General features: G+C 73.1%; 53 protein-coding genes and 1 tRNA gene (1 of these 54 running past the window's edge). 37 read left to right on the top strand and 17 right to left on the bottom strand.

Features of this window, described 5'->3' with window-relative positions:
- Both ACFWI8_RS14360 and ACFWI8_RS14355 read left to right on the top strand, forming a co-directional pair.
- On the top strand, nucleotides 1-1,343 hold the 3' portion of the coding sequence (locus ACFWI8_RS14360) for an RDD family protein (protein ID WP_387090277.1). The gene continues 361 nt to the left of window position 1, outside the view; the window shows 1,343 of its 1,704 coding nt (coding positions 362-1,704); its start codon lies off the left edge, out of view; the stop codon is at nucleotides 1,341-1,343.
- Nucleotides 1,344-1,423: 80 nt separating this feature from the next.
- Entirely contained in the window at nucleotides 1,424-2,017 is a 594-nt protein-coding gene (locus tag ACFWI8_RS14355) for an RDD family protein (RefSeq protein WP_387090274.1), read from the top strand.
- Nucleotides 2,018-2,089: 72 nt separating this feature from the next.
- On the opposite strand, the gene ACFWI8_RS14350 is transcribed toward ACFWI8_RS14355, so the two are convergent.
- Nucleotides 2,090-2,350, bottom strand: coding sequence for a hypothetical protein (locus tag ACFWI8_RS14350; RefSeq protein WP_387090271.1), 261 nt, complete (start codon nucleotides 2,348-2,350; stop codon nucleotides 2,090-2,092).
- 309 nt (nucleotides 2,351-2,659) lie between these two features.
- Between ACFWI8_RS14350 and ACFWI8_RS14345 the strand changes: the two genes are divergently transcribed.
- Together ACFWI8_RS14345 and ACFWI8_RS14340 are read left to right on the top strand one after the other, a co-directional pair.
- A complete protein-coding gene (locus tag ACFWI8_RS14345; RefSeq protein WP_387090268.1) occupies nucleotides 2,660-5,020 on the top strand; it encodes an immune inhibitor A domain-containing protein in 2,361 nt (786 codons plus the stop codon).
- A gap of 85 nt (nucleotides 5,021-5,105) precedes the next feature.
- Complete coding sequence (locus ACFWI8_RS14340; RefSeq protein WP_387090266.1) at nucleotides 5,106-5,441, top strand: hypothetical protein; 336 nt, start codon at nucleotides 5,106-5,108, stop codon at nucleotides 5,439-5,441.
- Between the two features lie 315 nt (nucleotides 5,442-5,756).
- Here the strand turns inward: ACFWI8_RS14340 and ACFWI8_RS14335 are convergent, their stop codons facing one another.
- A complete protein-coding gene (locus ACFWI8_RS14335; protein WP_387090263.1) occupies nucleotides 5,757-6,350 on the bottom strand; it encodes an isochorismatase family protein in 594 nt (197 codons plus the stop codon).
- Between the two features lie 69 nt (nucleotides 6,351-6,419).
- Entirely contained in the window at nucleotides 6,420-7,784 is a 1,365-nt protein-coding gene (locus ACFWI8_RS14330; protein ID WP_387090260.1) for a nicotinate phosphoribosyltransferase, read from the bottom strand.
- Nucleotides 7,785-7,895: 111 nt separating this feature from the next.
- Here ACFWI8_RS14330 and clpS point away from each other — a divergent pair, with 111 nt between their 5' ends.
- The 16 genes from clpS (at nucleotide 7,896) to rdgB (ending at nucleotide 21,713) form a co-directional block, all read left to right on the top strand.
- On the top strand, nucleotides 7,896-8,207 hold the full coding sequence (clpS, locus tag ACFWI8_RS14325) for an ATP-dependent Clp protease adapter ClpS (RefSeq protein WP_311603276.1): 312 nt from the start codon (nucleotides 7,896-7,898) through the stop codon (nucleotides 8,205-8,207).
- Nucleotides 8,207-8,809, top strand: coding sequence for a DUF2017 domain-containing protein (locus ACFWI8_RS14320; RefSeq protein ID WP_387090256.1), 603 nt, complete (start codon nucleotides 8,207-8,209; stop codon nucleotides 8,807-8,809). The genes clpS and ACFWI8_RS14320 overlap by 1 nt, the downstream gene beginning before the upstream one ends.
- Before the next feature lie 29 nt (nucleotides 8,810-8,838).
- Nucleotides 8,839-9,255, top strand: coding sequence for a Mov34/MPN/PAD-1 family protein (locus ACFWI8_RS14315; protein WP_387090253.1), 417 nt, complete (start codon nucleotides 8,839-8,841; stop codon nucleotides 9,253-9,255).
- A 59-nt stretch (nucleotides 9,256-9,314) separates the two neighbouring features.
- The gene (locus ACFWI8_RS14310; protein WP_311603273.1) at nucleotides 9,315-9,425 is read left to right on the top strand and encodes a putative leader peptide; all 111 of its coding nucleotides are present in this window, start codon (nucleotides 9,315-9,317) and stop codon (nucleotides 9,423-9,425) included.
- Nucleotides 9,426-9,488: 63 nt separating this feature from the next.
- Nucleotides 9,489-9,770, top strand: a complete 282-nt coding sequence (locus ACFWI8_RS14305) for a MoaD/ThiS family protein (RefSeq protein ID WP_387090250.1) — start codon at nucleotides 9,489-9,491, stop codon at nucleotides 9,768-9,770.
- On the top strand, nucleotides 9,770-10,720 hold the full coding sequence (locus ACFWI8_RS14300) for a cysteine synthase (RefSeq protein WP_311603270.1): 951 nt from the start codon (nucleotides 9,770-9,772) through the stop codon (nucleotides 10,718-10,720). The genes ACFWI8_RS14305 and ACFWI8_RS14300 overlap by 1 nt, the downstream gene beginning before the upstream one ends.
- A 339-nt stretch (nucleotides 10,721-11,059) precedes the next feature.
- Complete coding sequence (gene rodA / locus ACFWI8_RS14295) at nucleotides 11,060-12,256, top strand: rod shape-determining protein RodA (RefSeq protein WP_387090246.1); 1,197 nt, start codon at nucleotides 11,060-11,062, stop codon at nucleotides 12,254-12,256.
- A gap of 241 nt (nucleotides 12,257-12,497) precedes the next feature.
- Nucleotides 12,498-13,253: an MBL fold metallo-hydrolase gene (locus ACFWI8_RS14290; protein ID WP_387090243.1), complete on the top strand. Its 756-nt coding sequence runs from the start codon at nucleotides 12,498-12,500 to the stop codon at nucleotides 13,251-13,253.
- A 19-nt stretch (nucleotides 13,254-13,272) separates the two neighbouring features.
- Nucleotides 13,273-14,001 (top strand): ribonuclease PH, encoded by a 729-nt coding sequence (rph, locus tag ACFWI8_RS14285; RefSeq protein ID WP_311602367.1) that lies wholly within the window; start codon nucleotides 13,273-13,275, stop codon nucleotides 13,999-14,001.
- Nucleotides 14,002-14,010: 9 nt separating this feature from the next.
- Nucleotides 14,011-14,391 carry a hypothetical protein gene (locus tag ACFWI8_RS14280; RefSeq protein ID WP_311602368.1) on the top strand — a complete coding sequence of 127 codons (381 nt, stop codon included), beginning with the start codon at nucleotides 14,011-14,013 and terminating at the stop codon, nucleotides 14,389-14,391.
- 154 nt (nucleotides 14,392-14,545) lie between these two features.
- Nucleotides 14,546-15,613, top strand: coding sequence for a substrate-binding domain-containing protein (locus tag ACFWI8_RS14275; protein WP_387090240.1), 1,068 nt, complete (start codon nucleotides 14,546-14,548; stop codon nucleotides 15,611-15,613).
- Nucleotides 15,610-16,983, top strand: coding sequence for an ABC transporter substrate-binding protein (locus ACFWI8_RS14270; RefSeq protein WP_387090233.1), 1,374 nt, complete (start codon nucleotides 15,610-15,612; stop codon nucleotides 16,981-16,983). The genes ACFWI8_RS14275 and ACFWI8_RS14270 overlap by 4 nt, the downstream gene beginning before the upstream one ends.
- Nucleotides 16,984-16,993: 10 nt before the next feature.
- Nucleotides 16,994-17,893: a carbohydrate ABC transporter permease gene (locus ACFWI8_RS14265; RefSeq protein WP_387090231.1), complete on the top strand. Its 900-nt coding sequence runs from the start codon at nucleotides 16,994-16,996 to the stop codon at nucleotides 17,891-17,893.
- On the top strand, nucleotides 17,890-18,801 hold the full coding sequence (locus ACFWI8_RS14260; RefSeq protein ID WP_387090228.1) for a carbohydrate ABC transporter permease: 912 nt from the start codon (nucleotides 17,890-17,892) through the stop codon (nucleotides 18,799-18,801). The genes ACFWI8_RS14265 and ACFWI8_RS14260 overlap by 4 nt, the downstream gene beginning before the upstream one ends.
- A gap of 41 nt (nucleotides 18,802-18,842) precedes the next feature.
- Nucleotides 18,843-20,933: a beta-galactosidase gene (locus ACFWI8_RS14255; RefSeq protein WP_387090225.1), complete on the top strand. Its 2,091-nt coding sequence runs from the start codon at nucleotides 18,843-18,845 to the stop codon at nucleotides 20,931-20,933.
- Nucleotides 20,934-21,101: 168 nt separating this feature from the next.
- On the top strand, nucleotides 21,102-21,713 hold the full coding sequence (gene rdgB, locus ACFWI8_RS14250; RefSeq protein WP_387090222.1) for an RdgB/HAM1 family non-canonical purine NTP pyrophosphatase: 612 nt from the start codon (nucleotides 21,102-21,104) through the stop codon (nucleotides 21,711-21,713).
- Here the strand turns inward: rdgB and ACFWI8_RS14245 are convergent.
- From ACFWI8_RS14245 to bcp, 4 genes are all read right to left on the bottom strand, one after another.
- Nucleotides 21,694-22,356, bottom strand: coding sequence for a class F sortase (locus ACFWI8_RS14245; protein ID WP_387090220.1), 663 nt, complete (start codon nucleotides 22,354-22,356; stop codon nucleotides 21,694-21,696). The two genes, rdgB and ACFWI8_RS14245, sit on opposite strands and share 20 nt — an antisense overlap.
- A complete protein-coding gene (locus ACFWI8_RS14240) occupies nucleotides 22,353-22,952 on the bottom strand; it encodes a hypothetical protein (RefSeq protein WP_387090217.1) in 600 nt (199 codons plus the stop codon). Before ACFWI8_RS14240 ends, ACFWI8_RS14245 begins: the two co-directional genes overlap by 4 nt.
- 95 nt (nucleotides 22,953-23,047) lie before the next feature.
- Nucleotides 23,048-23,827: an HAD-IIA family hydrolase gene (locus ACFWI8_RS14235; RefSeq protein ID WP_387090214.1), complete on the bottom strand. Its 780-nt coding sequence runs from the start codon at nucleotides 23,825-23,827 to the stop codon at nucleotides 23,048-23,050.
- 12 nt (nucleotides 23,828-23,839) lie between these two features.
- Nucleotides 23,840-24,307, bottom strand: coding sequence for a thioredoxin-dependent thiol peroxidase (bcp, locus tag ACFWI8_RS14230; RefSeq protein WP_387090211.1), 468 nt, complete (start codon nucleotides 24,305-24,307; stop codon nucleotides 23,840-23,842).
- Between the two features lie 146 nt (nucleotides 24,308-24,453).
- Here bcp and ACFWI8_RS14225 point away from each other — a divergent pair, with 146 nt between their 5' ends.
- Together ACFWI8_RS14225 and ACFWI8_RS14220 are read left to right on the top strand one after the other, a co-directional pair.
- Entirely contained in the window at nucleotides 24,454-24,786 is a 333-nt protein-coding gene (locus ACFWI8_RS14225) for a DUF3618 domain-containing protein (protein WP_387090208.1), read from the top strand.
- A gap of 83 nt (nucleotides 24,787-24,869) precedes the next feature.
- Nucleotides 24,870-25,172, top strand: a complete 303-nt coding sequence (locus tag ACFWI8_RS14220) for a co-chaperone GroES (protein ID WP_311602427.1) — start codon at nucleotides 24,870-24,872, stop codon at nucleotides 25,170-25,172.
- 92 nt (nucleotides 25,173-25,264) lie between these two features.
- Here the strand turns inward: ACFWI8_RS14220 and ACFWI8_RS14215 are convergent, their stop codons facing one another.
- Both ACFWI8_RS14215 and ACFWI8_RS14210 read right to left on the bottom strand, forming a co-directional pair.
- The gene (locus ACFWI8_RS14215) at nucleotides 25,265-27,586 is read right to left on the bottom strand and encodes a transglycosylase domain-containing protein (protein WP_387090205.1); all 2,322 of its coding nucleotides are present in this window, start codon (nucleotides 27,584-27,586) and stop codon (nucleotides 25,265-25,267) included.
- A 170-nt stretch (nucleotides 27,587-27,756) separates the two neighbouring features.
- Complete coding sequence (locus ACFWI8_RS14210) at nucleotides 27,757-29,100, bottom strand: SGNH/GDSL hydrolase family protein (protein WP_387090202.1); 1,344 nt, start codon at nucleotides 29,098-29,100, stop codon at nucleotides 27,757-27,759.
- 98 nt (nucleotides 29,101-29,198) lie between these two features.
- Here ACFWI8_RS14210 and ACFWI8_RS14205 point away from each other — a divergent pair, with 98 nt between their 5' ends.
- On the top strand, nucleotides 29,199-30,500 hold the full coding sequence (locus ACFWI8_RS14205; RefSeq protein ID WP_387090199.1) for a DUF445 domain-containing protein: 1,302 nt from the start codon (nucleotides 29,199-29,201) through the stop codon (nucleotides 30,498-30,500).
- Between the two features lie 123 nt (nucleotides 30,501-30,623).
- A tRNA-Leu gene (locus ACFWI8_RS14200) sits at nucleotides 30,624-30,698 on the top strand.
- A gap of 5 nt (nucleotides 30,699-30,703) precedes the next feature.
- Here the strand turns inward: ACFWI8_RS14200 and ACFWI8_RS14195 are convergent.
- On the bottom strand, nucleotides 30,704-31,705 hold the full coding sequence (locus ACFWI8_RS14195; protein WP_387090197.1) for a LacI family DNA-binding transcriptional regulator: 1,002 nt from the start codon (nucleotides 31,703-31,705) through the stop codon (nucleotides 30,704-30,706).
- 269 nt (nucleotides 31,706-31,974) lie between these two features.
- On the opposite strand from ACFWI8_RS14195, the gene ACFWI8_RS14190 reads away from it, so the two are divergent.
- The 7 genes from ACFWI8_RS14190 (at nucleotide 31,975) to ACFWI8_RS14160 (ending at nucleotide 41,995) form a co-directional block, all read left to right on the top strand.
- Nucleotides 31,975-32,907, top strand: a complete 933-nt coding sequence (locus ACFWI8_RS14190) for a sugar ABC transporter permease (protein WP_311602398.1) — start codon at nucleotides 31,975-31,977, stop codon at nucleotides 32,905-32,907.
- 7 nt (nucleotides 32,908-32,914) lie between these two features.
- On the top strand, nucleotides 32,915-33,853 hold the full coding sequence (locus tag ACFWI8_RS14185; protein ID WP_387090194.1) for a carbohydrate ABC transporter permease: 939 nt from the start codon (nucleotides 32,915-32,917) through the stop codon (nucleotides 33,851-33,853).
- A gap of 116 nt (nucleotides 33,854-33,969) precedes the next feature.
- Nucleotides 33,970-35,319 carry an ABC transporter substrate-binding protein gene (locus tag ACFWI8_RS14180; protein WP_387090192.1) on the top strand — a complete coding sequence of 450 codons (1,350 nt, stop codon included), beginning with the start codon at nucleotides 33,970-33,972 and terminating at the stop codon, nucleotides 35,317-35,319.
- 102 nt (nucleotides 35,320-35,421) lie between these two features.
- Nucleotides 35,422-37,443 carry a beta-galactosidase gene (locus ACFWI8_RS14175; protein WP_387090189.1) on the top strand — a complete coding sequence of 674 codons (2,022 nt, stop codon included), beginning with the start codon at nucleotides 35,422-35,424 and terminating at the stop codon, nucleotides 37,441-37,443.
- 62 nt (nucleotides 37,444-37,505) lie between these two features.
- Entirely contained in the window at nucleotides 37,506-39,521 is a 2,016-nt protein-coding gene (locus tag ACFWI8_RS14170; RefSeq protein ID WP_387090186.1) for an RICIN domain-containing protein, read from the top strand.
- A gap of 196 nt (nucleotides 39,522-39,717) precedes the next feature.
- Nucleotides 39,718-40,818 (top strand): methyltransferase, encoded by a 1,101-nt coding sequence (locus ACFWI8_RS14165; RefSeq protein ID WP_387090183.1) that lies wholly within the window; start codon nucleotides 39,718-39,720, stop codon nucleotides 40,816-40,818.
- A 67-nt stretch (nucleotides 40,819-40,885) separates the two neighbouring features.
- Nucleotides 40,886-41,995: a PucR family transcriptional regulator gene (locus ACFWI8_RS14160; protein WP_387090180.1), complete on the top strand. Its 1,110-nt coding sequence runs from the start codon at nucleotides 40,886-40,888 to the stop codon at nucleotides 41,993-41,995.
- A 146-nt stretch (nucleotides 41,996-42,141) separates the two neighbouring features.
- On the opposite strand, the gene ACFWI8_RS14155 is transcribed toward ACFWI8_RS14160, so the two are convergent.
- From ACFWI8_RS14155 to ACFWI8_RS14125, 7 genes are all read right to left on the bottom strand, one after another.
- A complete protein-coding gene (locus tag ACFWI8_RS14155) occupies nucleotides 42,142-43,581 on the bottom strand; it encodes a flotillin family protein (RefSeq protein ID WP_387090177.1) in 1,440 nt (479 codons plus the stop codon).
- 164 nt (nucleotides 43,582-43,745) lie between these two features.
- The gene (locus tag ACFWI8_RS14150) at nucleotides 43,746-44,249 is read right to left on the bottom strand and encodes a hypothetical protein (protein WP_387090174.1); all 504 of its coding nucleotides are present in this window, start codon (nucleotides 44,247-44,249) and stop codon (nucleotides 43,746-43,748) included.
- Nucleotides 44,250-44,499: 250 nt separating this feature from the next.
- Nucleotides 44,500-45,735, bottom strand: coding sequence for a beta-ketoacyl-[acyl-carrier-protein] synthase family protein (locus ACFWI8_RS14145; RefSeq protein WP_387090171.1), 1,236 nt, complete (start codon nucleotides 45,733-45,735; stop codon nucleotides 44,500-44,502).
- Nucleotides 45,716-46,663, bottom strand: coding sequence for an acyl-ACP desaturase (locus ACFWI8_RS14140; RefSeq protein WP_387090168.1), 948 nt, complete (start codon nucleotides 46,661-46,663; stop codon nucleotides 45,716-45,718). The genes ACFWI8_RS14145 and ACFWI8_RS14140 overlap by 20 nt, the downstream gene beginning before the upstream one ends.
- Before the next feature lie 343 nt (nucleotides 46,664-47,006).
- Complete coding sequence (locus ACFWI8_RS14135; protein WP_387090165.1) at nucleotides 47,007-48,212, bottom strand: beta-ketoacyl-[acyl-carrier-protein] synthase family protein; 1,206 nt, start codon at nucleotides 48,210-48,212, stop codon at nucleotides 47,007-47,009.
- Between the two features lie 17 nt (nucleotides 48,213-48,229).
- Nucleotides 48,230-48,454 (bottom strand): phosphopantetheine-binding protein, encoded by a 225-nt coding sequence (locus tag ACFWI8_RS14130; protein ID WP_311602416.1) that lies wholly within the window; start codon nucleotides 48,452-48,454, stop codon nucleotides 48,230-48,232.
- Nucleotides 48,455-48,574: 120 nt separating this feature from the next.
- Nucleotides 48,575-49,405, bottom strand: a complete 831-nt coding sequence (locus ACFWI8_RS14125) for a FadR/GntR family transcriptional regulator (protein WP_387090162.1) — start codon at nucleotides 49,403-49,405, stop codon at nucleotides 48,575-48,577.
- Between the two features lie 279 nt (nucleotides 49,406-49,684).
- On the opposite strand from ACFWI8_RS14125, the gene ACFWI8_RS14120 reads away from it, so the two are divergent.
- From ACFWI8_RS14120 to ACFWI8_RS14095, 6 genes are read left to right on the top strand one after another with little or no spacing between them, the layout of a single operon-like run.
- On the top strand, nucleotides 49,685-51,079 hold the full coding sequence (locus ACFWI8_RS14120; protein ID WP_387090159.1) for an MFS transporter: 1,395 nt from the start codon (nucleotides 49,685-49,687) through the stop codon (nucleotides 51,077-51,079).
- Nucleotides 51,076-52,818 carry a dihydroxyacetone kinase family protein gene (locus ACFWI8_RS14115; RefSeq protein ID WP_387090156.1) on the top strand — a complete coding sequence of 581 codons (1,743 nt, stop codon included), beginning with the start codon at nucleotides 51,076-51,078 and terminating at the stop codon, nucleotides 52,816-52,818. Before ACFWI8_RS14120 ends, ACFWI8_RS14115 begins: the two co-directional genes overlap by 4 nt.
- 2 nt (nucleotides 52,819-52,820) lie before the next feature.
- A complete protein-coding gene (locus ACFWI8_RS14110; RefSeq protein ID WP_387090153.1) occupies nucleotides 52,821-53,318 on the top strand; it encodes a ribose-5-phosphate isomerase in 498 nt (165 codons plus the stop codon).
- Nucleotides 53,318-54,103 (top strand): triose-phosphate isomerase family protein, encoded by a 786-nt coding sequence (locus ACFWI8_RS14105; protein ID WP_387090150.1) that lies wholly within the window; start codon nucleotides 53,318-53,320, stop codon nucleotides 54,101-54,103. Before ACFWI8_RS14110 ends, ACFWI8_RS14105 begins: the two co-directional genes overlap by 1 nt.
- Nucleotides 54,103-54,915, top strand: a complete 813-nt coding sequence (locus ACFWI8_RS14100; RefSeq protein WP_387090147.1) for a sugar phosphate isomerase/epimerase family protein — start codon at nucleotides 54,103-54,105, stop codon at nucleotides 54,913-54,915. Before ACFWI8_RS14105 ends, ACFWI8_RS14100 begins: the two co-directional genes overlap by 1 nt.
- A complete protein-coding gene (locus ACFWI8_RS14095; RefSeq protein WP_387090145.1) occupies nucleotides 54,915-55,778 on the top strand; it encodes a phosphogluconate dehydrogenase C-terminal domain-containing protein in 864 nt (287 codons plus the stop codon). The genes ACFWI8_RS14100 and ACFWI8_RS14095 overlap by 1 nt, the downstream gene beginning before the upstream one ends.
- Nucleotides 55,779-55,895: the final 117 nt, after the last annotated feature.

Genomic DNA, 55,895 nt, shown 5'->3' with positions numbered 1-55,895 from the left:
ACCCGCGCGGGCAGTTCCGCCGCACCCCGGCCGAGGGCGCCCCCGCGCCCGAGCCGGCACCGTCCCCGGCACCCGAGCCCCCGCCGGCCCAGGCACCGGAGCCTTCGGCGCCGCGCGCCGACGCGGGCGGCGGCTCCTGGGAGCGCCAGGTGCACGAGCTGGCCCAGGGCGGCGGTCAGGGCCCCGACGCGGCCGCCGCCGGCCCTCCCGTCCAGGCGGCCCAGGCGCCCTCGGTGCCCTCCCAGTCGGGCCCGCCAGGGCTCGGCGCCCCGCCGGCGCCCAGCCCGCAGCAGGGCGTTCCGGTGCCGGGGCAGGCGTCGCCGGCCACCCCGCAGGCCGGCCCGCCGCAGTCCAGTCCGCCGCAGGGCGTGCCCACCCCCGGCGGCCCGACCGGGCTCGGCGTCCCGCCGCAGCCGGGGCCCGCCCAGGGCGCCCAGCCCGCGCAGCCCCTGCCACCGGCCCAGCCCGTGCCGCCGCAGGCCGGGCCCGCGCCCGTGCCGCCGGCCAGCCCGGCGCAGGGCGTCGCGGTGCCGCCGACGCGCCCGAGCCCCGGCCAGGGGGTGCCCGTGCCGGGCGCCGCCGCCGGCGGGTACGGCTACCCCCAGCAGCAGCCGCAGCAGCCCGGCGCCCCCGGGGGATACGGCTATCCCCAGCAGCCGGGCGCCGCCGCCGGCGGGTACGGCTACCCCCAGGCCCAGCCCCAGCCTCAGCCCCAGCAGCCCGGTTCCGCCGGTGGCGGCTACGGCTACCCGCAGGCCGGGTCCACGCCGCCGGGCCAGTCGCCCTACCTCCAGGCCCACCAGGGCGATCCGCTCACCATGATCCGGCAGTTCGTCGACCCGGAGCAGAAGTACCCGGCGGGCCTCGGCCGCCGGCTGCTGGCCAGGATCGTCGACTCGCTGCTGCCGGTCGGCGCCGCCGTCGCCGTGGCCCTGCCGCTGGTCGGCCAGGCCCGCGACCACATCCAGGAACAGATCGACGCCGCCGAGCGCGCCGGCATCACCAAGCAGATCTGGCTGATCGACGGCACCACGGGCGGCTACCTCGCCCTCGTCCTCGGCGTCTTCCTGGTCGTCGGGCTGCTCTTCGAGGCGCTGCCCACCGCGATCTGGGGCACCACTCTCGGCAAGGGCATGGTCGGCGCCCGGGTGGTCGACGTCGAGCGGCAGGAGAAGCCGTCGTTCGGCGCGGCGCTGCTGCGCTGGCTGCTGTACAACGTGCTGGCGTTGCTGGTGGTGGGGATCGTCAGCCTGGTGCTCGGCGCCCGCGACCGGCCCTGGCGCCAGGCATGGCACGACAAGGCGGCCCACACCTTCGTGGCCGTCACCAAGCCGAACGGCTAGCCGCCCTCGCACCGGGGGCGCGTCATCCATCCGCCCGGCGCCCGGATGCGGGGCGCCGGGCGTCGGGGTGGACTGAGGGCATGAGCACTCACCAGCCACGGCCCGACCCCGAGGAAGGCCCCGGCCGGGAGGCCGGGGAGGGCGAGGGGCTGCCCAAGGCCCCGCCGCCGGGCGAGCCCTACGGCGACAACCCCTACGGCGGCCCGGCCGGCGCGGCCGACCCGCTGGCCGGCATGCCCCCGCTGGCCAACCGCGGCAGGCGCCTGGTCGCCCGCATCATCGACTCGATCATCGTCGGCGTGCCGGTCACGCTGCTGATGTGGCCGCTGGTGGGGAACTACGGCTGGGACGGCGACGGCGGTGGCGGCGCGTACGGCTCGGAGGCCGTCGTGATCGTCGTCTACTTCATCTACGAGGGCCTGATGCTCAGCGCCCGTGGCCAGACCCTGGGCAAGATGGCCATGCGCATCCGGGTGGCGATGCTGCGGGACGGCGCGGTGCCGCGCGGCAACCCGGCCTGGTACCGGGCCGGGGTCTACTCGCTGCCACAGCTGCTGCCGTGCATCGGCTTCGTGTTCTGGCTGGTCAACGTGCTCAACTGCACCTGGGACAAGCCGTACCGGCAGTGCGTGCACGACAAGGCGGCCAGGACCGTGGTGGTCTCGACCGCCTGATGGTCGGAGCCCCGCCGCGGAACCCCGCCGCGGGGTGTCGGGCGCGGGCGTGCGCGCGGGGGCGCGCGCCGCTCAGACCGTTACGCCAGGGCGCCGGCGCGGGGTGTCGAGCGGCTCCGGTTGGGCAGTCTTCGGGAGCCGCGCGGCGGGGGCCCGGCCGGCGCGGCGGGCCCGCAGGGCCAGTGCGACCAGGACGCCGAGCAGCAGGGCGACGCCGGCCACCAGCGCGAGACCCGGGCCGGAGAGGGCCGGTGCCAGCAGGAGTAACGCGAAGGTGGTGGTGACGACGGTGACCGAACCGTAGATGATCTGCGCGGGGGTCGGGTGCGGCATCGCGGTGTCCGTCCTCGGTGCTGGTTGTGGCGGGCCGTGCCGGAGGGGCGGTGCCCCAGGAAGGCGTTCCGTGTTTCGAACGGTTCTACGGCCCTCGATGCCCGCGCGACGCCGTCGGTAAGCGCGCGCCGGGCGGCATGACCGATGCACGGGGGGCGCACGGATTCATGGCATGACGGCTTGACAGACGGACGAACGACCGTAGTGGTAGCGGGGGGTTGAATCAAGGGCTGTCTTTTTCTGAATCACTCATGTCAAATGCACCCGTCGTGTCACTGCTCGCGCAGGGAGGACAGTCAACAGGTGAACATGGGGAAGAGATCCACGAGATCGAGGACCGCCGCGGTCGCGACGGCCGTCGCCGCCATCGGCGCGGCGGTGCTGCTGCCCGCCGGGGTCGCCCAGGCGCAACCGCCCGCGGATCCGGAGGCGGCGCCCGAGGTCGAGGAGCCGTACGCCGCGGAGCCCGAGCTCGAGAACCCCCTGGGGGACAAGCGCGAGTCGCAGCGTCAGGAGGCCTACCAGCAGCTCCTGTCGGGCGAGGCCACGGCGCGGACCAGGGGCGGCTCCGAGGTCGTCGAGCTGAGCGACGGCGAGTTCGTCGACATGGCGACGACCGGCACCGACCGGATCTTCACGATCCTCGTGGAGTTCGGTGACGAGATCCACCCGGAGTACGGCGGTGACCCGGGCCCGCTGGTCAACCAGATCCCGGAGCCGGACCGCGAGGTGGACAACTCCACCATCTGGCAGGAGGACTTCGACCGCCAGTACTACGAGGACGTGTACTACTCGGAGGACCCGGACGTCCCGTCCGTGAAGCAGTACTTCGAGCAGCAGTCCTCGGGGCGCTACTCGGTCGAGGGCTACGTCAGCGACTGGGTCAGGGTCGACTACAACGAGGCCAGGTACGGCAACAACGCCTGTGGCTCCACCGTCTGCCGCTCGGTGTGGGAGGTCGTCGCGGACGGCGTCACCACCTGGTACGAGGAGCAGCTCGCCCAGGGCGCGACCCCGGAGGAACTGCGGGCCACGCTCGCCGAGTACGACCGGTACGACCGGTACGACTACGACGGCGACGGCGACTTCAACGAGCCGGACGGCTATCTGGACCACTTCCAGATCGTGCACGCCGGCGAGGACGAGTCGGCCGGCGGCGGCGCGCAGGGCGAGGACGCCATCTGGGCGCACCGTTGGTACGCGTTCGCCGACCAGGCCGGCGTCACGGGCCCCGAGTTCAACCCGCTCGGCGGCACCGAGATCGGCGACACCGGCCTCTGGGTCGGCGACTACACCATCCAGCCGGAGAACGGCGGTGTGGGCGTCTTCGCCCACGAGTACGCCCACGACCTCGGCCTGCCCGACCTGTACGACACCCAGGGTGGCGAGAACGGCACCGCGTTCTGGACCCTGATGTCGTCCGGCTCCTGGCTCGGCCCCGGTGACGGCTCCATCGGCGCCCTGCCCAACGACATGGGTCCGTGGGAGAAGCTGCAGCTCGGCTGGCTCGACTACGAGGTGGCCCGGGCCGCCACCCGGTCCACCCACCAGCTCGGCGCGTCCGGCCTCGCCTACCCGGAGGACGGCGACAGCCGTGGCACCCAGGCGCTGATCGTCGAGCTGCCGGAGAAGACCGTCACCACCCCGATACACCAGCCGGCCCAGGGCGAGAACCAGTGGTGGAGCGGCTCGGGCGACGACCTGAACAACACCCTGACCCGCACCGTCGACCTGACCGGCGCCAGTTCCTCGGCCTCCCTCGACCTCACCGGCTGGTGGTCCATCGAGGAGGGCTTCGACTACCTCTACGCCGAGGCGACGACCGACGGCGGCTCGACGTGGACCGCGCTGGACGGCACGGCGAACGGCGAGGCGCTGCCGACCGACAGCGCCGGCCGCACGGCCATCTCGGGCGAGTCGATGGGCGACGTCCCGGTCTCCTACGCGCTGGACGACTACGTCGGGCAGTCCGTGGAGGTCCGCTTCCGCTACCAGACCGACGGCTCGCTGACCATGACCGGCTTCACGGCCGACGAGATCTCCGTGACCGCGGACGGCGAGACGGTCTTCTCGGACGACGCGGAGAGCGGCGAGGGCGACTGGGAGGCCGACGGCTTCAGCGTCGTGGGCGAGGCCATCACCGGCGAGTACCCGCAGTACTACCTGGTGGAGAACCGGCAGTACGTCGGCTACGACCGCACGCTGCGGACCGGCCCGTACAACTTCGGTTTCCTGGACCAGCGCCCTGACTGGGTCGAGCACTTCCCCTACCAGAACGGCATGCTGGTCTGGCTGTGGGACACCTCGGAACTCGACAACGACGTCAGCCAGCACCCGGGCACCGGCCTGGTCCTGCCGGTCGACGCGCACGCCGAGGCGGACCGCTGGTCGGACGGCTCCCTGATGCGCAACCGGATCCAGTCGCGGGACGCCACCTTCAGCTGGTACCCGACCCGCCGACTGACCCTGCACCGCAACAGCGAGCCCACCACCCTGCGGGCGGAGCTCGGCGCCCCGGTCTTCGACGACCGGAACGGCACGTACTACGACACGGACAACCCGTTCCACAGCGTGCGGGTGCCGGACACCAACACCAGGATCTCGATCGTCTCGCAGCCGCTGAACACCTCGAAGCCGATCACGGTGCGGGTGTCCCCGAGCGGACGGTGATCGAGCGATCACACATCCGTGGGTGACCACGGTCTCGGCCGCCGCCCCTCGACGGGCGGCGGCCGAGCGCGTAAGGATGTGTGACATGTCAGATGGAGGTTTCGTCCAGCTGCCGGACGGCAGCGTCGTCGTCGCGCTCGGCCTGCCGCACCCCGTCGCACCGGGCCGCAGCGTGCGGGTGCTGGTGCACGCGGTCAACCGGCCACGGGCGCTGACGCGGGTGCGGAACCTCGGGCTGCGGGCCGTCTACCTGCGGGGCAACACGGCACCGCCGACCCCCGACGAGATCTCCGCCGTCCTCCACCACCCCGACGGCCTGGTCTGGCGCCACCGCCCCTCGGAAGCCGCCGACTCCTGGCGCCCCATCCGCCACCTGCTACGGGACGCCTGCGAGACGCCTGCGGCGGGCCTGGCCGTGTAGGACCGGCCCGGCCGGGGCGGGCGCCGGCCGTCTGGCGGCCGTGCCGACCGGCGCTCCGCGCCGCCGAGGCGGTGACCCGCCGGGTGGCCGGGAGGTTGGTGGCGCTCGCCCCGTTTGGTTGGCCGTGCCGGCCCGGCCCCGGCCGGGGCGGTGGCGTGGCCTCGCGCCGCTGCCGGGCTCGGCTGGTGCGCTGGTCGCGCACCGCGCGACCTGGGTGCGGGCTCCGCCCTCCGCTCCACCCGTTGCCGGTGCCGGCGGGGCGGGAAAGGGCGGATGGGGGGCAAACCCCTGGGACACCCCCGGTGGGTGGGGCCCTCAGTCGGCCGCGACCACCGGGTCGCCGCTGAGTTCGATGCCGGCGGCCGTCATCTCCTCGCGGGCCGCCTCGACGGTCTTCCGGCTGACGCCCGCCGTCAGGCTCAGCAGGACCCGCGTCTCCAGGCCCTCCCGCGCCGCGTCCAACGCCGTCGCCCGCACGCAGTGGTCCGTGGCGATGCCGACCACGTCCACCGCTGTCACGCCCCGCGCCCGCAGCCAGTCGGCGAGGGAGAGGCCCGACTCGTCCGTGCCCTCGAAGCCGCTGTAGGCCGCCGCGTAGGCGCCCTTGTCGAAGATCGAGTCGACGGCCCCCGACGCCACCGCCGGCGCGAAGTTCGGGTGGAAGCCGGCGCCCTCGGTGCCGGCCACGCAGTGCCTCGGCCAGGAGCGCACGAAGTCGGGCCGCTCCGAGAAGTGGTCGCCCGGGTCGACATGGTGGTCGCGGGTGGCGACCACGTGCTGGTAGCCCGGCGTGGCCGCCCCGATCAGGTCGGTGATCGCCGCGGCGACGTCCGCCCCGCCGGCCACGGGGATGCTTCCCCCCTCGCAGAAGTCGTTCTGCACGTCGACCACGATCAGGGCGCGCTGCATTCTGAACACCTCACTTGCGTCTACGAACGATCCGGACCGATCACGAGCATCGCGAGTACTACCAGCAACCTACGCGGTCACCGGGGACTCCGTGCGGTAACGGGTCGGGAGCACCGGCTCGCCGCGCGACAGCTGGGTCGCGGAGAGCGGCAGCCCGCTGCGCGCCGTCTCGTGGCGGCGCCGCGCCGTGTCCAGGGTCTCCCGGTCGAGCACCCGGCCGGCCCGCATCAGCTCCACGCTCAGCAGCGAGCCGGCCAGCTCCTCGGGCACCGGTCCTGTGCCGATCACCTCCGCCGCGGCCACCCCGTACTCGTCCTTGGCCCGCGCCGCCCACTTCACGCCGCCGACCGACAGCTTGCCGCCCAGCGACTTCTTGGCCACCGGCACCAGCGGCGCCCGCGCGTCCTCGCCGGCGGCCCTGGCCACCAGCTTGTAGACCATCGAGGCGGTCGGGTGCCCGCTGCCGGTGACCAGCTGGGTGCCGACCCCGTAGGCGTCCACCGGCGCAGCCGCCAGCGAGGCGATCGCGTACTCGTCCAGGTCGCTGGTCACCACGATCCTGGTGTCGCGCGCGCCGAGATCGTCCAGCTGCTGCCGCACCCGGTGCGCCACCACCAGCAGGTCGCCCGAGTCGATCCGGACGGCGCCGAGCCCCGGGCCCGCCACCTCGACGGCCGTCCTGACCGCCTCGGCGACGTCGTAGGTGTCCACCAGCAGCGTGGTGCCGGTGCCGAGCGAGTCGACCTGGGCCTGGAAGGCGTCCCGCTCCGAGTCGTGCAGCAGGGTGAACGCGTGCGCGCTGGTGCCCACCGTCGGGATGCCCCAGCGGAAGCCGGCCGCCAGGTCGGAGGTCGAGGAGAAGCCGCCGACGTACGCCGCCCTGGCCGCGGCGACCGCCGCCAGCTCGTGGGTGCGGCGCGCGCCCATCTCGATCAGCGGCCGGCCGGCCGCCGCGACCGACATCCGGGAGGCGGCCGCGGCCACCGCCGAGTCGTGGTTGAGGATCGAGAGGATCACGGTCTCCAGCAGCACGCACTCCGCGAAGGTGCCCTCCACCTGGAGGATCGGCGAACCGGGGAAGTAGATCTCGCCCTCCGGGTAGCCGTGGATGTCGCCGGTGAACCGGTAGTCGGCCAGCCAGTCGAGCGTCGGCCGGTCCACGACGCCGTGCTCGCCGAGGAAGTCCAGGATGGCCGGCTCGAAGCGGAAGTTCTCCACCGCGTCGAGGACCCGGCCGGTCCCCGCCACCACGCCGTAGCGGCGGCCCTCCGGCAGCCGCCTGGTGAAGACCTCGAACACGGAGCGCCGGTGCGCGGTGCCGGCCCGCAGCGCCGCCTGCAGCATCGTCAGCTCGTACTGGTCGGTGAACAGGGCGGTCGAGGGCACCGCCACGGGCGCTCCCGGCCGTCCTTCGCCCATCACATCCACGTTCATGGGCGCCAGCCTACACCGGATCTCGTCAGAGTGACGATATCGATCCTCGGAGGACGCCCCGGAGCCGTCCGGGGGCCGCCGCTTGGGCGCCCGGGCCCCGGGGATGGCAGCATGGGACACGTGAGTGCCATCCCCATGGAGATCGAGAGCACGGAGTCGCAGCAGGCGCCGGCCGACGTCCCGGCGCCCGACGTACCGTGGGTCACGGTCGTGCACAACGACCCGGTGAACCTCATGAGTTACGTGACCTATGTCTTCCAGGCGTATTTCGGCTACTCGAAGGACAAGGCCAAGAAGCTGATGCTCGACGTGCACCACAAGGGCCGGGCGATCGTCTCGCAGGGCAGCCGCGAGGAGATGGAGCGGGACGTGCAGGCGATGCACGGCTACGGGCTCTGGGCGACGCTGCAGCAGGACCGGTGATGGCGGGCTACTTCGAGGCCACACGCGACCCGGAGGGCGGCGCGTCACTCACGCTCGACGACGTCGAGATCTCCATCCTGCGCAGCCTGGCCACCCAACTGCTTGAGCTGATCGGACCGGAGCGTGGCCCGGAGGGCGCCGGCGGCGACCCGCTGGACGCGCTGTTCACCGAGGGGCCGAGCGAGCCGCCGAAGGATCCGGCGCTGGCCAGGCTCTTCCCCGACGCCTACGGCGAGCCGGGGCAGGAGGCGGACGACGAGGTCCGCCGGCAGTCCGCCGAGTTCCGCCGCTTCACCGAGACGGACCTGCGGGCCCGTAAGCGGGACGACCTGCTGGCCATGGTGCGCGGCCTGGACGAGGCGGCGAGCGGCGCGGAGGGCGGCGACGCCGTGCTGACCCTCGGGCCCGAGGACGCCAGGCGCTGGCTGGGCGCGCTCAACGACCTGCGGCTCACCCTTGCCGTGCGGCTCGACATCAAGGACGACGAGGCCGCCGAGGCGCTCCTCGACATCCCGGACGGCGAACCGAACAAGCCGCTGATCATGGCCTACGTCTGGCTCGGCGCCCTCCAGGACTCCCTGATCGGGACGCTGCTGCCCTGACCCCGCGGGCGCCGTCCTACCCTGACGCCATGCTTACCATCAGCCAGGAGCTGCGCGAGAAGATCATCGCCCACGCCCGCGCCGACCACCCGGACGAGGCCTGCGGGGTGGTCGCGGGCCCCGCCGGCAGCGACCGCCCCGAGCGCTTCGTCCCGATGCTCAACGCGGCGCGCTCGCCCACGTTCTACGAGTTCGACTCGGGTGACCTGCTCCGGCTCTACCGGGAGATGGACGACCGGGACGAGGAGCCGGTGGTCATCTACCACTCGCACACCGCCACCGAGGCGTACCCCTCCCGCACCGACATCTCCTACGCCAACGAGCCGGGCGCGCACTACGTCCTGGTCTCCACCGCCGAGTGCGGCAACGGCGAGGGCCCGGTCTCGTTCCGCTCCTTCCGGATCGTGGCGGGCGAGGTCACCGAGGAGGAGGTGCGGGTGGTGTGAGCGCCATGTGTTATGAGCCGATTTCCATGCGCGTCTCCGGGAATCGCTACGATGCGACCATGGTTTCCCACGGCGTGAACGACGAATGGCCCGGCGGCGCTCCGCTGGTGGCGCGTCTGCACGTCGACCTGTGCCGCCTCGCCAGCGCCATGTGTCGCGCTGCTCGCTGATCCAGCCGCTACTGCCGCACGTTCCCGCCTGTCGCAACCCACGAGCCCTTCCCTGGAGTCCGCATGGCCATCGAGGTCCGCATCCCGACCATCCTCCGCAGCTACACCGACGGCCAGAAGGCGGTCAAGGGCACCGGTGCGACCATCGCCGAGCTCTTCACCGACCTGGACGCCAACCACCCCGGCATCAAGGACCGGCTCGTCGAGGACGGCGGCAAGCTGCGCCGCTTCGTCAACGTCTACCTCAACGACGAGGACGTCCGCTTCCTCGCCGGCGTCGACACGGAGCTGTCCGACGGCGACAGCGTCACCATCCTGCCGGCCGTCGCCGGGGGCATGCGCTGATGCGCTTCGACTCGCCGCTGGCAGCCGTGGGCAACACGCCGCTGGTGCGGTTGCCGCGGCTCTCGCCGGCCGAGAACGTGCGGATCTGGGCCAAGCTCGAGGACCGCAACCCGACGGGATCGATCAAGGACCGCCCCGCGCTGTTCATGATCGAGCAGGCGGAGAAGGACGGCCGGCTCACCCCCGGCTGCACCGTCCTGGAGCCCACCTCGGGCAACACCGGCATCTCGCTGGCCATGGCGGCCAGGCTCAAGGGCTACCGGATGGTGTGCGTGATGCCGGAGAACACCTCGTCGGAGCGGCGCGAGCTGCTGGCCATGTGGGGCGCGGAAATCATCCCGTCCCCGGCCGCCGGCGGCTCCAACACGGCGGTCCGGGTGGCCAAGGAACTGGCCGCCGAGCACCCCGACTGGGTGATGCTCTACCAGTACGGCAACCCGCACAACAGCGGCGCCCACTACGCCACCACGGGACCCGAGATCCTGGCCGACCTGCCGTCGGTCACCCACTTCGTCGCCGGCCTCGGCACCACCGGCACGCTGATGGGCGTCGGCCGCTACCTCCGGGAGCAGCGGCCCGACATCCAGATCGTCGCGGCCGAGCCGCGCTACGACGACCTGGTCTACGGCCTGCGAAACCTGGACGAGGGCTTCGTCCCCGAGCTGTACGACGAGTCCGTGCTGACCTCCCGCTACTCGGTCGGCTCGGCCGACGCGGTGACGCGGACCCGGGAACTCCTCGCCCAGGAGGGCATCTTCGCCGGCGTCTCGACGGGCGCCGCGCTCCACGCGGCGATCGGCGTCGGCCGCCGGGCCCTCCGGGCCGGTCAGACCGCGGACATCGTCTTCATCGTTGCCGACGGCGGCTGGAAGTACCTGTCCACGGGCGTCTACACGGCCCCGACGACGGAGGCGGCCATCGAGGCCCTCCACGGCCAGCTCTGGGCGTAACCGCTGCGCGCTTGGCGTTGGCCACCGGGCCGCCGGGCCGCCGGGCCGCCGGCCCCGGGTCACCGGCGCGCCGCCGCCCCGCGCATAGCGCGGGGAGCCGCGCCGCGCCCACCCGCCCTTGGCGGGTGGCCTCGCGCGGCCCGGGCCGCGCGCCTGCGGCGCCGGGCCGGTCGGCGGCGTAGCCGCCCACGGCCTTCGGCCGCGGTGGCGCCCGCCGCGTCGCCGCGCGTAGCGCGGGAGCGCCCGCGCTGCGGGAAAGGGCGGGTGGGTGGGGAAAGCCGCGCCGAGCGCGGTGGCGCGGCCTGCGGCGAAGGTGCCAAAACACATAGTGTCGGCTCCGTGACCGTACGCAGTTACTCCTCCCTCAAGGCCCCCGCGGAGCGGACCGTGTGGACCCGCCTCACGCGGCGGGACTCGTTGGCGCGGCGTCTTGACTGGACGCTGGTCGGGGCCGCCGGGATCCTCTCCCTCATCGGCACGCTGCTGGTGTACTCCGCGACCCGCGGCCGGACCGATCTCAACAACGGCGACCCGCAGTACTTCCTGCTCCGCCACATCCTCAACCTCGCCATCGGCGTCGGCCTCGCCTCCGCCATGGTGTGGCTCGGCCACGTCCGGCTGCGGAGCGCCGCGCCCGTGCTGTACGCGGTGTCGGTGGTGATGTCGCTGGCCGTGCTGTCGCCCCTCGGTTCGACGGTGAACGGCTCCCGGAGCTGGATCCAGGTCGGCGGCGGCTTCGCGTTCCAGCCGTCCGAGCTGGTCAAGGTCGGTGTGATCCTGGCCATGGCGATGCTGCTCGCGGCGCCGCTGGAGAACGAGGCGCGGGCGCGGCCCGACACCCGGGCGGTGTTGCAGGCGCTGGGGATCGCCGCGGTGCCTGCCGTGTTGATCCTGTTGACGCCGGACGTCGGCCAGACCATGGTGATCGCCGCGATCGCGCTCGGCGCGCTGCTGGCCTCCGGCACCGGCCGGGCGTGGATCCTCGGGCTGCTCGGCCTCGGCGTGCTCGCCGCGCTCGCGGTCTGGCAGGCGGGGCTGCTCGACGAGTACCAGATCAACCGGTTCGCGGCCTTCGCCAACCCCGCACTCGACCCGGCGGGCGTCGGCTACAACACCAACCAGGCCAGGATCGCCATCGGCTCCGGTGGCCTCACGGGTCAGGGCCTGTTCCACGGCAGCCAGACCACCGGACAGTTCGTGCCCGAGCAGCACACCGACTTCATCTTCACGGTCGCCGGCGAGGAACTCGGCTTCGTCGGCGCCGGCCTGGTGATCCTGCTGCTCGGCGCGGTGCTGTGGCGTGGCTGCCGGATCGCGCTGCACGCCCCCGACACCTACGGGACGATCGTCGCGGTGGGGATCGTCACCTGGATCGCGTTCCAGACCTTCCAGAACATGGGTATGGCGCTCGGCATCATGCCGGTGACCGGGCTGCCGCTCCCGTTCCTCTCGTACGGCGGCTCGTCCATGTTCGCCGTCTGGATCGCCGTCGGCCTGCTGCTGGCCATCCACGTCAGGTCGCGCAGCCGACTGTGATCCCCGGCTCAGCGCCGGCGGCCTCGCCCGCGACGTCCGCCGAGGCGTCCGGTGCCGTCAAGGACCGCCGCGACGAGGCCGAGCAACGCGACTCCGGCGAGCGCCAACCACCACACTCCGTCCACGTGTGCGACGGTACCCCGCGCTGGTGATTCCGCCCACACCGCGGCACGCACAAGGCGCGGTCCGGTCCGTTGCGACTTAGAGTCGTTCGAACCCCACTACGGAGGTTCCCCCTTCCATGAAGCTCACCGTCGTCGGCTGCTCGGGGTCATTCCCGTCCGCGGACTCGGCCTGTTCCTGTTACCTCATCGAGGCCGAGGGCTACCGGCTGCTCCTAGACATGGGCAATGGCGCCCTCGGCGAGCTACAGAAGTACATCGGCCTCTACGACATCGACGCGATCGCGCTCAGCCATCTCCACCCCGACCACTGCATCGACATGTGCGGCTACTTCGTGGCCCGTTACTACCGGCACGAGGGCGGCCGCTGCGATCCGGTGCCGGTCTACGGCCCGGCGGGCACCGAGCACCGGCTGACCACCGCGTACGACGACACCCCGTCCGAGAAGTCGATGAGCGAGGTCTTCGACTTCCACACCCTGACCTCGGGCGACACCTTCCGCCTGGGCCCGTTCACGGTCACCGCCCGGCGCGTCACCCATCCGGTGGAGACCTACGGCTTCCGGATCGAGCACCGGGGCCGGGTCTTCTGCTACTCGGGGGACAGCGGCCGCTGCGACTCGCTCACCGGGCTCGCCGCCGACGCCGACCTCTTCCTGTGCGAGGCCTCGTTCACCGACGGCAAGGAGGACCTGCCGGAGGTGCACCTCAACGGTCGGCAGGCGGGGGAGTGCGCGCGGCGGGCCGGCGCCGAGCGGCTGGTGCTCACTCACATCCCGCCGTGGACGGACGCCCAGGTCAACCTGTGCGACGCCAAGGCCGTGTTCGAGGGCCCGGTGGAGCTGGCCCGCCCCGGCGCGGTCTACGAGGTGTGAGACGCCGTAGGCTCGCGGCATGTCACGAATCGACGGCCGCGCGGCCGATGAGCTCCGTCCCGTCCGGATCGAGCGGGGCTGGAGCAAGCACGCCGAAGGCTCCGTCCTCGTCTCCTTCGGGGACACCCGGGTGCTGTGCACCGCCAGCGTCACCGAGGGGGTGCCGCGCTGGCGGCGTGGCAGCGGCGAGGGCTGGGTGACCAGCGAGTACGCGATGCTGCCGCGCGCCACCAACACCCGGGGCGACCGGGAGTCGGTGCGCGGCAAGATCGGCGGCCGCACCCACGAGATCTCGCGGCTGATCGGCCGTTCGCTGCGGGCCGTCATCGACTTCAGGGCGCTGGGCGAGAACACCTTCGTGCTCGACTGCGACGTGCTGCAGGCCGACGGCGGCACCAGGACGGCCGCCATCACCGGCGCCTACGTGGCGCTGGCCGACGCCGTCGCCTGGGCGCAGCGCGAGAAGCTGGTCAGGGGCCGTTCCCAGCCGCTGACCGGCACGGTGGCCGCGGTCAGTGTGGGCATCGTGGGCGGGGTGCCGATGCTGGACCTCGCCTACGAGGAGGACGTGCGCGCCGAGACCGACATGAACGTGGTCTGCACCGGCGACGGTCACTTCGTCGAGGTGCAGGGCACCGCCGAGGGCAAGCCGTTCGACCGCTCCGAACTCAACGCGCTGCTCGACCTGGCCGTCGCCGGCTGCGCCCGGCTCGACGCGGCGCAGCGTGCCGCCCTCGCCGAGGGGTAGGACCAAGGCGTGAGCGGAATTCGAGCGAAGGCGGGCGTGGTCGTCGCGGCGATCGCGGCGACGGGTTTCACGTTGGCGTGTGACGTCCAACAGGCGGTGGACTGCGCGCGGATAGCGGTCGCGGTGACCGGCAATCTCAACGATCTCCAGCAGGCGGTCGACGCGGGCGACGTGGACGCGTTCGACGCCGCGTTGGACGACCTGGACCAGAATGTGGCGGACCTGCACGGCGTCGACGGCGCGGACGCGGAGGAGGCGGCCGAGTCGGTGGCCGCCGCGGCCGAGACGATCAGGGCGTCGGGCGGGGGCGAGGGCGGGGGCCAGCTCGAGGTGGACCTGGCGCCGCTCGGGGAGGCGGTCTCGGCGCTGAGCGGAGTGTGCTCGGAGTAACCCCGGCGTCTCGTTCGGCTCCTCGAACGCATTGCAGAATCTCGAACCGATGTCTTGACGTGGCTCGAAACAGCTCCTTAACGTGTCGAATCACCCGGTTGACTGCGTAGTCAGACCGCGTAGTCAACCACCGTTGCCGGCGAAGGAGCTGGTCGTGGCAGGTCGGGTCTCGATGCGGGAGATAGCCGAGCGGGCCGGCGTCTCGCAGAAGACGGTCTCGCGCGTCGTGAACGGCGAGCCCCACGTCAGCCGGGAAGTGCGGGAGCGCGTCGAGCGCGAGATCGCCCGCCTCGGCTACCTGCCGGACGCCAACGCCCGCGCCCTCGTCACCCGCCGCTCCCGGCGGATCGGCATCCTCACCACCGACACCGGCTTCTTCGGCCCCGCCTCCGTGTTGCGGGACCTGGAGCGCGCCGCCCGGAACGCCGGCTACTTCGTCAGCGTCGTGCACGCCGACGACCGGGACCCCCAGGAGACCGCCAGGTCGGTGCGGCACCTGGTCAGCCAGGGCGTGGAGGCGCTCGCCGTCTCCGCGCCCGTGCTCGGCGTCCTCGACCAGCTGACCGGGGTGCCCGCCGGCGTTCCCGTGCTGCGCATGGAGTTCCCCGAGGGCCCCGCGCGGCCCGGCGTGATCCGGGTCGGCAGCGACGACGCGAGCAGCGCCCGGGAGGCGACGGCCCACCTGCTGGCCCTCGGCCACCGCACCGTGCACCACATCGCGGGCCCGCCGTCCTGGTCGGTGACCGCCCGTCGGATCGGCGGCTGGCGGGCCGCGCTGCGCGCCGCCGGCGCCCCCGAGCCGGCCTTCGCGCACGGCGACTGGAGCGCGGCCGCCGGCTGCCGGATCGCGCGCGAACTGCTCGCGGACGCGGACGTCACCGCGCTGTTCGTGGCCAACGACCAGATGGCCATCGGCGCCATGTACGCCGTGCAGCGCTCGGGTCGCCGGGTGCCGGAGGACGTCAGCGTGGTCGGGTTCGACGACATCCCGGAAGCCGCCTACCTCTCCGTGCCGCTGACCACGGTCCGGCAGGACTTCACGGCGATGGCCGAGCAGGGCATGCGCCGCCTGGTCGCCGCCGTGACCGCAGACGGCCGCCCGCCGGGGCCGTCCGACGACGCGCTGATCCCCGGCACCTTCGTGGTCCGGGAGAGCACCGCACCACCAGCACGACCCAGCACCCGACGGGCAGCGCTGCCCGAGAACGGGGGACGACCATGACCCAACGCATCCCACCACCTCCCGGGACGATGTCCCGCCGCGGACTGCTGCGCCTCGGCGGCGGCGTCGGCGCGGCCGCCCTGCTCGGCGGCGCGCTGAGCGGCTGCGGCCGGGCCGCCAGCGCCGAGCCCGTCACCTCGGGCTCCGTGAACCTGGCGTTCTGGACCCACGACCAGGCGTACGTCGACTTCTTCGAGACCGCGGCCCGCAACGCCGAGGCCGCCGGCGACAGCCCGTTCCGCTGGCACCTCGCTCCCACCAGGGCCGGCGCGGCGGACGTGGTGACCAAGACCATCGCGCAGGCCATCGCGGGACGTGGCACCCCGGACGTCGCGGGCCTGGAGATCGGCGCCTTCCCCCGGTTCCTGCGCGGCGAGATCGCCGCCGAGCTGATCGAGCCCCTGGAAGGCCACATCGAGGCGGACGTCCGCGACGACCTGCTGCCCTCGCGCACCGCGCCGTTCACCAAGGACGGCCACCTCTACGCGCTGGACTCCGACGCGCCGCTGGTCGTCTACTACTACCGCGAGCCCGAGTTCGACCGGGCCGGGCTGCCGACGGACGTCGCCACCTGGGACGAGCTGGCCGAGGCCGGGCGCCGCGCCCACGAGCGGCACGGCGTGGCCGTCGGCGCGGTCGCGGTCGGCAGCGACCTGGGCCAGGTCGTGCAGATCTTCGACATGCTGCTGATGCAGAGCGGCGGGCGGCTCTTCGACGAGGACGGCACCCTCACCATCGAGACCCCGGAGGCCGAGCGGGCCCTCGCTTTCCTGGTCCGCGGCGTGCGGGAAGGTTTCATCACCACGGTCTCCGACTTCTACGGGCCCGGCATGCAGGCCGCCCTCAAGTCCGGCGAACTGATCGGCCAGTGGATGGCCACCTGGTACAAGATCTACGGCCTGATGCCCAACGTGCCCGAGCAGTCGGGCCAGTGGCGCATCCGGCCGCTGCCGGTCTTCTCCGACGGCGGCTCCCGCACCTCCTTCACCGGCGGCACCGGCTTCGCGGCGCTGACCGGCAAGCGGAACACGCTCGCCGGCGTCGAACTCGTCACGTCCGCCTACCTCACCCCCGCCGAACAGATCCGCCGCTACGTCGACCTGGGCTACCTCCCCACCCGGCGCTCCGTCTTCGACGACCCGCAGCTGCTGGAGATCGAGGACGAGTACTGCGGCGGCCAGCGCATGTTCGAGGTCTACCGCGAGGTCGTCGACGAGGCGCCGGTGTTCTACCTCAGCGCCGACAAGCCGATCCTCGACACCGTGCTCAGCGGCCACCTGCTGCGCGCCTACCACGGCGACTCCTCGCCGGCCGAGGCCCTGCGGAACGCCGCCGAGGACTTCCGCGGCCAGACCCGGAACCACGATTGAGGTGCCACCGATGACGACACTCCAGGCCACGCCCCCGGCGCGCAAGCGCCGCCAGCTCGCGCCCTATGCCTTCATCGCGCCCTTCTACGTGCTCTACGCGCTGTTCATGGTCGTGCCCATCGGAGCCGCGGTCTACCTCTCCATGACCGACTGGGTCGGCCTCGGCACCCCCGAGTTCGTCGGCCTGCGGAACTTCGCCGACCTCGCCCGCGACACCAGCTTCCACAAGGCGCTCGGCAACTCCCTGATCTTCGTGCTGGTGAGCCTGTTCATCATCGTCCCGGCCGCGCTCCTCATCGCCCAGGCACTCAACACCAGGGGACTGCGCGCCCGCGACCTGTTCCGGGTCACCTTCTTCCTCCCCATGGTGATCTCGCCCATCGTGATCGCCCTCGTCTACAGCCTGGTCTTCGACCGGCAGTACGGGCTGCTCAACTCGGTGCTGCGGGCGCTCTTCGGAGCCGGGAACACCGACTGGCTCGGCGACCCCACCATGGCCAAGGTCTCCGTCAGCTTCGTGCTGCTGTGGCGCTGGGTCGGCTACCTCACCATCTTCTTCCTCGCCGCCCTCCAGGCCGTGCCCCGCGAGCGCTACGAGGCCGCCGAACTGGACGGCGCCGGCGTGCTGCGGACGTTCTCCGCCGTCACGCTGCCCGCCATCCGGCCGGTGACCGCGTTCGTCGTGGTCACCTCGTTCATCGGCTCGGCCCAACTCTTCGACGAGCCCTACCTGATCACCGGCGGCGGCCCCGGCGAGGAGACCCTGACCGTCGCGATGTTCGTCTACCGGGCCGCCTTCGAGCGCCAGCAGTTCGGCTACGCGGCCGCGGCCGGCCTCGTCCTCTTCGTCTTCGTCTTCGGGGTCAGCCAGATCCTGAACCGGCTGTTCTCCATCGGGAGGATCTCATGAGCGCCGTCACCACCGCGCGAGACCGTCTGCCGGGAGGCGCCGCCACGCCGCCGTCCCCACCCACCGGCAACCGCCCCCCGCGGCGCTACTCCCTCACCGGCCGGATCCTGCTCTACGTCACGCTGAGCGTGCTGCTGCTGGTCTTCGTCGCGCCCATGCTGTGGGCCGTCAGCGGCTCGTTCAAGCCGCGCGGCGACCTCTTCGAGTACCCGCCGAAGCTGATCCCGTCCCCGGCCACCCTCGACAACTACCGCAACCTGCTGGACAGTCAGCCGTTCTGGAGCTGGTTCGCGATCAGCGTGATCACGGCGGCCGCCGCCACCGCCGTCGCGGTCTTCGTCTGCGCGCTCGCCGGTTTCGCCTTCGCCAAGTACCGGTTCGCCGGCAAGCGGCTGCTGTTCTCCGTGATGTTCAGCTCGCTGTCGGTGCCGTTCGCGGTGATCCTGGTGCCGCTCTTCGTCCTGATGGTGAAGTCCGGGCTCTCCAACCCCTGGTTCGCGCTCACCGTGCCCTGGGTGGCGCCGGCCTTCGGCATCTTCATGATGCAGCAGTACATCATCCAGTCCATCCCGGACGAGATCCTGGAGTCCGCCCGGATGGACGGCTCCAGCGAGTTCGGCATCTTCCTGCGCGTCGTGCTCCCGCTGCTGCGGCCCTCGTTGGGCGCGCTGGCCGTCTGGCAGTTCCTGCAGAGCTACAACCACTTCATGTGGCCGCTGGTACTGATCTCCGACACCGACCAGTACACCCTCCCGCTCGGCCTCAACATCCTCTTCAAGGCCGAGGCACGCCAGTTCGACCTGGTGCTGCCCGGCGCCGTGCTGGCCTCCGTGCCGACCATCCTCGTCTTCCTGCTGCTGCGCAAGCAACTGCTCGAGGGCCTGTCCGCCGGCGCCGTCAAGGGCTGACGGCCGCCCGAACCGCGAGTCCGTAAGGAGAACGACCCACCATGCCCAAGCTCCCCGACCGGGTGCTCTTCGGCGCCGCCTACTACCACGAGTACCAGCCGACCCCCCGCCTCGAAGCCGACCTCGACCTGATGCGGGAGGCCCACTTCAGCGTGATCCGGGTCGGCGAGTCCGTTTGGTCCACCTGGGAGCCGGAGAACGGGGTCTTCGAACTCGACTGGCTCCAGCCGGTGTTGGACGGCGCCCAGCAGCGCGGCATCCGCGTCGTGCTGGGCACCCCCACCTACGCGGCGCCGCCCTGGCTCGCCCGCACCTACCCCGAGATCAACGCCGAGCGCCGCACCGGCCAGCCCATGGGTTGGGGCGTCCGCCAGGAGATCGACTACACCCACCCGGCCTTCCTCTTCCACGCCGAGCGGGTCATCCGCAGGATCGTCGCCCGCTACGCCGACCACCCGGCGGTCATCGGCTACCAGGTCGACAACGAGCCGGGCGCCGAGATCTTCCACAACCGGGGCGTCTTCCAGCGCTTCGTCGACCACCTGCGGCACACCTACGGCTCCGTCGAGGAACTCAACGAGCGCTGGGGCCTCACCTACTGGTCCCACCGGCTCTCCACCTGGGCCGACCTGTGGACGCCCGACGCCAACGGGCAACCCCAGTACGACCTGGCCTGGCGCCGCTTCCAGGGCTCGCTCACCACCGACTTCATCGGCTGGCAGGCCGACATCGTCCGCGAGTACGCGCGCGACGACCAGTTCGTCACCACCTGCATCTCCTACCCGCGCCCCACCGTCAAGGACGACGACCTCACCCGCCGCCTCGACATCACCGCCGGCAACCCCTACTACCGGATGCAGGACTCCCTCGAACTCCCCCACACCCGCGAGACCGGCCAGGGTTGGACCACCGACGGCACCTGGGCGCTCTACCAGTCCGCCGACCGCATGTACTCCTCCCGGCAGGAGCCCTACCTCGTCACCGAGACCAACGCGCAGGCCATCGGCGCGCCCTGGATCAACGAGCCGGCCTACGACGGCCAGTGGCGCCAGGCCGCCTGGGCGCTCGTCTCACGTGGCGCCACCATGATCGAGTACTGGCACTGGCACACCCTGCACTTCGGCACTGAGACCTACTGGGGCGGCATCCTGCCGCACAGCCAGGAACCGGGCCGCGTCTACCAGCAACTCGCCAAACTCGGCGCCGAGTTCGAGAAGGCCGGCGAACTGGTCGCCGGCCTCACCCCCGACGCGGACGTGGCCCTCGTCTACTCCACCGACACCAAGTGGGCGCTCCAGGAGACGCCCATGCTGCCGGACGCCGACGGCGGACCCGACCGTGCCTCCTACGAGGCCGTCTTCGGCGCCTTCTACCGCGGCGCCTTCGACGCGGGTCTCCAGGCCCGCATCGTGCACACCGGGCAGCTCTTCACCACCGACCCGGCCGAGTACGCCGCCCGCCAGCCGGTGCTGGTCGCCGCCGCGCTGCTCATCGCGAGCGACGAGGAACTCCGCTGGCTGGAGCGCTACGCGGCGGCCGGCGGCCACCTGCTGCTCGGCATCCGCACCGGCTACGAGGACGAGGAGGCGCGGGCCCGCCTGGAACGCAAACCCGCCTTCCTGACCGAGGCCGCCGGCGTCTGGTACGACGAGTTCTCCACCATCGAACGGCCGCTCTCCGTGGTCGCCGCGGCCGACTCCCCGCTCCACCTCCCCGAGGACGCGCGCGCCACCCGGTGGATCGACGGCCTCCAACTCGACGGGGGAGAGTGGCTGGCCTCCTACGCCCACCCGCACTTCTCCCGCTGGCCGGCCGTCACCACCCGCGCCCACGGCGCCGGACGGGTCACCTACGTCGGCACCGTCCCCGACCCGGCCCTCGCCGCGGCGGTCCTGCGCTGGAGCGCCCAGGACCGACCGACGACCTGGCGCGCCGCCGCCGACAGTCAGACGGTCACCGGCGCCACCGCCAAGGACGGCACCCGCCTGCGGTTCATCCACAACTGGTCCTGGCTGCCGAGCGAGTTCACCGTGCCGGTCGCCGCGCGCGACGTCCTGACCGACGCGGACCTCCCCGCGGGCGAGACACTCCGCCTCGGCCCATGGGACGTCCGCGTCCTCGCCGAACGGTAACGCTGGGCGCTTGGCCTTGGCCGCGTGGCCAGGCGGGCCGTTCACCGCGCGAAGCGCGGTTTCGGCCCGCGCCACGCGTAGGGCCTGGGCCGAACGGCGGCGCTCCCGCGCTCCGCGCGGAATGGGCGGGTGGGTGGGGGGAAGAATGGCGCGACCATAATGGGCCGCATGGAGCGACTCGTACTAGCCACCCGCAACGCCCACAAGGTGACCGAGCTGAGGGCCATCCTGGGCGCCGCCGGCGTCACCACGGAGCTCGTCGGGGCGGACGCCTTCCCCGAGGTGGAGGACGTGAAGGAGACCGGCGTCACCTTCGCCGAGAACGCGTTGCTCAAGGCCCGCGCGCTGGTCGAGGCCACCGGCCTCGCGGCCGTGGCCGACGACTCGGGTCTCTGCGTGGACGTGCTCGGCGGCGCCCCCGGCATCTTCTCCGCCCGGTGGGCCGGCCGGCACGGCGACGACCGCGCCAATCTCGACCTGCTCCTCGCGCAGCTCGCCGACGTGCCGGACGAGCACCGTGGCGCGCACTTCGCCTGCGCCGCCGCGCTGGTGCTGCCGGACGGCACGGAGCGGGTGACCGAGGGCCGGCTGGCCGGCACCCTGCGGCGCGCGCCGGCGGGCGACGGCGGCTTCGGCTACGACCCGATCCTCCAGCCGGTGGGCGAGTCCCGCACCTGTGGGGAGCTGAGCCCGGCGGAGAAGAACGCGATCAGCCACCGCGGCCGCGCCTTCCGCGCGCTGGCGGCCGAGCTCGCGGAGCTCACGTCGCCGTCCCGGTGAGGTATCCGGTGAGATACGCCGTGACCACGACGTTGGCCGAGTAGCTGCCCCGCTCGCGGTCGAACGTGCCGCCGCAGGTGATCAGCCGCAGCTCGGCGTCCGTTCGCCCCGGGTCCCGCGGCCCGTAGACCCGTTCGGCGTCGAACTCGGCGCGCTCCACCACGTCCACGCCCCGCACCGTGAACTCGGCCACGGTGCCGTCGGCGCGGGTGACCAGGACCTCGGCGCCCGGTTCCACCGTGCTGAGGGTGTAGAAGACGGCCGGTTCCCGGTCGGTGTCCACATGGCCGACCAGTACCGCGGAGCCGGCGGCGCCGGGCGTCGGGCCGGCCGCGTACCAGCCGACGAGTTCCGGGCTGCTGAACGGCGGGGGCTCGACGCCGCCCGCGGCGTCCACCCCGCGCTCCACGATGTCGGCCCGCACGCCGAGCGACTCGATCTCCAGGGTGCTCGGCGGCGCGGAGCCGGACAGCGGGCTCGCGGCCGGCGGCAGCCCGGCGTCGCCGTCCGCGACCGACCAGGGCGTGCCGACGTCGCCGAGCGGCAGTCGGCCCTCCGTCACGTCCTGGGCCCACAGCCAGATGGCGAGCAGCACCAACGCCCAGGTCAGCACCGGGAACAGCCGGCCCCCGGCGCGGGTCACCGCCGGGCGCCGCGCAGCCGCCGCACCGCGAACAGCGCGCCGCCGGCCAGCAGTCCGCCGGCGAGCAGGGCCAGTCCGGCCGGTCCCGTCGGCACGCTCGCCTCGGCCGCCGGCGGCTCGCCGGCGGTGCCGCCGCCGCCCGCGCCCACCGGTCCCGTGGGGCGTGCCTCGGGCTGCTCAGGCCCGGTGGGCCGCGACTGCTCCGCGCCGGTGGGCCGCGGCTGGCCGCCGGGCGGCGTGGTGCCGACGACGGTCAACTCGCCGGAGAGTCGGGCGCCGTCGCACTCCACCTCGACCGGGTAGCCGCCGGGTTCGAGCGTCGAGGGGACGAGCGCCTCGCCGAAGAGCTCGCCGCCCGCGGCCGGCGCCAGCCGGGCCTCGGTGACGAAGCCGTCCGAGCGGGCCGTGGCCGAGGCGCCGGCACAGCCGTGCACCCGCAGCTCGACCTCGTCGCCCGGCGCGGCCTCGGCCGGGCTCACCCGCACCTCGGCGGCCCCGGACGGCGGTTCGGGGTCCGCCGCGAGGACGGTGCCCGCGGCCACCACGGTCATGGCGGCCGCACACAGGGTGAGCTTCAGGGGAAAGGCGATGCCCATGGCAGGAACCTCCGGGTCGGTACCACGAAGGTCCCCCGCCACGCGCCCCGCCGCATCCGCAGCACGCCCAGACGGGGGTCCCGCCCCCTACCGGATCAGACGCGCTCGACCAGGTCCGCGATCGAGTCCACCACCGCGGAGGGCCGGAACGGGAACCGGTCGATCTCGTCCGTCCTGGTCAGCCCGGTCAGCACCAGGAACGTCTCCATGCCCGCCTCCAGGCCGGCCAGCACGTCCGTGTCCATCCGGTCGCCGATCATCGCGCTGGTCTCCGAGTGCGCGCCGATCAGGTTGAGACCTGTACGCATCATCAGCGGGTTGGGCTTGCCCACGAAGTACGGATCGCGCCCGGTGGCCTTGGTGATCAGCGCCGCGACCGAACCCGTGGCCGGCAGCGCGCCCTCCGTCGAGGGCCCCGTGTGGTCCGGGTTGGTGGCGATGAACCGGGCGCCGTCGTTGATCAGCCGGATCGCCTTGGTCAGCGACTCGAAGCTGTACGTCCTGGTCTCGCCGAGCACCACGTAGTCGGGGGCGACGTCGGTCAGCACATAGCCCACGTCGTGCAGCGCCGTCGTCAGGCCCGCCTCGCCGATCACGTACGCCGTGCCGCCGGGCCGCTGGTCGTCCAGGAACTGCGCCGTCGCCAGCGCCGACGTCCAGATGCTCTCCACCGGCACGTCCAGGCCCATCCTGGTCAGCCTGGCCTGGAGATCGCGCCGGGTGTAGATCGAGTTGTTCGTCAGGACCAGGAAGGGACGCCCCGAGTCCCGCAGCCGGCGCAGGAACAGGTCCGCGCCGGGCACCGGCACGCCCTCGTGGATCAGCACCCCATCCATGTCGGTCAGCCAGGACTCGATCGGCTTACGCTCTGCCACGTCGGCGACTCCTTAGAGGGCGAGGTCCTTGATGAGCTTGGCGACGTGGCCGGTGGCCTTGACGTTGTACAGGGCGCGCTCGACCTTGCCGTCCCCGTCGACGATGACGGTGGAGCGGATCACGCCGGTCACGGTCTTGCCGTACAGCTTCTTCTCGCCGAACGCACCATAAGCCGTGAGCACCGCCTTGTCAGGATCGCTGACCAGCGTGACCTTCAGCTCCTCCCGCTCCCGGAACTTCGCGAGCTTCTCCGGCTTGTCGGGGGAGACCCCGATCACGTCGTATCCGGCGCCGGCCAGCAGCTCCAGGTTGTCCGTGAAGTCGCACGCCTGCTTGGTGCAACCCGGCGTCAGGGCCGCCGGGTAGAAGTACACGATGACCTTCCGACCCGCGTGGTCGGCCAGCGACACCGGGCGGCCGTCCGCGTCGGGCAGGGTGAAGGCCGGGGCCGGGTCACCCGGCTGCAGACGCACGCTCATGGCGGCTCCCTCGTGTCTCGCGTGTCTCGCCGCTCTCACCGGCGAGCTGGTACGCCACCCAGCCTAAACGGGGGGACCGACAGGCATGCCGCCCGCGGAGCTGACACACTGTGCCGAGCAGGCGAACGACGACGAAGGGCGGCGGCGTGACCGAGGCAGCCGGGACACCGGCGACACCGGCGGACATCGAGGCGCGGATCGCGCGGCGGCGGGAGAACCTCGCCAGGACGCTGGACGAGATCGGGGTGCGCGTGCACCCGAGCACCATCGCGGACGAGCTGCGCACCCGGGCCGCCGCCAACATCGACCGCACCGCGGGCCGCGCCCTGGAGGCCGTCAACCGCACGGTCACGGGCGCGCGTTCGCGGTTCGTCACGGAGGACGGCGGCCCGCGTCTCGACCGCGTCGTCCCGGTGGCGCTGCTGGCCGTCGCCGCGGTGGGCCTGCTGGTCGCCGCCAACCGCCGCCGGCGCCGCTAGGGCCTGGTTCCCGCCGCACCCACCTGAGATACGGTCATCCCGTGAGTTCTTCCGCACCGTCCCACGACAAGCTGCCCATCCGGATGCTGCACGACCGGGTGCTGGTCCGCGCAGACTCCGCCGAGGGCGAGCGCCGCTCGCTCGGCGGCATCGTGATCCCCGCGACGGCCCAGGTGGGCCGCCGCCTCGACTGGGCCGAGGTCGTCGCCGTCGGGCAGAACGTGCGGACCGTGGAGCCGGGCGACCGCGTGCTGTACGACCCGGAGGACCGGGCCGAGGTCGAGGTGCGCGGCGTCTCCTACCTGTTGATGCGCGAGCGCGACCTGCACGCCGTCGCCGCCGAGCGCCTCCAGGGCAGCGAGGACTCCACGGGCCTCTACCTGTAGCGACCGTCGGCCACGTCAGAACGCGGCACGCAGAACGACGCAGCGAGGACTCCACGGGCCTCTACCTGTAGCGACGTAGCGACCGCCAGGTCCTAGCCGACCCCGACGACCCCGATCACCGGCACCCGCACCAGGTAGGAGCCCTCGGGCAGCAGGGCCGCCGGGAGTTGCCCCGGTGTCTCCTCGGGCTCGCCCGTGCCGCCGGGGCCCGGCGTGCCGGCCGGCGGCGGCGTCCCCGTCGGGGAGTCGCCACCTGGTGGCCCGGTCCGCCCCGGCTGCCGCGGCTCGGCGGGGCCCGTGGGCTCCCCCGTGCCGTCCGGCTCCCCCGAGTCGCCGGACTCCTCGGTCGACGGGGACTCGTCGGACTCCTCCGACTCCTCGTCCCGCTCGGCGTCGTCCGCGTCGGCACCCGCCAGGTCGAAGGACCGCCTCGGCTCGCCGTCCAGCGCGTCCCGCGTGTACTGGGCCCAGATCTCGGCCGGGAACCCGCCGCCGCCGATCCGCTCCCGGCCCGCCACGCCGTACAGCTCCCGCTGCTCGCCCGACTCCGGGTCCTGCCCGAACACCGCGACCACGGTGGCCAGTTCCGGGGTGTAGCCGGCGAACCAGGCGGCCCGGTCCTCCTCCGCGGTGCCCGTCTTGCCCGCCGCGTCCCGGCCCGCCTCGCGCGCGGCCCGCCCGGTTCCGTCGCGGACCACGCCCGCCAGCATCGCCGTGGTGCCGTCCGCCGCCTCCCTGGGCACCGCGCGCTCGGCCCGCGGTTCCGGCAGCTGAACCCGTTCCCCGTTCCTGGTCACCTCGGCCACCAGCGAGACGTCCCGGTGCGTGCCGTGCGCGGCCAGCGTCGCGTACGCCTCCGCCACGTCGAGCGTGCTCGGCGTGGCGGTGCCCAGCGAGATCGAGCCCTGGGCGCGGTCGATGCCCGGGGTGGTCTCCGGGACGCCGAGCGCCACCGCCGTCTCGCGCACCCGCTCCGGGCCGACGTCGGCGCCCATCTGCGCGAAGACCGCGTTCACCGAGCGGTCCATCGCCTCGGCGACGGTGAGCTCGCCGAAGTCCTCGCCGTTCTCGTTCTCCGGCGCCCAGCCGCTGCCCTCGCCCTCCCGGTCGACGACCTCCCGGCCGCTGTCCCCCTCGTACTCGGTGTCCGGGCCGATCCGCCGGCCGTCCACGGTCCGCGCCCGGTGCCGCAGCGCCGCCGTGTAGACGAACGGCTTGAAGGTGGAGGCCGCCTGGTAGTCGCGGCGCGTCGCGTTGTTGACGAACTGCTCGGTGTAGTCCCGGCCGCCGTACATCGCCACCACCCGGCCGGACGCCACGTCGACCGAGGTCGCCCCGACCCGGGCGTAGGAGTCCGGCGGCTCGTCGGCCGAGAGCCGGTCGAGCAGCCGCTCGTCGACGGCCCTGGTCAGCGCGCGCTGCCGCGCGGGCTCGATGGTGGTGGTGATCCGGTAGCCGCCCCTGGCCAGCTCCTCCTCGCTCACCACACCCGCGTCCGCCAGGTACTGCCGCACGGCCTCCACCAGGTAGCCGCGCTCGCCCGACAGGCTGTCGGCCGGCCTGAACTCGCGCGGCTCGGGGAAGGTCAGCCGCTCCCGCCGCTCGCGCGTCAGCCAGCCCTCCGAGACCATCCCGTCCAGCACGTACTCCCAACGGGCCACCGCGCGCCGCTCGTTGTCCGGGTTGGCGCGCACGTCGTAGGCGCTCGGCGCGTTGAGCAACACGGCCAGATACGCGCCCTCCGCCGTGTCGAGCTCCGCCACGTCCTTGTCGTAGTAGGCGCGGGCGGCGGCCTGCACCCCGTAGGCGTTGCGCCCGAAGTAGCTGGTGTTGAGGTAGCCCTCCAGGATCTCGTCCTTGTCGACCTCGCGCCCCAGCTTCACCGCGATGATCAGCTCCTTCACCTTGCGGCTCACGGTCTGCCGCTGGTCCAGGTAGTAGTTCTTCACGTACTGCTGGGTGATGGTCGAGCCCGACTGCTTCTCGCCGCCGCGCGCCATGTTCCACGCCGCCCTGACCATCGCCGTCACGTCCACGGCCGGATCCTCGTAGAAGTTGCGGTCCTCGGCCGCCAGGACGGCGTGCCTCACGGTCTCCGGCACCCGCGAGAGATCCACGCTCTCCCGGTTGACCTCACCGGCCACCGCCAGCTGCGAACCGTCCGCGTAGCGGTAGACGTTGGCCTCGGCGGCCGCCGCCGACCTGGGCTCCGGGATGTCCACCAGCAGGTAGGCGGCGACCAGGGCACCCGAACCGCCCAGCACGCACAGCGTGGCGCCCGCGAACACCATCCGCCAGGTGGGCAGCAGCCGCCGCAGCCCGTGCCTGCGCGGCCGCGCCCGCCGCCCCCGCCGCCGCGGCCACCGGCGCGCCGCGCGACCACCGGGCCCCTCGCCCGTCTCGCCGTCGCTCATCCTCACCTGGCCCCGGCCCGGGCCTCGTCCCCGCGCATCGGCCGATCGGGGTGTCCTCGTCTCATACCCGACCGTCTAGGGCAACGGCGCGCCCGCGACGCCGAGACCCGGCCCGCCGGTCACCCGGTCGGCCCTGCCGCCTCACCCGTAGGAGCGGCCCACGAGGACGCTCAGAGCGCCTGCTCCGCGGTGTCCGGCACCAGGTCCCGCAACGACACGGCGCGGGCCATCGCCAGATAGCCGGCGTCGCTCGGGTGCAGCCCGTCGCCCGAGTCGTGCAGCGGCAGCAGCGACTGCGGACGGGCCGGATCGCGCAGCGCCGCGTCGAAGTCGAGCACCGCGTCGAACACGCCACCCGCCCTGATCTCCGCGTTCACCAGCTGCCGCACCCGCTCCCGCTCCGGCGTGTACGTGTGGTGGCCGCCGAACGGCGCCAGCGTGGCCCCCACCACCCACAGGCCCGCCTCGTGCGCCTCGGCGGTCACCTGGCGCATCGCCGCCACGATGGCCGCCGGGTCGGTCTGCTGCGGCACGGCGGTGATGTCGTTGATGCCCAACTGGAGCACCACCGTGCGCAGCCCCGCCTGCTGCAGCACGTCGAGGCCGAGCCGGCGCAGCCCGCTCGCGCCGTTGTACTGCCGGGTCAGGTCGCCGTCGAGCAGCAGCCGGTTGCCGCTGATGCCCTGGTTGAGCACGGCCAGCCGCGGCGAGTCCCGCTCGGTGCGCAGCCGCTCGGCCAGCAGGTCCGTCCAGCGGCGGTTGGCGCCGACCGTCGAGGTGATGCCGTCCGTCAGGGAGTCGCCGAGCACCGCGACCGAGCCCTCGGCCCCCGGGCTCAGCACCTGCACCGAGCTGACGTACCGCCACACCTCGGCGACCCCGGTGAACGCCGCGCCCGACTCCTCGCCCGCCGCGTCCCCCGCCGCCACGTAGCTGATCTGCTGCGCCATCCGGTGGTAGGTCACGGACCCCGAGGGATCCGGCGCGTACACCGTCACCAGCAGGTCGGAACCGGCCGCCACCTCGAGACGCACCGGATCGCTCAGCACCCGCTCACCCGGCGGCACCAGCACCGAGGTGCCCTCACCGAACGTCAGCCGCCGCATGCTCCCGGCCACCGCCCCGGGACCGCCGCCCACCGACAGCGCCACCGTCACGTTGGTGAACGTGACAGGCCGGCCGCCGTACTGGTTGGACAGCTCGACGCGCACGCTGCCGCCGCCCACCGAGGTGTGCACCACGTTCCGCAGGGACTGGTTCGGCAGGCCCGCCTCGGTGCCCGGCTCGGGGCCGGTGGGAGCGGCGGACCAGGTACCCACCCACTCCGCGCCCGCCGCCGGCGTCACGCTCCGTGTCGGGTGGGGGTCGGCCATGTCCTTCTCGAGACGCTCCCCGGCGCGCTCCCCGGCGCCCGACGCCTCCTGCCCCGTGCCCACCGCGACCAGCACCCCGAGCACCACGGCCATCAGCCCCGCCAGCAGGCCGAACACCCGCCGTCCACTCACCACTCCCACCCGCTCATGATCCCACGGTCGGAGCACCCCGGCTCACCCACCCGGGTGAGGGACCGGTCACGCGCGGAAACCGGCGCGGTTGCCGGGACAATGTACGAATGACACCGACGGACCTGGACAGTGGCGGCACCCGGCCCGGCGACGCCCTCTCACCGGGCGACGAGGCGCGGCTGCGGGGCCTGCGGCGGATGAAGGCGGTGGCCACCGGGCTGCTGCTCCTGGTCGCCGCCGTCTACGGCCTCGCCACCTGGGCCGAGCACGCGGGCGCCGGCGCCTGGGCCGGCTACGTGGCCTCCGCCGCCGAGGCCGGCATGGTCGGCGCGCTGGCGGACTGGTTCGCCGTCACCGCCCTCTTCAGACACCCGCTCGGCCTACCCATCCCGCACACCGCGATCATCCCCACCAGGAAGGACCAACTCGGCGAGTCCCTCGGCGACTTCGTCGGCGAGAACTTCCTCGCCGAGGACGTGGTCAGGGCCCGGCTGCGGGCCATCGGCCTGGCCGGCCGGCTCGGCGCCTGGCTCGCCAGACCGGAGAACGCCGACCGCGTCACCGCCGAGCTCGCCACCGGGGTGCGCGGCGGCCTCACCGTGCTGCGCGACGCCGACGTGCAGGCGGTGATAGGCGAGGCCATCACCCGCCGGGCCGACGCGGTGGAGATCTCGCCCGGCCTCGGCCGCGTCCTGGAACGCGTCATCGCGGACGGCGGCCACCATCGCGCCGTCGACCTGCTGTGCACCCAGGCACACGACTGGCTGGTCAAGCACCGCGACTCCGTGCTCGCCGCCGTCGAGGGCGGCGCCCCCGGCTGGACCCCCCGCTTCGTCGACCGCCGCGTCGGCGACCGCGTCTACCGCGAACTCCTGCGCTTCGCCGCCGAGATGCGCGACTCCCCGGAACACCCGGCCCGCGCCGCCCTCGACCGCTTCCTCACCGACTTCGCGCGGCAGCTCAGGACGGACGAGGAGACCAGGGCCAGGGTGGAGCGGCTGAAGGCCGACCTGCTGCACCGCCCCGAGATCCAGGAGCTCATCGCCTCGGCCTGGGGCACCGTGCGCGCCATGATCCTCTCCGCCGCCGAGGACGAGCGCAGCGCGCTGCGCCTGCGCGCCCGCGCCGCGATCCTCTCCCTCGGCGCCCGCCTGACCACCGAGGAGCGGCTGCGCGCCAAGCTGGACGGCTGGGTGACGGACGCGACCGTCCACGTGGTCTCCGGCTACCGCAAGGAGATCACCGCGCTCATCACCGACACGGTGGCCTCCTGGGACGCCCGCACCACCTCCCGCAAGATCGAACTCCACATCGGCCGCGACCTCCAGTTCATCCGCCTCAACGGCACGATCATCGGCGCCCTGGCCGGTCTCGCCATCCACACGCTGACCCGCCTCGCCGGGTGGTGACTCCGCGTCGGGTGCACGGTCACGTCCCTGTTCGGCGGTGAACGCTGACCCCGTGCGCGGCCCGCGCGTTCCGGGGCTCCACGGGTGCGGGGCACCCGGGCCCGGCCGGTAGAGTAGAGCGGCGGGTCCGTACCCCAGTTGGCTAGAGGGCGCCGGTTTAGGTCCGGTGTGTCGTGGGTTCGAGTCCCACCGGGCCCACCCGCCTAGCCGATGCCCCGACCTTCCGGCGGCGGCGCCGTGCTCTCGCGGCGGACGAGCCAGGTCGGCACGAGCGTGGTGCCCCGTTCCGTCGTGTCGGCCCGCATCTGGCGCAGCACACCCTCCACGCAGCGGCGGCCGACCTCCGCGAAGTCCTGGTGGATGGTGGTGAGCGGCGGCATGAAGGAGCCGGCCTCCGGGATGTCGTCGAAGCCGACGACGCTGACGTCGCCCGGCACGGAGCGGCCCTTCTCGTGCAGCGCCCGCAGCAGGCCGAGCGCCATCTGGTCGTTGGCGGTGAAGACGGCGGTGCAGTCCGGCTCTTCGGCCAGCCGGAGGCCGGCCAGGTAGCCGGACTCGGCCGACCAGTCGCCGCGTACCAGGGGTGGGACGGGGCGGCCCGCGTCGGTGAGGGTGGCGCGCCAGGCGGCGGCGCGGCGTTGGGCGGCGAAGGACTCCTCCGGGCCCGCCAGGTGCCAGACGGTGCGGTGGCCGAGGTCGAGCAGGTGGCGCACGGCCTCACGGGTGCCGCCCGCCTGGTCGGTGTCGACGACGCTGTAGCGGTCGCCGGCGTCCGAATCGGCCACCACCACCTGGACGTTGGGCGGCAGCGAAACGGTCGCCGCGTCCAGCAGGTGGACCTCCATGATCACGATGATCGCGTCCACGGCGAGTTCGCCGAGGCGGGTGAAGGCGCCGCGGACGCCGTCCTGGGTGGGGACGGCCACCGGCAACAGCGTGGTGGCGTAGCCCTCTTCGGCCGCGGAGGCGGAGATCGCCTCCAGGGTGCGGACGTTGCCGGTGGTGGAGAGGGTGAAGAGGATGATCCCGATGGTGCGGAACTCGCCGCGCTTCAGGGCGCGCGCGGCGCTGTTGGGGCGGTAGCCGAGCTCCTTCATGGCGGCGAGCACCTGTTGGCGGGTGGCCTCGACCACGCCGGGGTGGCCGTTGGCGACCCGGGAGACGGTCTGCGAGGAGACCCCGGCGAGCCGTGCGACGTCGGCCATGGACACTCGCCGCCTTCTGACCTGCATCAGCCGTCCTTCCCGTCCGCTGCTGTCGTTCATCGTGCCATGCTGTGCGGCTCTGCGCGTCTCTGTTTGATTACGTAGGTCTCATGGGGTCCCTCAACCCTTGACGCCCCCCAGGGGGCAGTGTAAACATCACGCGAAATCGATGTTTACGTAAACATACTGGGCGTACATATCCGCACACGTCCCGATGTTTGCGCAAACACCGTCGCGCGGACACCCGGACGAGCAGCGAGGAAGAATCCATGACAACGTTGTCGCCGCCGGCCACGGCGGGACGCGCCGCGCCCCGGCGCCCGGGGCGCCGGGCCCAGCGCAGGCGCTCCTGGATCGGTTGGGGCTTCGTCGGCCCCTTCATGGCCGTCTTCGCCCTCGTCTTCCTGGCCCCGATCGCCTACTCGATCTATCTGAGCCTCTACCGCGACCAACTCGTCGGCGGCAACAGCTTCGTGGGCCTGGACAACTACCAGCGGGCCCTGGAGGACCCGCAGTTCTGGGACTCGCTCGCCCGGGTCAGCCTGTTCCTGGTCGTCCAGGTGCCGATCATGCTGTTCATAGCCCTGCTGGTCGCCCTGGCCCTGGACAGCGGCCGCCTCTACGGCAGGAACTTCTTCCGCATCGCGATCTTCCTGCCCTACGCCGTCCCCGCCGTGGTGGCCACGCTGATGTGGAGCTTCATGTACGGCTCCCGCTTCGGCCTGGTCGGCAACATCGAGGACGCCTTCGGGGTCTCGCTGCCCGACCCGCTCTCGCCCGACCTGGTGCTGGCCGCCATCGGCAACATCGTCACCTGGGAGTTCGTCGGCTACAACATGCTGATCTTCTACTCGGCGCTGCGGGTGATCCCCAACTCCCTCTACGAGGCGGCCGAGATCGACGGCGCCAGCCAGCTGCGGGTGATCACCGCGATCAAGCTGCCCGCCATCCGCGGCGCCCTGGTCATCGCGACGATCTTCTCGATCATCGGCACCTTCCAGCTGTTCAACGAGCCCAGCATCCTGCAGAACCTGGTGCCCAACGCGATCACCACCGACTTCACGCCCAACCTGTTCACCTACTCGCTGGCCTTCTCCGGACGGCAGCACAACTACGCGGCGACGGTCGCGATCGTCATGGGCCTGGTGACCATGGTCATCGCCTATGTCGTGCAGCTCCGCGGCATGCGAAAGGAAGCGTGATCCGGCGATGAGCGCCCCCGCCACCACCGTCTCCCCGTCCCGTGACGGCGCCGCCCGCCGCGCCACCCCGGTCCGGCTCAGGACACGGCGGTACAGCCGCGACCGGCCGCGGCGCAGCCTGCTGCTCACGCTGCTGACCGGCCTCGTGCTGCTCTACACGCTGGTGCCGCTGGCCTGGCTGCTGTTCAACTCGACCAAGACCCAGGCCGGGCTCTTCGACTCCTTCGGCCTCTGGTTCGACGGCGACTTCGCGCTGTTCGGCAACATCGCCGACACCTTCACCTACGACGACGGCGTCTTCGCGCGGTGGCTGCTGAACACCGTGCTGTACGTCGTGGTCGGCGCGGGCGGCGCGACCCTCCTCGCGGTGCTCGGCGGCTACGCGCTGGCCAAGCACGACTTCCCTGGCAAGCGTGGGGTGTTCGCCGTCATCATCGGCGCCGTCGCCGTGCCCGGCACGGCGCTCGCCGTCCCCACCTTCCTGATGTTCAGCGAGATGGGGCTCACCAACACCCCCTGGGCCGTGATCATCCCGTCCCTGATCTCGCCCTTCGGCCTCTACCTGATGTGGGTGTTCGCCGCCGAGGCCATCCCCACCGAGCTGATGGAGGCGGCCAGGATCGACGGCGCCGGCGAGCTGCGCACCTTCTTCCAGGTGGCGCTGCCGCTGCTGGCCCCCGGCATCGTCACGGTGCTGCTGTTCACCATGGTCGCGACCTGGAACAACTACTTCCTGCCGCTGATCATGATCAAGGACCCGGACTGGTACCCGCTGACCGTCGGCCTCAACTCCTGGAACGCCCAGGCGATCACGGCCGGCGGCGAGGTCGTCTACAACCTGGTGATCACCGGCTCGCTGCTCACCATCCTGCCGCTGATCGCCGCGTTCCTCCTGCTCCAGCGCTACTGGCAGTCGGGTCTGGCCGCCGGCAGCGTCAAGGAGTGACCCCGGCGGGCCCCGGCCCCGCGCCGCGTGGCCCCGCCGGTTTCCCCGTCCCTACGACCCCTGGCCCCCTCCCCTTTCTCCACCCTCCGGGTCTGACAACGAAGTGAGAGACCACGATGACCAGCACCAAGCGTCCCCTGCGGCGCGGCGCCGCCCTCGCCGGCGTGCTCGCGATCGCCACCCTCGGACTGACCGCCTGCGGCTCCGATGACGACGGCGGTTCCGGCGGCGGCTCCTCGCCCGACGACGTCCAGGCGGCCCTCGAGGAGGGCGGCGAGATAACCGTCTGGGCCTGGGAGCCCACCCTCACGCAGGTCGTCGAGGACTTCGAGGCGGCCTACCCCAACGTGACGGTCAACCTGGTCAACTCGGGCACCGGCAACGACGCGTACACCGCGCTCAGCAACGCCATGGAGGCCGGCAGCGGGGTGCCCGACGTGGCGCAGATCGAGTACTACGCGCTCGGGCAGTACGCGATCGGCGAGACCCTCACCGACCTGAGCTCCTTCGGCGCCTCGGAGTTGGAGGGGACCTACTCTCCCGGCCCCTGGAACGCGGTGCACGCGGGCACCGACGGCATCTACGGCCTGCCCATGGACTCGGGCCCGATGGCGCTCTTCTACAACCAGGACGTCTTCGACGAGTACGGCGTCGAGGTGCCCACCACCTGGGACGAGTACGTCGAGGCGGCGCGTGCCCTGCACGAGGCGAACCCGGACGTCTACATCACCAGCGACATGGGCGACGCCGGCATGACCACCAGCCTCATCTGGCAGGCCGGCGGCCAGCCCTACACCGTGGACGGCACCAACGTCGGCATCGACTTCACCGACGCGGGCTCGACCCAGTACGCCGAGACCTGGCAGCAGCTGATCGACGAGGACCTGGTCGCGCCGGTCAACGGCTGGACCGACGAGTGGTACCAGGGCCTGTCCGACGGCACCATCGCCACCCTGGCCACCGGCGCCTGGATGCCCGCCAACTTCGAGTCCGGCGTGCCCGGCGCCTCCGGCTCCTGGCGGGTCGCCCCGCTGCCGCAGTGGGAGGAGGGCGCCAACGCCAGCGCCGAGAACGGCGGCAGCTCGCTCGCCGTCCCCGCCGCCAGCTCCCAGCAGGAACTCGCGTACGCCTTCATCGAGTACGCCAACGCCGGCGACGGCGTCGGGACCCGTCTGGAGGCCGGTGCCTTCCCGGCCACCGTCGCCGACCTGGAGTCCGAGGAGTTCCTGAGCACCGAGTTCGAGTACTTCGGCGGCCAGCAGGCCAACGAGATCTTCGCCGAGTCGGCCGCCAACGTGGTGGACGGCTGGACGTACCTGCCGTACCAGGTCTACGCCAACTCGATCTTCAACGACACCGCGGGCCAGGCGTACGTCTCGGACATCCCGCTGAGCCAGGGCCTCGCGGACTGGCAGGAGCGCTCCATCCAGTACGGCACGGAGCAGGGCTTCACGATCACCGACTGACGCCCGGGCCACAGGGCCCTCGTCACACCCGGGGCCGGCCGCCGTCGCCGCGGCCGGCCCCGCACCCACGAGCTTCCACGCCGCGCCGCCTGAAGGAGAACGATGACCACCGCCCGCTCGCCCCGCTGGCTGCGCTGGCCGGCGCCCGGCGCCCGCCTCGGCTACGGCGCCGACTACAACCCGGAACAGTGGCCGCGCGAGGTGTGGCAGGAGGACGTCCGGCTGATGCGGGAGGCCGGCGTCAACATCGTCTCGCTCGCCATCTTCTCCTGGGCCCGCCTCCAACCCGGCCCGGACACCTGGGACTTCGGCTGGCTGGACGAGGTGATGGACCTGCTGCACGAGCACGGAGTCGCCGTCGACCTGGCCACCGCGACCGCCTCCCCGCCGCCCTGGCTGACCGCCGCCCACCCCGAGGTGCTGCCGGTCACCAGGACCGGGGAGACGCTGTGGCCCGGCGCCCGCCAGCACTGGCGGCCCACCTCCCCGGTCTTCAGGGAGCACGCGCTGCGGCTGGTCACCGCGCTCGCCGAGCGCTACGCCGACCACCCGGCGCTGGCGGCCTGGCACATCAACAACGAGCTCGGCTGCCACAACATCTACGACTACTCGGACGACGCCGCGGTGGCCTTCCGCGCCTGGCTGCGCGGCCGCTACCGCACCGTGGACGAGCTCAACCACGCCTGGGGCACGGCCTTCTGGTCGCAGCGCTACACCGACTGGGAGCAGGTGCTGCCGCCCAGGCTCGCGGCCTCGCACCCCAACCCCACCCAGCAGCTGGACTTCAAGCGGTTCTCCTCGGACGCGCTCAAGGAGCACCTGCGGGCCGAGCGCGCGGTGTTGCGCCGGTTCACCCCTGAGGTGCCGGTGACCACCAACTTCATGGTGATGGGCGAGACCAAGGGCATGAACTACGCCGACTGGGCCGGCGAGGTCGACTTCGTCTCCAACGACCACTACGTGCACCCGGGGCCGCAGGGCCTCGACGAGCTGTCCTTCTCCGCCAACCTGGTCGGCAACCTGGCCGGCGGGCACCCGTGGTTCCTGATGGAGCACTCCACGAGCGCCGTCAACTGGCAGCCGGTCAACCGGGCCAAGCGGCGCGGGGAGCTGGCCCGCGACTCGCTGCTGCACCTGGCCCACGGGGCCGACGCCGTCTGCTACTTCCAGTGGCGGCAGTCGGCGGCCGGCGCCGAGAAGTACCACTCGGCGATGGTGCCGCACGCGGGCAGCGACAGCGCGGTCTTCCGTGCCGTGACCGAGCTCGGCCGGGTGCTGCGCGAGGACCTGGCCCCGGTCGCGGGGTCCGGGCGTCGACCGGCCAGGGCCGCGATCCTCTTCGACTGGGAGTCGTGGTGGGCCAGCGAACAGGACTCGCACCCGACGGAGTTGCTGCGTTACCGGCAGGAGGCCCTGGACTGGTACTCGGCGTTCCTCGCCCTCGGCGTGCGGGCCGACGTGGTGCCCACCGGCACCCCGTTGGACCGCTACGAGCTGGTGGTCGCGCCGGTACTGCACGTGCTGCCGGCCGAACTGGCCAAGGAGCTCACGGGGTACGCCGAGGCCGGCGGTCACCTCGTCACCACCTACTTCTCCGGCGTGGTCGACGAGAACGAACACGCCTGGCTCGGCGGCTACCCGGGCCCGCTGCGTGAGCTGCTCGGCATCCGCATCGAGGAGTTCGGGCCGCTGTTCGACGGCGAGTCGGTCGAGCTCGACGACGGCACCACCGGCACCCTGTGGACGGACGAGATCACCGTCACCGACGAGGCGGCCGTCGAGGTGCTCGCCGGCTACCGCACGGGACCGCAGGCCGGCCGCCCGGCCATCACCCGCCGGGCCGTGCCGGGCGGCGGCTCGGCCGCGTACGTCTCCACCCGGCTCGGGGCCGCCGGCCTGACGGGGGTGCTCGGGCGGCTGCTCGCCGCGGCCGGCGTCACCGGCGAGCTGCCCGACGCGGCGCGCGGCGAGGTCGAGCTGACGATCCGTCACGGTGACCGCGCCGACTACTGGTTCCTGATCAACCGCACCGATCACGAGGTCGAACTCCCGGGCGTGACGGGCGAGCCGCTGACCGGCTCCCTCCCGCTGGCACCCCGGGGCGTGACCGTTCTTCGGCGGTAGGGCGGTCGCGACCGGTGGCGCGGCTCCGCGCCACCGTCCACCCAACGAAGGGACGTTCAACGGTGAATAGACCCGTCAGAGCCCGGCGGCTGATCTGCTGCCTCGGCGCCTCCGCACTGATCCTGAGCGGCCTCGCCGCCGGCCAGGCCAGCGCCGGCCAGGCCAGCGCGGCCGACCGCGTCACCATCCGCCCCAACCCCTCCTACCAGGGCGACGAGTTCGAGGGCTGGGGCACCAGCCTGGTCTGGTTCGCCAACGCCACGGGCGACTACCCCGACGAGATCAGGGAGGAGCTGGCCGACCTCGTCTTCGGCGAGGACGGGCTCAACCTCAACATCGCCCGCTACAACGTGGGCGGCGGCAACGCCCCGGACGTCACCGACTACCTGAGGGCCGGCGGCGCCGTCGAGGGCTGGTGGCGGGCGCCCGAGGGCACCACCCGGGACGACGTCGACTGGTGGTCGGCGGACGACCCGGCCGACTGGAACCCGGACGCCGACGCCACCCAACGGTGGTGGGTGGACCGGATCAGGGACGACATCGACCACTGGGAGGCGTTCAGCAACTCGCCGCCCTGGTTCATGACGGTCAGCGGCTACGTCTCGGGCGGCTTCGACTCCAGCGCGGACCAGCTGCGCACGGACTCGGTGGACGACTTCGCCGCCTACCTGGTGGGCGCGGTCGACCGGTTGGAGCGGGCGCACGACATCGAGGTCGACACCGTCGATCCCTTCAACGAGCCCAACACCCCGTACTGGGGAACGCGGTTGGGCGAGGACGGCGAGCCGGTCGGCGGGCGGCAGGAGGGCGCCCACATGGGCCCGGAGCTCCAGCAGCAGGTGATCCGGGCGCTGGCCGAGGAGTTGGGCTCCCGCGGCACCCGCACCGACGCCGTGATCGCCGCGATGGACGAGACCAACCCCGGGACGTTCGCCCGCAACTGGGCGGCCTACCCGAGCGAGGTCCGGGACCTGGTCGAGCAGTTGAACGTGCACACCTACGGCACCGGCTCCCGCACCACCGTGCGCGACCTGGCCAAGGCGGCCGAGACACCGCTGTGGATGAGCGAGGTCGAGGGCGACTGGGGCGACGGGCAGGACTTCGAGTCCATGCGGCCGGGCCTCGGCCTGGCCCGGCACATGGTCGACGACCTGCGGGAACTCGAGCCGAGCGCCTGGGTGTTCTGGCAGCCGGTGGAGGACTACGACAACATGCGGCCGGGCGGCGAGTCCGCGAGGGGCGGCAACTGGGGCAGCATCCAGCTGTCGTTCAGCTGCACCGAGGACGACACCCTGGAGACCTGCCCGATCTACACCAACCAGAAGTTCAACACCGCGCGGAACTTCACCCACTACATCGAGCCCGGCGACCACCTCGTGCAGGTGGACGACCCGTCCAGCACCGCCGCCGTCTCCGCCGACGGCCGGGGCGCGACCGTGGTGCACGTCAACGACGGCGACGTGGCGCGTGAGGTCACGCTCGACCTGTCCGCGTTCGCCCGGGTCGGCCGGGGCGCGACCGTGACCCCCGTGGTGACCAGCGCGGACGGCGCGCTCGTCGAGCAGGACCCGATCCGGGTCACCGACGCGGCGGCCAGCTACACGGTGCCCGCCGGCTCCGTCACCACCTTCGTCGTGGACGGGGTCTCCGGCGTCGCCAGGGACGCCGCCGCGTTCCAGCCGGGCCACGAGTACCGGTTGGGCGGGGTGCAGAGCGGAAAGGCGCTGACCGTCTCCGACGACGGCGCCGGCGTGGTGATCCGCACCGCGGACGCCTCACGCGGGGACCAGCTCTGGCGCGTCGAGCGGCGCGGCGAGCGGTACGTGCTGACGAGCGCGGTCGACGGCCGGCGGCTCGCGGAGCGGGACGGCGCGCCGGTCCTGGAGCGGGACCGGGGGCGGCCCGACCGGGCGGCCCAGTGGATCGCGTCCTCGACCGGCGACGGCACCTGGACGTTCGTCAACGCGGCCAGCGGCAACCTGCTGGAGGTCGGCGGCCAGGCCACGGCGGACAACTCGCCGGTCACCACCTGGCCGCCCAACTCGGGCGCCAACCAGCGCTGGACGGTGAGCGAGTGAGCCGCCGGCCGTAGCCGGCGGAGCATGGGGGAGCACTCCGAGGGGTGAGAGGGGCGAGCGGGGCGCACGCGGCGGCGTGCGCCTCCGTTTCGCCCCTTCGGGTGGTAATGCGTGCGATGCGATTTTCCAACGAGACGGCCGGGGAGCCAGCAGTCTGAGAGAACCGGCAGACGTCGACGGAGGGTGGCGGCATCGCATGGAGACGCGCGCGGATTCGAGCAGGGAAGCCGGTGGGGCGTTCGCTCCCGAGCCACCGGTCGGGGGAGGGGCCTCGGGGGAGGAGCTGGGAGTCCCGAAGGTCCTGGCGCTGGCCGCCGGCGGCACCATCGCCCGCGCGCTGGCCGCGGCGGCCCGGCTCGGCATCGCCGACCGGCTCGCCGCGGGGCCGCTGTCGTCGGGCGAGCTCGCCAAGCGGACCGAGAGCCACCCGGAGGCGCTCGACGCGCTCCTCGGCACCCTGGTGCTCGCCGGCGTCCTGGGGCGGGAGGCGGACGGCGCCTACCGGCTCACCGAGGACTCCGAGGTCCTGCGCTCCGACCACCCCGACTCCCTGCGGAACACCGTGACGCTGATCGCGGAGACCTACGACGACGCGTTCCGCGCCCTGTCGACCACCGTCAGGACGGGCGAGTCCGCCTTCCCCGAGGTCTTCGGCCGACCGCTCTACGAGCACCTGGCGGCCAGCCCGGAGGAGGAGCGCGTCTTCGACGCCTCGATGGCCGAGCTGTGCCGCCCGGTCGCGGCCCAGCTCGCCTCGGTCTACGACTTCTCCGGCGTCCGCACCGTGGTCGACGTCGGCGGCGGGGACGGCACCATGCTCGGCCGCGTCCTCGACGCGCACCCGACGCTGCGCGGGGTGTGCGTGGACCGGCCGAGCGTCTGCGAGCGCGCGCGCCGCGAGCCGCACCCGGCCGGCGACCGGATCTCGTTCGAACCGGCCGACATCTTCACCGAGATCCCGGCCGGCGCCGACCGCTACCTGATCAAGAACGTGCTGCACGACTGGCCCATGGAGCGGCAGGTCCGCGCGCTGACCGTGATCCGCCGCGCCATGGCGGGGAACGCGGCGGCCAGGCTGCTGGTCATCGAGCCCATGCTGGAGGCGGAGCTCGCCGCCCCGCACGTGCTGGCCCAGATGGTGATCTGCGAGTCGGGCACCCGCGGCATCGCGGAGGCCGACATGCGCCGGCTGCTCGCCGCCGCCGGCTTCACGCCGCTCTCCGTCGTCCCGCTCACCGGCGGCCACCAGCTCTTCGAGTGCGCCCCGGCCCCGGCCGCGGAGTCGGCGACCGGCTGACCGTTCTCGGCCGCGGCCATGCCATCGTTGCCCCCGGGGGCACCGCCGGCATTCCGAGGAGGGCGACGTGGCAGCGGCAGTGGACGCGATACCGGACGACTATCTGGACGGCTACGCGGAGATCCTCGCCGAGGTCTCCGCGAGCGGCCGCCGGCTCACCAGGGACGAGCTGCGAGCGCGCCGCGCGCTCGGCGAGCGCGCGGCGCGCGAGGGCCTTGCGCTGCGCGAACTGGTGCGCGTCCACCTGGCCGCCACCCGCGCGCTGTGGCCCGAACTGCCCGGGGTGGCGGGGGCGTTCGGCGTCCGTCAGGTCGGGCTGACCGCCGAGGGCGTGCTGGCCGCCGTCGAGCAGGCGGTCGACGCGCTGGCCGAGGGCTTCGAGCGGGCGCAGCTGCTCGCGGTGCGGCGGGACGAGGCGGCGCGCCGCGAGTTCATCGACGACCTGCTGCACGGCAGGGGAGAGCCGGGCAGCATCTCCGCCCGGGCCGAACGCTACGGGCTGCGGCTCGCCCACACCCACGCGGTCGCGGTGGCGGAGGCGGCCGGCTCCTTCGACGAGGTCCACGCGGTCACCAGACGGGTCGACGACGCACTGGTCGGCCGGTTCGGCATCCGCGAGGTGCTGCTGACCACCAAGGACGGCCGCCTCGTCTGCATCGCGCCCGGACACCGCCCCGAGATCCTCGAGCACTTCGCCGACCGGATGTTGGCCATCGGCGGGGAGGAGGAGCGGCCGCGAACGGCGCTCGGCCGGCCGCACTCGGGCGCCCGGGGGGTGATGCGCTCCTACGAGGAGGCGCTGAGCGCCCTCGAACTCGCCGACCGGGCCCTGATCGACGGCGCGGTGCTGCGGGCCGCGGAACTGCTGGTGTTCCCGGTGCTCACCAGGGACCGGGAGGCGATGGCCGACCTGGTGAGCACGGTGCTCGGGCCGCTCGCCGCCGCCAGGGGCGGCGCGGAACCGCTGGTCCGCACCCTCGACGTCTACTTCGGCGCCGGCTGCGTGGCCGCCGAGGCCGCCCGCCGGCTCTCCCTGAGCGTCCGCGCCCTGACCTACCGCCTCGAGCGCATCCACGCCCTGACGGGCTCCGACCCGGCCGATCCGCTCCAGCGCTACACGCTGCAGACCGCCGTGATCGGAGCCCGCCTCCTCGACTGGCCGGCCCGCGAGTTCTGACGGCGGGCCCACGCGGCCACCCCCGGGCGGTTCCCGGACCGGTGCCCCGCCCGCCCGCCGGCCGGACCCGCGGCCTGTGACCGCGGCCCGCGGCCTCACCCGGCCGACGCCGCCACGTGGAGCGGCGTGGGCGACCCCGGTGGCTTTCAGACCTCCCGAGTGACCTCGACGCGCTCGGCCACCAGGCCGAGCCCGTCGCCCAGCGTCGCCGCCCCGTCCGCCTCGCCCCCCGCAGGGGAGACCGCAGGGGATCCGCTCCTGGCCGCCAGGCCGGACAGCAGTGACGCGACGTCCACCCCCGTGGTCGAGGCGAGCAGCTCCATGCCCTGCGCCACGTTGTCCGCCACGGCGCGCGGCAGCCGGCCCGCGCCGTCGGTGGATATCACGGTCATCTTGTCGATCGCGGACAGCGGCTCGGCGGCCTTGGCCACCACCTGCGGCAGCACCTCGACCAGCATCTGCAGCATCGCCGCGTCCCCGTACCCGGCGAAGGCCTCGGCCTTGCGCCGCATCGCCTCGGCCTCCGAGGCGCCGACGGCGGCGATCGCCGCGGCCTGGGCCCGGCCCTCCACCTGGTGCGCCTCGGCCAGCGCCGCGCGGCGCTGCTTCTCGCCCTCACCGGTCAGCCTGGCCCGCTCCGCCTCGGCCCGCGCCGCGGCCACCTCGGCCACCCGCCGGGCCTCGGCCTCCTGCTCGGCGCGGTAACGCTGGGCGTCCGCCGGCTTGCGCACCTCGGTGTCCAGCTGCCGGTCGGTCAACTCGGCCTGCCTGATGGCCACCTTCTCCTGCTCCGCCAGGACCTCCTGACGCCTGGCCGCCTCGGCCAGCGGCCCCGCCGCGTTGGCCCTGGCGGCGGCCGCCTCGGTCTCCACCTTGATCTCGGCCTGCCGCAGGTAGAGCGTGCGCTGGGCGATCGCTATCTCCTCCTCGGCCCGCAGCCGCGCCTGTTCGGCGGTGCGCCGCGCCTCGGCCTCGGCGATGTCCGCGTCCTGCCTGGCCCGGGCGGCCTCGGGTCGACCGAGGTCGGCCAGGTAGCTGCCCTCGGCCGCGATGTCCTGGATCTGGAAGGTGTCGAGCACCAGGCCCTGCCCCGAGAGACTGGCCTCGGCCTCCTCCGCGACCTGCGCGGCGAACGCGCCCCGGTCCCTGATGACCTCCTCCACCGACATCCGGCCCACGATCGCGCGCAGCGCGCCGGACAGCACCTCCTGCGTGAACGGCACCACACCCTCCTGCTGGCGCAGGAACCGCTGGGCGGCCGAGCGGATGGCGGTCTCGTTGCCACCGACCTTGACGATGGCCACGCCGTCCAGGTCCACCTTCACCCCGCGCAGGGTGACCGCGCCGCGCACCGCCACCGGTATGTGCCGGCTCGACAGGTCCATCACGTGCCGGTGCTGCACCAGCGGCACCACGAACACCCCGGAGCCGACCACGACCTTCTGGCCACCGGCGCCGCGCGAGACCCGCCCGGTGATGACGAACGCCTCGCTCGGCCCGGCCACCTTGTAGCGCGAGACCACCAACAGGCCGAGCAGCAGCAGGAGGACGACCACCCCCACGACGGAGATGACGACAGTACTCATGTGAGCCTCTTCTCTTCAGGATCCCTCCGGATCCCCTCGGGACTCGCCCGGATCGACCGCGGCCGGCGGCGCCCCCGCGCCCCCGCCGCCGGGCGCGTGGCGCACGCACCCCCCGTGCGCCACCCGCCCACTTCCCCCGTGTTCCCCCTCGGGCACCGGTGCGTTCAGCGCTCGACCGAGCGCACCTCGACCGAGGTCGGTGACAGGACGTCCACCACCCACACCTCGGCGCCCGCCGGCACGGCCAGCCGGCTGCGAGCCGCGTACTTGGTGCGCAGCCCCGCGACGTCGAGCAGGACCTCGCCGTATCCCTCGTCGGGTATGGGCGTGATCACGGCCCCCGCGACCCCCACCAGATCCACGCCCCGCGGCGCCGCGTCCGGCTGCCGGCCCATCAGCGCCCGGCTCAGCCGCAGCACCCCCCAGGCCGTGCCGGCCCCCGCCGCCGCCCCCACCGCGGCGGCGGGCGCCGGGCCCATGCCGGTCGCCCCCTGGGCGATGGCGCCCACGAAACCCAGCATGGAGACGAAGGCGGTGACGGCCGGCAGCGAAAGCCACCCGTCGGCACCGGCGAACCCGTCGAACAGCCCGTCAAGCACGCCGTCCAGAACGATGACCAGCCCCAGCAGCAGCAATCCCCCGATGCCGAGAAGCAGAAACCACCCCATCACCGCTCACCTCCCCCACAGGCCGTCTTCGGCCTGTGGAAGGGATGGTGCCATGGGGGTGTGACAGAACACATTGCCGGATGTCGGCAATCTTAACGCGTTCTTAATGCCGGTTCCGGAACGGCCGTCTCGAACAGGGGAGTTGGCGTGGCGGACGGCAAGGGGGCGCGATTCGTGCCGTGGCCGCGGCGGACCGCACCTGACGAAAGTCAGGGTGGCGCCTGACCAAGGTCGACTTACGGCGGTCCGCTCAGCGTGGTCTGCTGAGCACCAGCACGCTGTTGTGCCCCCCGAAGCCGAAGGAGTTGGTCATGGCGACGTTCATCTCGACGGGCCGCGGACGGCCGGTCACGATGTCGAGTTCGGCGTCCGGTTCCTGGCGGTCGAGGTTGGCGGTCGGCGGCACCCGTTGGTGCTCCAGCGCCAGCACGGTGAGCGCCGCCTCGATCGCGCCGGAGGCTCCCAGGGCGTGCCCGAGGACGCTCTTGGGCGCGGTCACCGGCGGGCCCCCGCCGCCGAACACCCGCCGCAGGGCCAGCGCCTCCCCCCGGTCGCCCGGCGGGGTCGAGGTGCCGTGCGCGCTCACGTATCCGATGTCGCCCGGCTCCCGCCCGGCGTCGGCCAGCGCGGTGCGGATGGTGCGCTCGGCGCCCTTCCCCTCGGGTAGCGGGGCCACCGGGTGATGGGCGTCGCTGGTGGCGGCGTGGCCGAGCAGCAGGGCCCGCACCCGGGCCCCGCGCCGCCGGGCGTGGTCCTGGCGCTCCAGCACCAGCAGGCCCGCGCCCTCCGAGAGCACGAAGCCGTCGCGCTCCAGGTCGAAGGGGCGACAGGCGGCGGCCGGGTCGTCGGTTCTGCGGGAGAGCGCCTGGAGTTGGGCGAAGCAGGTCGCGGTCATCCTGCTCCGACCCGACTCCGCGCCGCCGGCCAGCACGATGTCGCAGGTGCCGGCCGCCAGCAGGGCGCGGGCGACGCCGAGCGCGGTGGAGCCGGAGGCGCAGGCGCTGGAGACGGTGAAGCTCGGCCCGTGGGCCCCGAGGTCCATGGCCACCTCGCCGGCCACCATGTTGGGCACGCTGCGGGTGAGCGCGATGGGCGAGACGTGGGTGGGGCGGCCCTCGTTGAGCCTGGCGAACTCCTTGGGGTAGGTCTCCAGGCTGTTGCTGCCGGTGCCGAGGACCACGCCGACACGGTCGGCGGCCCAGGCGGTCGGGTCCAGATCGGCGTCCGCGACGGCCTGGCGGGCGGCGGTCAGGCCGAGCTGGGTGAAGCGGTCGAGGCGGCGGGCCAGCTTGCGGCCGTGGACGGCGTCCGGGTCGAAGTCGTCGACCCGGCAGGAGAAGTCGACGGGCAGCCCGGCCAGTTCGGGGTCGTGGCGGGCGAGGCCGCGGCCCTCGCACAGGGTCGCCCAGGTGGCCTCGGCGGTGAGGCCGGCGGGAGTGATCATCCCGATGCCCGTGATCGCCGCCTCAGTGTCGGGTGTCCGCATGGGCCGCCGCCTCCATCCGCTCGTAGAGCTCCCGGAAGCGCTCGGCCGTGGTCCGCAGCGTGTCGAGGTGGCGGCCGAGCCGGTCGCGGGCCGCCTCGCCGGCCGGGCCGAGGCCGGTGCGGGTCATCACCCGCAGCGAGCGGAGCAGCGGGAGCACCACGTGCTCGCGGTGGACGCCCAGGTGGTAGATGCCGGCCGAGGCGATCCGCAGGGCGCGCTGCTGGAAGCCGGGGATGGCGGTGCCCGGCATCTGGAAGCCGCAGACGACGTCGGCCAGGGCGACGGTGGCCGCGTCGGGGGCCAGTTCCAGCGCGTCCGCGAAGAGGTCCCGGTAGAAGAGCATGTGCAGGTTCTCGTCGGCCGCGATCCGGGAGGCGAGCAGCTTGCCGGCCGGGTCGCCGCAGGCCGCGCCGGCGTTGCGGTGGGCCTCGCGGGTGGCCAGCTCCTGGACGGTGACGTAGGCGATCGCGTGCAGCACGGTGGGCTGGTCGCTGGAGTAGCCCTCGGCGACCTGCCGCATCCGGCACCGTTCCAGCTCGACCGGGTCGACCGCGCGGGTGGCGTGCAGGTAGGCGCGCAGCGCGTCGGCGTGCCGGCCCTCCTCGGCGGTCCAGCGGTGCACCCAGGTGCCCCAGGCGCCGTCCCGGCCGAAGCGGGTGGCGATCTCGAAGTGGTAGCTGGGCAGGTTGTCCTCGGTGAGGAGGTTGACGAGCAACGCGTCCCGGACGGCGGGCGGCAGCGGGGACTGCTCGGGCCGCCAGGGTTCGCCGCCGAGGGGGCCGTCGAAGTCGCGGCCCGCGCTCCACGGCACGTACGTGTGCGGCATCCAGGTCTGGGCCGTGTTCAGGTGGCGGTCGAGCAGCCGGGCGACGGAGGGTTCGAGCGGGGTGAGGATGTCGCGAGCATGGTGAGGTGAGGGGCTGGTCATCGAGGTGGGGCTTTCGGAAGGGGCTGGTCGGCTGGCACGAGCAGCCGCGGTGGATGGCCGGCCGCGGCCGGGTCGCGGTTCGCGACCGCCGGCTCGGCGGCAACCGAGGGGCTGCGGCGGGTGATCTCCGTGACGGCTGCCGGGAGGTGCTCCGGCGCCGCCCGCAACCGGTCGGCGGACCCGGGCTCTTCGATGACGGCCCGGGCCAGGTGATGGGAGGTGGAACCAGGGCCCGGCCGTGGGTTCCGCGGGTCGGGCCGGGCGGCCCGTCGGCGCACGGCCGGGCCGGGCGGCGGGCGATCGGCGGCCGGCGCGTGGTCGGTGGCGGCCGTGGGGGACCGTGTCACGCGCATCGCAGCAGTAACGCGGCGCTCTGGCCGCCCAGCGCGGAGGAGACGGTGAGTGCGCCGAGCCCTCCGGGCACGTGGCGCGGGGTCTTGGCGACCACGTCCAGGTCGAAGGCAGGGTCGAGCCGGTCCAGGTTGGCGGTCGGCGGGATCAGCCGCTCGCGCAGCGCCAGCACCGTGAGGGCCGCCTCGATGGCGCCCGAGCCGGCGCCGGCGTGCCCGAGGGCACCCTTCGGCGCGGTCACCGGCGGCCGGTGGGGCAGCGCGCGGGCGAGCCAGCCCGCCTCGGCCGCGTCGTTGGCCACGGTCGCCGCGCCGTGGGCGTTGACGTGGCCGACGTCCGCCGGCTGCCAGCCGGCGTCGGCCAGGGCGGCCTCGGTCGCCCGCCGGCCGCCGGCGCCCTCCGGGTCGGGGGCGGTGGGGTGGTGGGCCTCGCCCGCCGCCCCGCAGCCGGCGAGCCAGGCCAGCACCGGGGCCAGCCGGGCGCGCGCGTGGCTGGGGCGCTCCAGCACCAGCACGGCGGCGCCCTCGGCGACCACGAGGCCGTCGCGGTCCGCGTCGAAGGGCCGGGAGGCGGCGGCCGGGTCCCCGGTGCGCCGGGAGACCGTGCCGAGCTGGGCGAAGCCGGCGACGGTCAGCGGGTGGCGAAGCGATTCAGCACCGCCGACCACTGCCACGTCCAGTTCGCCCGAGCCCAGCAGGTCCCGGGCGATCCGGGCGGCGAGCAGGGGAGAGGCGCAGCCGGACACCGTGGCGAAGGCGGGCCCGGTCGCCCCGAGGTCGAGGGCGATCTCGCCGGCGCAGGCGCTGGGCAGCGCCCTGGGCAGCGCGGTCGGGGAGATCGTCTCGGGCCGGCCGGCGAGCAGCCGCTGGTGGGCCTCGACCACTCCGGCCAGGCTCGACCCGCCGGAGCCCATCAGCACCCCGATCCGCGCGGGGTCGAGGTCGCCGGGGGCCAGGCAGGCCATGGCCATCGCCTCGCGGGCGGCCACCACGCCGAGCTGGGTGACCCGGTCGAGGCGCCTGGCGAGCCGGCGGCCGAGCAGCGCGTCGCCGTCGAAGCCCGGCACCGGACAGGAGATGTCTACGGGCAGCCCGGCGAGCGCCTCGTCCCGCCCGGCCGTGGCCCGGCCGGCGCACACCGTCCGCCAGGTCGCGGGGGCCCCGACGCCGCCCGGGGTGACGAGACCGACCCCGGTCACGGCGATCTCGCGGCCCACTACACGCCCGCCGTGGCGGTGGCGTATCGTTCCGCCGCCGCGTGGAGCGGGGTGTCCAGGTCGATGTCGTCGACCAGCCGGCCGGTGCGCTCGGTGACGATCACGGCCAGCTCGGTCAGCGAGAGCGAGTCGAGCTCGAGTGCGCGGAAGGTGGCCTCGGGGCGCACGGAGTCGGCCTCGATGCCGAACTCCTCGATCAGCAGCGTCGCCAGCATCTGGTACATCGGCACTCCTCACGGCCGCTCGGTTCCCCGTTACGGATGGCTAACGGGTCCATCGGCGGCGGTGGTTACGTGGGGGCCGACGGTTCAGCCGAACGGGTAAGGGTGGCCTGAGGCGTGTTGTCAGGTGACGGCCGTGGCGCCGGCGCCGGGACGCTCCTCGGCCCCGGCCTTCGCCCCGACCTCCGCACCGGACTCCGTCCCGGTCGGCTCGGTGTCCAGCGAGGACTGCAGGCGCACGCTGGCCAGCCGCATGTGCTCGGTCATCGCGCGGTCGGCGGCCTCCGGGTCGCGCTGCCGGATGGCCTCCAGGATGGTGCCGTGCTCGTGGAGGGTGCCGGTGATGGTGCCCTCGATGTCGCCGGCGCGCTCCATCCACACCTGCAGCAGCGCGCGGATGCTGTGCAGGATGTCGTTGAGCACGGTGTTGCGGGCGATGTTCGCCGTCTCCAGGTGGAAGGCGATGTCGGCCTCGATGAACGCCGTGACGTCCCCGCCGGCCTCGCGCATCCGCTCCAGGTGCCCGCTGAGCCTGGTGACGTCCGCCTCGTCGGCGCGCTCGGCGGCGAGCCGGGCCGACATCCGCTCCATGAAGGCGCGCACCTCGACCAGGTCCTGGGTGCGGCGCTGCCCGAGCATGAGCCCCCAGTTGATGGCGCGGGGCAGGAACTCGGAGGTGTTGGCCCGCACGTAGGAGCCCGAGCCCGGCTTGATCTCGATGATGCCGAGCACGTCGAGCGCCGAGAGCGCCCCCCGCACGCTGGAGCGCGCCACTCCCAGTGCCTCCGCGAGCTGGCGCTCGGCGGGGAGCCGGGTCCCCGGTCTGAGGTTCCCCTCGGTGAGGTGGTCGAGGAGGCGCTTGGCCACCTCGCTCACGGACGACTCACGCACGACGGGCCGCAGGAGCGAGACCAGGTCCGTCGTGGCGTCCGGTTGATCGGTTGGAGCAGTCACCCGTCAAGTACATCAGACCGCGGGTGAAGCACGTCACGGGCCGTCACGCCACTCGAACGGCCCGGTAGCGCAACCGGACATATAGCCTGAAAGAAGCACGAAAGATTTTGGTAAATTGGTTACCAATCCCTTTGGTAAATTGGTAACCACTGTTAACGTGAGCGTCCCCGACCCCGCCCGGTGTGGAGCGGCCCGCTCGCCGCCCACGCTCCTCCGGGCGGTGGCAACCAATCGGGCGACACCCGGACAAAGCTGTCCGATGCACCAAGGAGTGACCGTATGGGAGCCGCTGCACAGCCCCAGGACGCCAGCGTCATAGAGAGATCAGCCATCCGGAAGATCTCGATCCGGCTGGTCCCCTTCGTGGCCCTGATGTTCTTCGTGAACTATCTGGACAGGACCGCCGTCTCCTTCGCCGAGCCCAACGGCATGGGCGAGGACCTCGCGCTCACCGCGGCCCAGTTCGGCTTCGCGTCCGGCGTCTTCTTCATCGGCTACATCGCGCTCGAAGTGCCGAGCAACATGGCCCTGCACCGGTTCGGCGCCCGCCGCTGGCTGGCCCGGATCATGGTGACCTGGGGCATCGTCTCCCTGCTCTTCACCTGGGTGCAGAGCAGCGAGCAGCTCTACGTGCTGCGCTTCATCCTCGGCATCGCCGAGGCCGGCTTCTTCCCCGGCGCCATCCTCTACCTGAGCCAGTGGGTCCCGACCCGGCACCGCACCAAGATCCTCGCGCTGTTCTACCTGGCCCAGCCGCTGACCACCGTCATCGGCGCCCCGCTCGCCGGCCTGCTGATCGAGCGCCACGGCCTGTTCGGCCTCGAGGGCTGGCGCGTGATGTTCCTCGGCGTCTCGCTGCCGGCGATCATCCTCGGCGTCGTCGCCTGGTTCTACCTGATCGACCGCCCGGCCCACGCCAAGTGGCTCACCCAGCAGGAGAAGGACTGGCTGGAGGGCGAGCTCGCCGCGGAGAACGCGGGCAAGGCCGGCGCCGACGAGGCCCAGTCCCACGGCCGCGAGGCCCTGAAGACCGCGTTCACCAGCGCCCGCGTCTGGACGCTCTCGCTGATCTACTTCGGCTTCATCTACGGCCTCTACGCCCTCGCCTTCTTCCTGCCGACGATCATCAACGGCTTCCAGGAGGAGTTCGACACCAGCTTCAGCGTCATGGACAAGGCGCTGATCACCGCCATCCCGTACCTGCCGGCCGCGATCGTCCTCTTCTTCTGGTCCCGGCACGCCACCCGGAACGGCACCAAGGTCTGGCACATCGCGGGTCCCGCGATCGTCGGCGGTCTCTCCATCCCCGTCGCCCTCTACATGGACTCGCCCGCCGCCACCGTGGCCGTGATCACCGTCACCGCCTGCTCGATCTTCGCCGCCCTGCCGGTGTTCTGGTCGGTGCCGTCCCGGTTCCTCACCGGCGCCGCCGCGGCCGCGGGCATCGCCCTGATCAACACCATGGGCAACGTCGCCGGCTTCGCCGCCGGCTACGTCACCGGCTGGCTGAAGGACTTCAGCGGCGGCTACCACCTGCCGCTGTTCCTGGTCGGCGGCCTCATGATCCTGTCCGGTCTGCTGATGGTCTGGCTCTCCCGCCGCCCAGGCGACGAGGCCACCCACCTGGACGACCCCGCCCCATCCGCCGCACCCCTCGCCGAGGCCCATCGATGACCCAGCTCTTCAACGACCCCGCCGCCTTCGCCGACGAGGCCCTCGAAGGCTTCGTCGCCGCCCACCGGCGGTGGGTACGACCGGTCCCGGGCGGCGTGGTGCGCGCCGCCGCCCGGGTCCCGGGCCAGGTCGCCGTCGTCATCGGCGGCGGCAGCGGCCACTACCCGGCCTTCTCGGGCCTGGTCGGCCAGGGCCTGGCCCATGGCGCCGCCGTCGGCAACGTCTTCGCCTCCCCCTCGGCCCGCCAGGTCAGGCAGGTCGCGAAGGCGGCCGAGGCCGGCGGCGGGGTGCTCCTGACCTTCGGCAACTACGCCGGCGACGTGCTGCACTTCGGGCAGGCCGCCGACCAGCTGCGTGCCGAGGGCGTCGACGTCCGGGTGCTGCCGGTCACTGACGACGTGTCCAGCGCCAGTCCCGAGGAGGCGCACAAGCGCCGCGGGGTCGCCGGCGACCTGGCCGTCTTCAAGGTCGCGGGCGCCGCCGCCGAACGCGGACTCCCCCTCGACGAGGTCACCCGCCTCGCCGAGCTCGCCAACGCCCGCACCCGCTCCTTCGGTGTCGCCCTCAGCGGCTGCACCCTGCCGGGCGCCGACGAGCCGCTGTTCACCGTCGATCCCGGCCGGCTCGCGCTCGGCCTCGGCATCCACGGCGAGCCGGGCATGGGCGAGCGGGACGTGCCGAGCGCCGACGAGACCGCCGCGCTGCTGGTCGGGACGCTGCTCGCCGAGCTGCCGCCCGGCGTCGATGGGACGGCGGGGCAGCGCGCCGCCGTGATCCTCAACGGGCTCGGCGCCGTCAAGTACGAGGAGCTGTTCGTCGTCTACCGCAGGGTCGCCGAGCTGCTCGGGGAGGCCGGCGTCGAGATCGTCGACCCCGAGGTCGGCGAGCTGGTCACCAGCTTCGACATGGCGGGCGTCTCGCTCACCCTCTGCTGGCTCACCGACGAGCTCGAACCGCTGTGGACCGCGCCCGCCGACGCCCCCGCATACCGCAAGGGCGCCGTCGCGGCGCCCGCCGCCGCGACCCAGGACGGCGACGAGCCGGCGACCGCCGCCGAACAGGACGCGCTGCCCGCGGCCGACGACGACAGCCGCCGCGCCGCCCGCCGGGTCCTCGCCGCGCTGGCCGCCGTCCGCGCCACCGTCGACGAGCACGTCGACGAGCTCGGACGGATCGACGCCGTCGCCGGCGACGGCGACCACGGCATCGGCATGGGGCGCGGCTCGCACGCCGCCCACGAGGCCGCCGCCGACGCCGTCGCCCGCGGCGCGGGCGCCGCCACCACCCTCGACCTGGCCGCCGCCGCCTGGGCGGACCGGGCCGGCGGCACCTCCGGCGCCCTGTGGGGCGTCATCCTCGGCTCGGTCGGCTCCGCGCTCGGCGACACCGGGCGCCCCACCCCCGAGGCCGTCGCCTCCGGAGTGGCCGGGGCCGCCGCCGGCGTCCAGCGCCTCGGCAAGGCCGAGGTCGGCGACAAGACCATGGTCGACGCCCTGGTGCCGTTCGCCGACGCCCTCGGCGCGGCCGTCGCCACCGGCGCGCCGCTGGCCACCGCCTGGGACACCGCCGCCAGCGCCGCCGAGGCCGCGGCCGCCGCCACCGCCGAGCTGCTGCCCCGGATGGGCCGCGCCCGACCGCACGCCGAGAAGAGCCTGGGCACCCCGGACGCCGGCGCGCACTCCCTCGCCCTGATCACCCGCGCCGTACAACGCACCCTCGCTGACAAGGAAGTTGACTGACGATGAGCGAGACCCCCGACAAGCTGCGGATAGTCGTCGGCGCCGACGACGCCGGCTTCGCCTACAAGGAGGCCCTGAAGAAGGACCTGGAGGCCAGTGACCTGGTCGCCTCCGTCACCGACGTCGGCGTCGACGCGGACGGCCACACCGCCTACCCCACCATCGCCATCGCCGCCGCCGAACTCGTCGCCGCCGGCAAGGCCGACCGGGCCCTGCTGGTCTGCGGCACCGGCCTCGGCGTCGCCATCAGCGCCAACAAGGTCAAGGGCATCAGGGCCGTCACCGCGCACGACTCGTTCTCCGTCGAGCGCGCCATCCTCTCCAACAACGCGCAGGTCCTCACCTTCGGCCAGCGCGTCGTCGGCCTCGAACTCGCCCGCCGGCTCGCCGCCGAGTGGCTCACCTACCGCTTCGACGAGACCTCCGCCTCGGCCGGCAAGGTCCAGGTGCTCAATGACTACGAGAACGGCGGTGCGAACAGCTGCGCCGGAGCCGCCTGATGCGCACCGCGCCCGCCGTCACCATCGGGATCAGTCTGAAGATGTACCTCGGGCATCACCAGACCCTCAACTGGTCCCGTCGGATAGCCGCGATCGCCGGACGGCACCCCGCCGTCACCACCGGCCTCGCCGAGCTGTTCGTGCTCCCCTCCTTCCCCGCGCTCGTGCCGGTCGCCTCCATCGTCGCCGGCTCCGGCGTCCGGGTCGGCGCCCAGGACCTGGCGGCCGAGGACGCGGGCCCCTACACCGGCGAGGTCAGCGGCGCGCACCTGAAGGAGATCGGCTGCGACTACGCCGAGGTCGGCCACGCCGAACGGCGGCGGCTCTTCGGCGAGGGCGACACGGTGGTCGCCGCCAAGACGGCGGCCGCCCTGCGTAACGGCCTCACCCCGGTGCTCTGCGTCGGCGAACTCAACCGGACCTCGCAGGACGACGCCGCGGTCCGCACCGTCGCCGAACTGGAACGCCTGCTGTACGGACTGACCGGCCCCGTCGTCGTCGCCTACGAGCCGCAGTGGGCGATCGGCGCCCCCAGGCCCGCCTCAACCGAGCACATCCGCACCGTCTGCGCGGCCCTGTCCGACTGGCTCGCCGACCGGGCCGAGTTCGCCGGCGGCCGGGTCATCTACGGCGGCAGTGCCGGCCCCGGTCTCCTCGGCGACCTCGGCACGGACGTCGGCGGCCTCTTCCTCGGCCGGTTCGCCCACGACCCCGCCGCCGTCGAGTCCATCCTCGACGAGGCGCTCGCCCTGCACGGCGCCGCGACGGAGGGGGCGAGCGTCTGATGGCCTACGGACTGAGCACCTACGCCTTCTTCTGGCGCGTCTCGTCGCGCGCCCCGCGCCCGCTGACCGTCCTGGAGATGCTGGAACAGACCCGCGAACTCGGCGGCCAGGTCTTCCAGATCTGCGACCACCCGCCGATCGAGACGCTCGACGACGCGGCGCTCGCCGAGATCCGCCGCTACGCCGAGTCCGCCGGCATCACCCTCGAACTCGGCACCCGCGGCGTGCGCCCCGAGCACCTGCGGCGCTACCTCGACCTCGCGGACCGCCTCGGCGCCACGTTCGTCCGCTCCATGCTCAACACCGTCGACCACCGGCCGACCGTCGCCGAGGCCACCGCGCTGCTGCGCGAGGCCGTCGCCGAGTACGCGGCGCGCGGCGTCACGTTGGGCCTCGAGACATACGAACAGGTGTCGACCGACGACCTGTTGGCCGTGGTGCGCGGCGTCGACAGCCCGCACCTCGGGGTGGTGCTCGACCCGGGCAACAGCGTCGCCCGCCTGGAGCGGCCCGTCGACGTCGTCGACGCCACCGCCCCGCACGTGGTCAACATCCACGTCAAGGACTTCGCGTTCACCCGCCGCGACGGCTGGGTCGGCTTCACCTACGCCGGCTGCCGCCTCGGCGAGGGACTCCTCGACTACCGCCACCTCGTCGACACGGTGCGGCCGGCGGAGCGGGGCGTCAACCAGATCGTGGAGCACTGGCTTCCCTGGCAGGACGGCTTCGAGGAGACCGCCAGGCTCGAGGCCGACTGGACCAGACACAGCATCGAAACCCTCCTGAACGAAAACCTCCTGAGGAGCAACTGATGGCTACCGAAGCCACGACCGCCACCGTCGCGGTCATCGGCGCCGCCGGCAAGATGGGCCAGCGCGTCTCGAACAACCTGGTCAAGAGCGACTTCACCACCCTCTTCAGCGAGAACTCGCCCAAGGGGCAGGAGCTGTTGCGCGAGCTCGGCCGCGAACTCACCGAGGGTACCGAGGCCGCCGCCCAGGCCGACGTCGTGATCCTCGCCGTGCCGGACGTGGTGCTCGGCACCGTCTCCGAGACGCTGGTCCCGCTGATGAAGCCCGGCGCGATCCTCCTCACCCTCGACCCGGCCGCCGCCTACGCGGGCCTGCTGACCCGCCGCGACGACATCCACAACGCGGTCGCGCACCCCTGCCACCCGTCGGTCTTCCTGGAGCGCACCACCAAGGAGGAGTACGCGGACACCTTCGGCGGCATCGCCGCCCCCCAGGAGGTCGTCGCCTCCTTCGAGGGCACGGACGAGTCCGCCAAGGCGCTGGCCGAGTCCGTCATCCGCACCATGTACGCGCCCGTCGTCGACGTGCACTGGGTGACGGTCAAGCAGCTCGCGGTGCTGGAGCCGACCCTCGTCGAGACCATCGCCTGCATGGTCGGCGCGCTGCTGACCGAGGCGCTGCACGAGACCGTCCACACGGTGGGCGTCCCGGAGAAGGCCGCCCGCGCCATGCTCCTCGGCCACACCCAGGTGGCGCTGGCCAACACCCTCAAGGGCGACAACCCGTTCTCGGACGCCTGCCTGATCGCCATGGACTACGGCCGCGAGTCGATCGTCCGCGACGACTGGAAGAAGGTCTTCGACGACGCCGAACTCGACAAGGTCATCACGCGGATGCTCCGCATCAAGGAGATCAAGCGGTAACGCTGGGCGCTGGCCTTGGCCACGCCGGTGCGCCGGGCCGCTGCGCGGCCCCGCCCCCCCGCGGCCCCGACGGGGCCCCCCCCCCGGCCGGCGCACCCCGCGCCGAAAAGGCGCGGG

The sequence above is a fragment of the Streptomyces sp. NPDC127098 genome, assembly GCF_042722465.1.
Lineage (GTDB): Bacteria > Actinomycetota > Actinomycetes > Streptomycetales > Streptomycetaceae > Streptomyces > Streptomyces millisiae.
This window is presented reverse-complemented; position numbering and strand designations above follow the sequence as displayed.

Bases quoted from the DNA above. Each gene is read 5' to 3' on its own strand.
- ACFWI8_RS14180 (WP_387090192.1), top strand. From the start codon at position 33,970: ATGACCAGCACCAAGCGTCCCCTGCGGCGCGGCGCCGCCCTCGCCGGC.
- ACFWI8_RS14290 (WP_387090243.1), top strand. From the start codon at position 12,498: ATGAAGCTCACCGTCGTCGGCTGCTCGGGGTCATTCCCGTCCGCGGAC.
- ACFWI8_RS14205 (WP_387090199.1), top strand. From the start codon at position 29,199: ATGACACCGACGGACCTGGACAGTGGCGGCACCCGGCCCGGCGACGCC.
- ACFWI8_RS14270 (WP_387090233.1), top strand. From the start codon at position 15,610: ATGACCCAACGCATCCCACCACCTCCCGGGACGATGTCCCGCCGCGGA.
- ACFWI8_RS14150 (WP_387090174.1), bottom strand. From the start codon at position 44,249: ATGGGGTGGTTTCTGCTTCTCGGCATCGGGGGATTGCTGCTGCTGGGG.
- ACFWI8_RS14315 (WP_387090253.1), top strand. From the start codon at position 8,839: ATGCTTACCATCAGCCAGGAGCTGCGCGAGAAGATCATCGCCCACGCC.
- ACFWI8_RS14345 (WP_387090268.1), top strand. From the start codon at position 2,660: ATGGGGAAGAGATCCACGAGATCGAGGACCGCCGCGGTCGCGACGGCC.
- rph (WP_311602367.1), top strand. From the start codon at position 13,273: ATGTCACGAATCGACGGCCGCGCGGCCGATGAGCTCCGTCCCGTCCGG.
- ACFWI8_RS14330 (WP_387090260.1), bottom strand. From the start codon at position 7,784: ATGAACGTGGATGTGATGGGCGAAGGACGGCCGGGAGCGCCCGTGGCG.
- ACFWI8_RS14120 (WP_387090159.1), top strand. From the start codon at position 49,685: ATGGGAGCCGCTGCACAGCCCCAGGACGCCAGCGTCATAGAGAGATCA.
- ACFWI8_RS14265 (WP_387090231.1), top strand. From the start codon at position 16,994: ATGACGACACTCCAGGCCACGCCCCCGGCGCGCAAGCGCCGCCAGCTC.
- ACFWI8_RS14220 (WP_311602427.1), top strand. From the start codon at position 24,870: ATGCTGCACGACCGGGTGCTGGTCCGCGCAGACTCCGCCGAGGGCGAG.
- ACFWI8_RS14145 (WP_387090171.1), bottom strand. From the start codon at position 45,735: ATGCGGACACCCGACACTGAGGCGGCGATCACGGGCATCGGGATGATC.
- ACFWI8_RS14105 (WP_387090150.1), top strand. From the start codon at position 53,318: ATGCGCACCGCGCCCGCCGTCACCATCGGGATCAGTCTGAAGATGTAC.
- ACFWI8_RS14165 (WP_387090183.1), top strand. From the start codon at position 39,718: ATGGAGACGCGCGCGGATTCGAGCAGGGAAGCCGGTGGGGCGTTCGCT.
- ACFWI8_RS14155 (WP_387090177.1), bottom strand. From the start codon at position 43,581: ATGAGTACTGTCGTCATCTCCGTCGTGGGGGTGGTCGTCCTCCTGCTG.
- ACFWI8_RS14300 (WP_311603270.1), top strand. From the start codon at position 9,770: ATGCGCTTCGACTCGCCGCTGGCAGCCGTGGGCAACACGCCGCTGGTG.
- ACFWI8_RS14350 (WP_387090271.1), bottom strand. From the start codon at position 2,350: ATGCCGCACCCGACCCCCGCGCAGATCATCTACGGTTCGGTCACCGTC.
- ACFWI8_RS14185 (WP_387090194.1), top strand. From the start codon at position 32,915: ATGAGCGCCCCCGCCACCACCGTCTCCCCGTCCCGTGACGGCGCCGCC.
- ACFWI8_RS14320 (WP_387090256.1), top strand. From the start codon at position 8,207: ATGGCGGGCTACTTCGAGGCCACACGCGACCCGGAGGGCGGCGCGTCA.
- ACFWI8_RS14095 (WP_387090145.1), top strand. From the start codon at position 54,915: ATGGCTACCGAAGCCACGACCGCCACCGTCGCGGTCATCGGCGCCGCC.
- clpS (WP_311603276.1), top strand. From the start codon at position 7,896: ATGGGACACGTGAGTGCCATCCCCATGGAGATCGAGAGCACGGAGTCG.
- ACFWI8_RS14305 (WP_387090250.1), top strand. From the start codon at position 9,489: ATGGCCATCGAGGTCCGCATCCCGACCATCCTCCGCAGCTACACCGAC.
- ACFWI8_RS14130 (WP_311602416.1), bottom strand. From the start codon at position 48,454: ATGTACCAGATGCTGGCGACGCTGCTGATCGAGGAGTTCGGCATCGAG.
- ACFWI8_RS14255 (WP_387090225.1), top strand. From the start codon at position 18,843: ATGCCCAAGCTCCCCGACCGGGTGCTCTTCGGCGCCGCCTACTACCAC.
- ACFWI8_RS14140 (WP_387090168.1), bottom strand. From the start codon at position 46,663: ATGACCAGCCCCTCACCTCACCATGCTCGCGACATCCTCACCCCGCTC.
- ACFWI8_RS14215 (WP_387090205.1), bottom strand. From the start codon at position 27,586: ATGAGCGACGGCGAGACGGGCGAGGGGCCCGGTGGTCGCGCGGCGCGC.
- ACFWI8_RS14115 (WP_387090156.1), top strand. From the start codon at position 51,076: ATGACCCAGCTCTTCAACGACCCCGCCGCCTTCGCCGACGAGGCCCTC.
- ACFWI8_RS14110 (WP_387090153.1), top strand. From the start codon at position 52,821: ATGAGCGAGACCCCCGACAAGCTGCGGATAGTCGTCGGCGCCGACGAC.
- ACFWI8_RS14335 (WP_387090263.1), bottom strand. From the start codon at position 6,350: ATGCAGCGCGCCCTGATCGTGGTCGACGTGCAGAACGACTTCTGCGAG.
- ACFWI8_RS14260 (WP_387090228.1), top strand. From the start codon at position 17,890: ATGAGCGCCGTCACCACCGCGCGAGACCGTCTGCCGGGAGGCGCCGCC.
- ACFWI8_RS14240 (WP_387090217.1), bottom strand. From the start codon at position 22,952: ATGGGCATCGCCTTTCCCCTGAAGCTCACCCTGTGTGCGGCCGCCATG.
- bcp (WP_387090211.1), bottom strand. From the start codon at position 24,307: ATGAGCGTGCGTCTGCAGCCGGGTGACCCGGCCCCGGCCTTCACCCTG.
- ACFWI8_RS14175 (WP_387090189.1), top strand. From the start codon at position 35,422: ATGACCACCGCCCGCTCGCCCCGCTGGCTGCGCTGGCCGGCGCCCGGC.
- ACFWI8_RS14355 (WP_387090274.1), top strand. From the start codon at position 1,424: ATGAGCACTCACCAGCCACGGCCCGACCCCGAGGAAGGCCCCGGCCGG.
- rdgB (WP_387090222.1), top strand. From the start codon at position 21,102: ATGGAGCGACTCGTACTAGCCACCCGCAACGCCCACAAGGTGACCGAG.
- ACFWI8_RS14310 (WP_311603273.1), top strand. From the start codon at position 9,315: ATGGTTTCCCACGGCGTGAACGACGAATGGCCCGGCGGCGCTCCGCTG.
- ACFWI8_RS14195 (WP_387090197.1), bottom strand. From the start codon at position 31,705: ATGGCCGACGTCGCACGGCTCGCCGGGGTCTCCTCGCAGACCGTCTCC.
- ACFWI8_RS14190 (WP_311602398.1), top strand. From the start codon at position 31,975: ATGACAACGTTGTCGCCGCCGGCCACGGCGGGACGCGCCGCGCCCCGG.
- ACFWI8_RS14100 (WP_387090147.1), top strand. From the start codon at position 54,103: ATGGCCTACGGACTGAGCACCTACGCCTTCTTCTGGCGCGTCTCGTCG.
- ACFWI8_RS14340 (WP_387090266.1), top strand. From the start codon at position 5,106: ATGTCAGATGGAGGTTTCGTCCAGCTGCCGGACGGCAGCGTCGTCGTC.